The following is a 57,671-nucleotide window of genomic DNA, read 5'->3' on the forward strand; positions in this document are numbered from 1 at the left end:
TCACTGATAAATAGTAGCTATGGAAGAGCACTTAAGGCTATAAGGGAAGATGAAATAGCCGCAGAAAGCATGGGAATTAATTTGTTTAAGCATAAGGTATTAGCATTTATAATTGGTGCCTTTTTTGCAGGCATTGGAGGTGGGCTACTTGCAAATCTCCTAGGGACTATTGATCCATTAATGTTTAGATTTACTTTAACCTTTAATATCTTACTTATCATAGTTCTTGGAGGCATGGGAAGTGTTACAGGAACAATTATTGCTGCTTTTGTTATTACCATAGCCGGGGAAGCACTAAGATTTTTGGATGAAAGTATTAACTTAGGATTTGTAGAGTTCAGGGGCGTAGCAGGACTTAGGATGGTTGTATTTTCCGCTTTGTTAATGTTAGCTGTATTATTCTTTAGAAATGGAGTTATGGGAACAAGGGAATTTAGCTGGAATAAGCTTGTAGCATTTTTAAAGAATATCAAAGAGTTTAGGTTCTTTAAAAGAAAAGCCACAGCTAAGGGAGGAAAATAATTATGGAGTTATTAAAGACAAATAGTGCAACTATGCAGTTCGGTGGATTAACTGCAGTTAGTGAGTTCAATTTGAGTATAAGAGAAGGGGAAATTGTAGCACTTATAGGACCTAATGGAGCGGGCAAAACTACGGCTTTTAATATGGTTACAGGAGTATATACTCCTACAAAAGGGAGTATAACCTATGAAGGAAAGGACATTACAGGTAATCGGCCAGATTTAATAACAAAAAAGGGAATAGCTAGAACCTTTCAAAATATACGATTGTTTAAGGAGTTATCCGTAATGGATAATGTACTTATAGCAAATCATCTTCATTTAAAATCAGGACTTGTTAGTGCAATTTTAAAGCTTCCTAGTTATAAAAGGGAGGAAAGAGCTATTAGAGAAAAATCTTTAGCACTTATAGAGAGAGTTGGGCTTTTAGATGTGATGAATGAAAAGGCTTCATCTTTACCCTATGGAAAGCAAAGAAGATTAGAAATTGCAAGGGCTTTAGCTACTAATCCAAGATTGCTGCTATTAGATGAGCCAGCAGCTGGGATGAACCCAAAGGAAACAGAAGAATTGACAGAGTTTATTAAAGAAATAAGAGATGAATATGATCTTACAATATTTATGATAGAGCATCATATGCAGGTGGTTATGGGAATATCAGATAGGATTTATGTGTTAGACTACGGAATTACCATCGCTGAGGGGACACCCCATGAAATTCAAAACAATCAAAAGGTTATAGAAGCATATTTGGGGGTGAAGGAAGATGCTTAAGGTCAGTGATTTAGTTGTATCTTATGGAGGAATAGAAGCTTTAAAAGGAATAGATATTGAAGTTAAAAAGGGTGAAATAGTAACTTTAGTTGGAGCTAATGGAGCAGGTAAAAGTACATTGTTAAGATCTATAGTAGGATTAGTAAAGCCCAAAGGTGGAAGTATAACCTATGAAGGTAAGGGGATTCTTGGAGAAAAGTCACAAAATATCGTTACTAAAGGAATAACCTTAGTTCCAGAGGGGAGAAGAGTTTTTTCTAACTTAACAGTACTTGAAAATATAAAATTAGGTGCTTATTTTAGGAAGGACACAAAGGGTATAGAAGAAGATATACAGTGGGTATATAGTCTTTTTCCAAGACTTAAGGAAAGAAGTTGGCAGTTAGCAGGAACTTTATCAGGGGGAGAGCAACAAATGTTAGCAGTTGGAAGAGCTTTAATGTCTAATCCTAAGCTGTTGATGATGGATGAGCCATCTCTAGGTCTAGCACCCTTAATTGTAAAAGATATATTTAATATAATAAAGACCATTCGTGAAAAAGGAGTTACTATTCTTTTAATAGAGCAAAATGCTAATGTAGCCTTGAAGATAGCTGACAGAGGGTATGTTATGGAAATAGGAAAAATTACTATTGAAGGTAGTGGTAAAGCACTTCTTGAAAATGAAGATATTAAAAAGGCGTATTTAGGAGAGAGTGTTTCAAGATAATGGTAGATTTGACCTTTTTCATGATTTAAATAATATATATAAATTAACATTATCTTTTTCATAAAGTTAGGGAAGAAGAATAAATAAAAAAGGAGTAGATTCGCATAAGAATTACTCCTTTAAGCATTATTACAGGTAAAATTTCAAAACCTAAAATTAATAAGTTTATGTTGGCTATACTTAGCACTTTCACATATATTATCACAGTGGTATATGAAAGCTTTAATTTCAAAGCTTGTAAGAGCTAAATATCCTTAGTATTAATAAATTTTGCTATATTAGAAATACTTTCTTCAAGTTTTCTATCAACAACGTTAGCCTCAGAAATGTGATGATCTATTTGCGTATTTGTATCTTTTAAAATTATATCAATATCACTTATCTTACTTAAAATGTTTTCTATATGAGATTTTTGGGTTGATATTACATGTAAAACTTCATTAACCTCACTCTCAACCTTACCAAAAGAGTCTAAGGTATCATCAATTTTTTCAAGGGCAGTTTTAGAAGCAGTTACTCCCTGAGAAATAACTTGAGTATTTTTATTAGCGCTATTTAAGGCATTTTTAGCTTCAGCTTGAATTTTCCCAGTAAGGCTAGTGATATCTCCTGTACTTTGAGAAGTCATTTCAGCTAACTTTCTAACCTCTTCTGCTACTACTGCAAAGCCTCTTCCTCCTTCTCCTGCACGAGCAGCCTCTATAGCTGCATTTAAAGCTAACATATTAGTTTGAGAAGCAATTCCATCAATGATTTGAGCAACTTGGGAAATTTGTTGAATCATTTCCCAAAGATTATTTATACTATTATAGGTGTTTTTAGCTTCACCGTCTAAAGACATTATAATATTAACAATATCTTCAACAGTTTTTTTACCCTCCTGAGACTTGTCTACATTTTTAGCTGTCATATCCATAAGGTTTTTGCTTTGATTATGTAATAGTTCAGTAGAAGAGTTAGTGTCACTAGCTAAATTAGAAATAGTGTTCATTTGCATTGAAATTTTTGAAGCTAAACTTGCTAATATGTCATGCTCGCTATTAACAGAATTGTGCTGAGAAATAATTCTTTCTATATCTTTATTCATATCTTTTAAAAATTCAATAGTATCAGTACCTATATTGTTACTATTATCAACAATAGCAGTGGTACTAGATAATATAGGATTCTCTTCTGTAGGTATAGTTTTTTTCTTACCAAATAATTTCATGTGTTATCTTCTCCTTAATTTAAATGATTAATGTTTGGAGGTAATTCAAGGGTTCTGAAACAAGAACAAAATCTAATTAAAGTTCATCTACAGAATTAAACTCCACTTTGCTAAATAAGATTTTTATGGATTTTAATAGTTTTAATTTCATTAAATTATATGTAAATTATAACATAAATTTGTATAATTGGTGTGATTCAAATCATATTATCTGAAAAACAATACTCAAAGATAATTTGATTTTACTATATGAATTTTCATAAATCATTAATATCTAGTATCTATAAAAGAGGAGATAAACTTATTAATCTCAAAATAAGATTAATAATACTGTTTAAAAAGATTACGTAAACCTATTTACAAAGTTTAAAATATTATGTATACTGAAGATGCGAAATTTTCGTTCAATTTTTAATTAAATTTTAATTTTTAATTATCTAATTGTGATAAATTGAAATTTAAGTAAAAAAATGAGTGATTTAAGGGGGATTTTATGAAAACGAATTCAAACAGTGTAAAAAGAAAAAGTTTAACTATGAAGTTTTTGGATGGAGTAGAGAGAGTTGGAAACAAATTACCACACCCAATAACCTTATTTGGAATATTTTGTGTGGCAATAATGGTAGTTTCGGCTATAGCTTCATTAACAGGAGTTTCAGTAACTGCAGAGTTAATTGATCCAAAAACTATGCAATTAAAGGAACAAACAGTCACTGTAACTAATCTACTTAGTGCAGATGGAATTAAGTATATGCTAGAGAATGCAGTAAAGAACTTTACAAATTTTGCACCACTTGGAATGGTACTAGTTGCCATGCTGGGTGTGGGAGTTGCAGAAGGAACAGGATATATTTCCGCAGTTCTTAAGAAGGTAGTATCTATAACTCCAAGCAAACTAGTTACTCCTATGGTAGTTTTATTAGGAGTAATGTCTAATATTGCATCAGATGCAGGTTATGTTGTATTAGTTCCATTAGGAGGACTTATATTTTTAACTTTTAAAAGACATCCTCTTGCAGGAATAGCAGCAGCTTTTGCAGGAGTTTCAGGAGGTTTTAGTGCCAACTTATTGATTGGAACAACAGACCCAATGTTAGGTGGTATAAGTACTGAGGCGGCAAAAATATTGAATCCTAATTACGTAGTGGGACCAACAGCTAACTATTTCTTTATGTTTGTATCTACATTTGTAATTACAGTTATTGGAACAATAATAACAGAAAAAATTGTTGAACCAAGACTAGGTACTTATAATAAAAAAGTTGAGAATATTGATACAGAAATAAGTTATATAAGTGATGATGAGAAAAAAGGCTTAAAATATGCAAATTTATCAATATTAGCTCTAGTTGTTTTAATTGTAGCTCTTTGTATACCAGAAGCATCATTTTTAAGAAATCCTAAGAATGGTAGTTTAATTGATCACTCTCCATTAATGAACGGATTAGTACCAATAATAACAATACTTTTCTTTGTACCAGGAGTTATTTATGGAAAGTTTGCAAAAACAATTAAGTCAGAAAAAGATGTAGCTGCAAAGTTATCTAAATCCATGGCATCAATGGGTGGATACATTGCACTTGCTTTCGTTGCATCTCAATTTATAGCATATTTTAGTTACACTAACCTTGGAACTATCTTAGCAGTTAAGGGTGCTGTATTATTAGAAGCTATAGGAATGAAAGGTCCAGTATTATTTATACTCTTTATATTAGTTACTGGCTTCATAAATCTATTTATAGGATCTGCTTCTGCAAAGTGGGCTATTATGGCTCCAATCTTTGTACCAATGTTTATGAGATTAGGGTATTCACCAGAATTAACTCAAGTAGCATATAGAATAGGTGATTCAGCAACAAATATCATTTCTCCACTTATGGCTTATTTCGCAGTTATAGTTGCGTTCATGCAGAAATATGATGAAGAATCAGGTATTGGAACATTAATATCAATGATGTTACCATTCTCTATTGCCTTTTTAATTTTCTGGACAATCCTTTTAGTAATATGGATGGCTTTAGGATTGCCTTTAGGACCAGGTGCAGGGCTATTTATGTAAGGTTCTAAAAATTATAATTAGTTTTTAAAAAAGATATATACTAGAAGAATTCTTTTGTTGTTAACATATAGATTCTTCTAGTTATTTTTTTATATACAAATAAACTTTTATCTTGGAAATTTATGAATATGGAACCAGATTCAAGACTAATTTTGCACATAGAACCTACAGTGATTACCTTAAGGCTTTTGAAAGATGAATAAATTAATTTTTGACTGAGGAAGCCTATAAAAATTCTATAATAGAAATATAATAAGTTTTTAATAGGAAGGTCTATATTTAACTTTTACTTTTGTTATAATAATAGTGGAAGAAGCCTTTTTATAGAGTAATAAGACAATGGTGAAATGAGGTAACTTTATGAATCGTGAAAAAAGAAGAGAGGTTCTAAGTATATTAGAAGAAACTTACAAGGGTGCAAAGTGCGGATTGGATTTCAATAGTCCCTTTGAACTTTTAATTTCTACAATTCTTTCTGCTCAATGTACAGATGAAAGAGTTAATATGGTGACTAAAGAACTTTATAAGGAATATAATACCCCAGAGGCTTTTGTAACCCTAACAGAAGAAGAACTAGGTGAGAAAATAAGGAGTTGTGGCTTCTACAAAAATAAAAGTAAAAATATTTTAGGAGCTTGCAGAGGAATTTTAGAGAAACATAAGGGTGAAGTTCCAAAGACTATGGAAGAGCTTATAGAGCTTCCAGGGGTAGGTAGAAAAACTGCAAATGTGGTGCTTTCTAATGCTTTTGGAGTTCCAGCTATTGCTGTAGATACTCATGTGTTTAGACTTTCGAATAGAATTGGTCTTGCAAAGGGAAAGAATGTGGAAGAAGTAGAAGAAAAGCTTATGAAAAATATTCCTAAAAGTATGTGGAGTGATGCACATCACTATATTATTTGGCATGGTAGGAAGATTTGTAATGCAAGAAAGCCCAAATGTGATATTTGTCCATTGGCTCCTCATTGTGAGTATTTTAATGGAAAGCAATAAAGATAAAATTTTTTTAGGAAGGTGTTAAGTTATGTCATATGGTGATGAGGCATTAAAAATGCACAAAGAAAAGAGAGGGAAATTAGAAGTTGTAGGAAAGATTAAGATTGAAACGAGAGAAGATCTTTCTATAGCTTACACCCCAGGAGTTGCTCAGCCTTGCGTAGAAATTGCAGAGGATAAGGATAAGGTTTATGATTACACTATTAAGGGGAATACTGTGGCAATTGTATCAAATGGTACAGCAGTGTTAGGACTTGGGAATATTGGAGCAGAAGCAGGAATTCCAGTAATGGAAGGAAAAGCATTGTTATTTAAGGAATTTGGAGGAGTAGATGCATTTCCTATATGTTTAGATACAGAAGATCCAGAAGAAATAATTAAAACAGTTAAACTTATGGCACCTGTATTTGGTGGAATAAACCTAGAAGATATAAAGGCTCCAGAATGTTTTTACATAGAAAAAAGATTAAAGGAAGAACTTAACATACCTGTTTTTCATGATGACCAGCATGGTACTGCAGTAGTAGTGTTAGCAGGACTATACAATGCTTTAAAGGTTGTAAATAAAAAAATAGAAGAGGTAAAAATTATTATAAATGGAGCAGGCTCAGCAGGAATAGCTGTTTGCAAGTTACTTCTTAATGCTGGTGCTAAGAATATAATAATGTGTGATAGGCAAGGAGCAATCTTTAAGGGGGCAGATATGCTAAACCCAGCTCAACAAGAAATTGCAGTGGATACTAATAAAGGCATGGAAAGTGGGAGTTTGTCTGAAGTTATAAAGGGTGCAGATGTATTCATTGGAGTATCAGCTCCAGGAGTTTTAACAGCTGAAGAGGTTAAAACTATGAATAAGGATGCAATAATATTTGCTATGGCAAATCCAACTCCAGAGATAATGCCAGAAGAAGCTAAAAAAGGGGGAGCAAGGGTTATTGCCACAGGAAGATCTGACTTTGCAAATCAAATAAATAACGTATTAGTATTTCCAGGAATATTTAAAGGTGCCCTTGCAGTGAGATCAAAGGAAATAAATGAGGATATGAAGCTTGCAGCAGCTAGAGCTATAGCTAGCTTAATTACCAAAGAAGAATTAAATGAGGAATATATAATTCCTAACGCATTAGATAAAAGAGTTGCAGATGAAGTTGCAAAAGAAGTGATGCGTATAGCTAGAGAAATTGGTGTTGCTAGAATTTAAAGTTTAAACAAAATTAAATGTTTATACTAAAATATAAGAAAGAAGTTCCGTTAAAAATGTATTATACTTTTTAACGGAACTTTTATTATGTGCAAAATTATGTAAAGACACTGTAAAAGATATAAAAATATCCTTCAGAGTCTCTTTATGAGCTTTTAAGGTGAAAATGTATTTTATTCATCTACAAAAGCTTTAGGGGAACCAGAGCAGACTATTGTATAAACTAAGTTTTTACTCCTTGTTCCTATAATATGGGATGTATTGAATTTTATAGTATTATTTCTAATAGATCTTTTTCTACTAGATCATTATATTTTCCAGCTCTATAGTCAACAACTAAAGATTTTTTTTCTTCATTGTTTAATCCTATCATTTTGTCCCTTAAAGCTTTAGGAGTTTCAACATAAGCACCTTTAGGGTTCATATTCCCATCAAAGGTTATGATAGTTGGAATTCTTGCATCTCCAACAGCTTCTTCAAGGAAGGCTTCAAAGCCAGTTCTAGGCATAAAGTGCAGTTTTAGATTTGGGTTTTCTTCAGCCATTCTTTGTATAAATGGTATAGTAACGATGCAGTCAGGGCAAAAGCCTTCTGTAAAAACTGCAGCATGAATTGTTTTATCTAATGCTTTTACAAGATCTTTGGTTTGGGTAGTAAGTTCAGTAGTTTCGTAAGCTTTATCCTGAACATCTCCATATTTTTGGTGTTGTTTTTCTAAGTACTCATTGAAACTTAAACCTTTAGTAAAATCTATCATTTTTTAGTCCTCCAATCAAATATATACTTGCAAGTAAATTATACCAATTTAATTGAATTATAAACATAGGTTTACTACTTTTTTTATATGAATTATTTATAATATTTATTGAAAGTTTTTAGCACAATAGTAATGGAGGATTTAAAGATATAATCTTACAAGAAAATATTAAATTTAACTAAATTTTGCAAAAGAAATTGAGAATGTTTACAAAAGGTAGTATAATAATATTAAAACTTGCAAATTTTTTAAGTAAAGGTAGGGATAGATATGTCAAAGGTTGTAGAAAGATTTTTAAGCTATGTAGCTTATGATACTAAATCAGATGCAGAAACTGGTGTTACTCCAAGTACTCCAGGACAAATGGTTCTTGCTAATAAGTTAGTAGAAGAGTTAAAAGAAATTGGAATGAGTGACGTTACTATAGATGAAAATGGATACGTAATGGCTACATTACCAGCAAATACTAATAAAGAAATACCAACAATAGGATTTATTGCTCATATGGACACAGCTCCAGATTATTCAGGAGCTAATGTTAATCCTCAGTTTGTTGAAAACTATGATGGTGGAGATATAAAGTTAAATGAAACTACAGTTCTTTCACCAAAAGACTTCCCAGAGTTAAAGGATTACATAGGTAAAACTTTAATAACTACCGATGGAAACAGTCTTTTAGGAGCAGATGATAAGGCTGGAATAGCTGAAATTATTACTGCTATGGAATACTTAATAAAAAACCCAGAAATAAAACATGGAACTATTAGAGTTGGATTTACTCCAGATGAAGAAATAGGTGCTGGAGCTGATCACTTTGATGTAGAAAAATTCAATGCTGATTTTGCTTATACTTTAGATGGTGGTGGAATTGGAGAAATAGAATATGAAAACTTCAATGCTGCTTCAGCTAAAATAGTTATAAATGGAAGAAACGTGCATCCAGGTTCTGCAAAAAATAAAATGATTAACTCTCAATTTATAGGAATGGAACTAAATAGCATGTTACCAGCTAATGAAAGACCAGAACATACTGAAGGTTATGAAGGTTTTTATATGTTAAATGGTTTCTCAGGTTCTGTTGAGAGAACAGAAATGTCATATATCATAAGAGACTTCTTTAAAGATAGCTTTGAAGCTAAAAAAGCAAACATAATAAGAATTGCTGAAGAAGTAAATAAAAAGTATGGTGAGGGAACTGTAGAAATTACAGTTAAAGACTCTTACTATAACATGAAAGAAAAAGTTGAACCAGTAATGCATGTTGTTGATACAGCAGTAGAAGCAATGAAAGCATTAGATATAGTTCCAAAGGTAGTTCCAATTAGAGGAGGTACTGATGGTGCTAGATTATCTTACATGGGACTTCCAACACCAAATTTATTTGCAGGCGGACATAATTTCCATGGTAAGTTTGAGTTCGTACCAACAGAATCAATAGAGAAGGCTGTAGAATTAGTGGTTAAAATTATAGAACTTTATACAAACAAATAAGAATAATAACATAAAAAATAAAATGCAAAGTTACATAGTTTAGTAACTTTGCATTTTTACTTTTAGGAAATACAAGGTGTCATGAAGATCTTTTATTATTAAATATTTATGTTCGGTACTTTAGTTTTAATAATTATAGGGTTAGGTGTATATATCAGAGAATTCTATGTCCACCTTTTCCATGGTATCTTTGAAGATGGATACATCTGAATTATCAATAGTAGCACAAACTTCTTCACATTCATAAATCCGAGAGAATCTAATAATGAATTCAGTACCTTCATCAGGTTTACTTGTAAAGCTAATAGTTCCATGTTGAATTTCAGTAAAAGATTTAACCAAGAATAAGCCTACACCACTTCCTTCAGTATTTCTAGATAATGAATTATCAAGTTTTTGTAATCTCATAAATATTTTTTTTTGATCTTCTAATTGCATACCTATACCATCATCCTTTATAGATATAGCAATAGTATCTTCTTCAGTATAAATATTAACATATATATGACCGTTTTCTTTACCATACTTAATTGAGTTGGATAAAAGGTTTAATAATATTCTCTCTAGTAGACCCCTATCGAAGCTAGCATAAAGCTCCTCATACTCTGTATCGAAAACTAGATTAAGGCTTTTAAATTGTAAATAATCAATAATAGACAAAGATATATTTTCAATAACTGGAACTATATTCTCAACTATAAGTTTGGGCTTTAAGAAACCTGACTGAATTTTAGTAATATCAAGCATATTATCTGATAATCTTATTAACCTTAAACAATTCTTTTTCATTAAATCATTGTACTTAGAGATTGAAACAGGATCATTTGAATAAATAGATTGAAGCTGAAGAGCAGAATACATTACATTAATAGGAGTTTTAAGCTCATGAGATAGGTTTATAAAAAATTCATTTTTAAGCTCTTCTGCTTTTTCTATTTCTAGAAGCTTAAGAGACATATCCTCAGCCCTCTTTTTATCACTGATATCTCTAATTGCCATAATTAGTTGTTCACTTCCTTGATAGGCTGTAAATAAGGAGCATACCTCAGCAAAGATTTTTTTATTGTTAATCTGAATTTCATAATCTACAGGGGAGAGGAGTATATTTTTATCTAATGCATTCAGTCTGCTAAACAATAGTGGATGATAGGGCTTATCTATAATGCTAAAGATATCCTTTCCTAAGATGTCTTTTAAACTTGATAAGTGAAACATATCCATAAATCTTTTATTAGAATAAATGATTTTTTCATGTTCTAATATTAATATTCCATCTGGAAGAAAGTTGATAAGTTTTTCATTGTATTTATAGTCCTTTTCTATCTTTAACTTTGCAGCTATAAGGTGTTTATTAGCAATTTCTAACTCATTGGTTTTAGCTGTTAATTTTTCAACTAGGCTTTCATAAGGATCAATTATTACACCTTTAAACAAAGCGGTGTAAAATAGACAATAAGATATAAAGTTAAAAATATGGCCAGAAAAATTAAATCTACCATATACATCAGTATAAAAAGAAAAACATAGGCTACTCATAAGCTTAAATATTATAGAAATTGATATTAAATTAAGCTTGTACTTTGAAGCTTCAAGGGTTTGAAATTTAATCAAAGTTAATATAACTATATAGAATATACAAAATAGGAACTCACTAAAAATCTTAAAAAAAGTTAAACCTGTGCTTTCATTATAGCAATCAGGAAAAGAGTTTGAAAAAAGTATAGTCCATATAAAAATAACTATAAGTATAAGATTTGAAATAATAATTTTTTTAATGTTGAGTTTGTGACTAATGAAATAAAAAGCAAATACCAGAGAAATACACTCATAGTATTTATAAAAGATATAAAGTTGAGTAGGGATATTTGGATCAGTTGTAAAAATGGCAGCACCTTTATATGTGATGACATGGATTAGAGTAATAACCATGGCAAAGCCAGAGGTTATACCTAAAAAGCGGAAAAAATCATTATTGCTTATATTATGAGTTTTTATGGAAACTAGCATAGCACTAAAACCTGCTGCTATGGTAATAATTTCAATGACGGAGTGAAATAAAAAATAATTTTTAATGCTTACTCCCCAGGCAAGAAATAAGATTAGGAGAACTAAAAAAGCTTGAAGTAAAAATTTTTTTGCAAAAACTAATAAGTTTTTCAAAATTACTCACCACCTATAACTTTATATTGAGAATAGAAATAAATGTCATACACATATAATAAAGAAATAATTATTAGTAAATAATTTGTATTATTAATAAAATTATAACATACTTTCAAGATAGTTGTTACAAAATTATGAATTTTGCAAACACATTTTTTCCGACTTTCAGTGATAAATTTAGAGTAATTCATATAAACTTACATGAATATTGCTACATTTTAAAATATTTCTATGATAAACCTTCAGATTCAAAGTTCTTAACAAAAATAAGAAAATATTATTGCTTTAAGCTTATAAAATATACATAATTTCTCTCAAATTCAAGCAACCTATAAATATAAAGATTTTGAGGAGGGAAATTATGGCTAATAAAAAATCAAGTCCAATATATCCATCTAACAAGCATAATTATTTTGGGGATTTTAGAGTTGCTCATCCAGGTGTTGAATCAGCTTGGGAGAAAGTTGATGAAGCTAATAATCAGGCACAGATGACAAGTGAAACTTCCACATCTAATGGTACTCCATACCATTCTCATAATAACTTTGATAATAGAGTAGATATATTTGAAAATGAGTTTGCAGAGGAAATTACTTTTGATAATCTTAGGGATGACTACGAAAACGTAGAGCTTAGAGATGAAATGACTTTTGGATATGATAGAGATAACTATGATTATAATGGAACCTGCCAAAACAATAAAGATTTTTCATCTATGAATAATAATAAATCCATGGGACAGGAAGAGTATGCGTCAGAACTTGGAGTTAACTTAATGGTTAATAATGGAGATGCAGAAGCTGATGATAATAGCCTTCCACTAACTCATGCAAACATAATTAGATATAAAACAATTTAATTCTTAGGTGTATGGAGAAATTAATGAAAAATATGTTTTCAAAGTAAGTTTGGTTTATAAGCACACATATAATATCTATAAACAAAAGAAATGCTGATATATTTAAATATTAGCATTTCTTTTATTATAGGTATAACAGCTTAAATATATAAAAAGTTACATATTAATTAATATAAGGGCAATTAGAGTCATCATTACGGCAAAGGTATCTTTTCTAGAGAGTCTCTCTTTGAACAACACAAAGCCACCTAAATTGATTAGTAGTATGCTTCCGGCACTATATATTGGAAAGGCTACAGAGGTATTTATATAATTTAGTGCAAGAATTAAAAAATAAGAAGAAAATAAGTTAGGAATTCCTACGATAAGACCTAGTAGTATATCATTTCCAGAAACTTTTTTCTTTTCTTTAATAGTAAAATAGATACTAATAAGAAAAGCTACCAGGAAGACAAAAAATAAGAATAAGTCCTTATACTCTGTTATAGAATATTTTTGAAATATTTTATTAGAAAACTCTGCCATGCCTCCAAAGATGAATAATAACACTAATGTAGAATTAAAACTCTTTGAAGAAAAATCTTTAAAGGATAGGTTTACTATAATAATAGAAACTAAAGATAAGGCTATGCCAGTCCACTGAAGAGTTGTTGGAATTTCATTCCAAAGAATAATTGAAAAAATCATTGGTATAAGAATTCCAAGCTTTCCAAAGGTTCCAGAAAGACCAACACCATTTTCTCTTACACTTTTTTGATAATAAATAAAGGAGAGAAAAAAGAATATTCCAGCTATAGCTCCCACTAATATTGCCCAAATAAAGCTACCTTCAGAGGAAAATAATTTATTATTAGAAAGAACCACTGAGGAAAATTCTGTGCTAAACTTATGTAGTGAAGAGCTTAAAGGAAAACTTAAAGAATTATTCCATAGAAACAGGGTAATGCTTACTAGAAATGCAACGAAATAATTAGAAGAAGTTACTGCATAGCGGTTTAACTTATTCCCTTCGGTATATTTAAAAATTAATGCAATAGAAGAGCTACAAATTATAGCTAAAATTAAATAAAACATTATATTCAGCTCCTTTAAATTAATAGAGATTTCATACACTAGAATTTGCTTGAGAAATGCAATTTTGCCTAGTCGTTAAGAAATATTATTGCAAGCAAATAATTTACTATTTAAATTCATAGACTAAAAGGACTAAGAAATTTATATAAAAGTAGATTAAACCTATATAGTTTAAATTTAATACAAAATAATTATGACATAAACATAGTGATAAATATATTTAATTTTAAAATTTTTCACAAAGTCGCCACTGAATTGACACATAAATGGAGATAATATAGTTATAGGGAGATTTAATTAAGGGAGGATTTAAAAATGGATAACTTCAATAATAAAGATAATAAATTTAATACTATGCCAGAAAATAATAATATGAACTATGATAGCTCAACCTATGGAAGCTTTAAAAATACAGAAATTTATAACAATCCTTATGTTTATCAGGATGCTAAGATAAAAAGAAAAAGGACAACGGGTAGGTTAGGTTCTGTGGTGGCAGTAGCACTTATTTGCTCATTACTAGGAGGGGCAGTAGGTGGAGCAGTAACATATACCACCATGAAAAACACAAATACACCAGTAACTCAGCAAAAGAGTGCTAATAATGGGAATACAGTGGTGGCACCTACTGCTGTAGGCAGTATAAATATACCAGAGATAGTGACTAAAGTTTCTCCAGCAGTAGTAGGAGTTTCAACTAAATCTGTTTCAACAAGCATATTTGGGTTTAATATGGAACCTCAGGAGGGTATAGGATCAGGATTTATATTCTCAGAAGAGGGATATGTTTTAACAAACTTCCATGTAATCTCAGGGGCTAATCAAGTAAAGGTAATATTTAATAATGGAAAGGAAGTTAATGCTAAAATCGTAAACTATAATCAAGAAGCAGACCTAGCGGTTTTAAAAATTACAGATAAAGTAGAACTTCCAGCAGTTGCTACCTTAGGAGATTCAGAAAGTTTACAAGTAGGGGAACAAGTTGTTGCAATTGGTAATCCTCTAGGAAAAGAGTACTTGGGTTCTGTTACTACAGGAATCGTAAGTGCAGTAAGTAGGGATGTAGAAATAGATGGAAAGAAAATGAATTTAATTCAAACTGATACAGCTATAAATCCTGGAAATAGTGGAGGGCCTCTAATAAATGCTAGAGGAGAAGTAGTTGGAATTAATACAGCAAAACTAAGTGGTAATGGAATAGAAGGGATAGGCTTTTCTATACCAATCAATGATGTAACTACAAAGTTAGAAAACTTAGTAAAACAAAAAATAACTCTTGGAATAACAGTTCAAAATGTAACGAAGGAATTAGCAGAGAAGTATAAGGTGCCTGTAGGAGTATATATTACTAATGTAGCTAATTTCAGTATAGCTCAAAAGGGTGGACTTCAACCAGGAGATGTTATTATAAAGTTTGATGGTAAGAAGGTTGAAACTGTTGAAGAGTTAAATAAAATTAAGGATACTCATAAAGATGGAGATACCATTGAAATAGAATTTGTGAGAAATGGTCAAAATATGAAGGCAAGTCTTAAAATAGAATAAGTGGAAAACTTTTAAGGTAAATTGTTTAAGATTAAATATAGTGGCTATAATAGGAATAGTTAACAAAATAAATTCTGTTAATAATAATTTCTAAATAAAAACAGAGAGAAATCCCCCTTTCTCTCTGTTTTTATTTCTTTAAAAGTTATATTAAAAAACCTTCATTTGGATTTGTCACAAATGAAGGTTTTCTATTAAGTTAAATAAGGAAATTCTAAAAGATAAATTGTATACAAGTTATCTTATTTTAATTCTTTAATTATCCCTTTTCTATAGGCCATAAGAAGATTTTGTAGGTCTGCTATTTGACCTATTAAATCTTTACCTATGTCAGTATCCCTAATTCTCATTCTATCTGCAGTACGTTCTAATATGAAGCTAGTAGATAAAATATCTTTTCCTTCTTCAATAGCCTTTTGAGTAGATTCAAAAGGCTCATGCTGAACAAGTTGTAAACCGTAAGAGTTATATATTAAGGTATATCCAGCAATACCGGTTTCAGGTTGATATGCCTTAGAAAAACCACCATCTATAACCAAAAGCTTACCATTAGCTTTTATAGGGCTTTCTCCTTTTAAAGTCTTAACAGGCATGTGACCATTAATTATATGAGAAATTTCAGGGTCAAGGCCAAATTCTTTTAAAATCCTATCACAAACTTCTTCGTTATCTTTAAGTTCATAATATGGATTTTTAATTTCCTTATGAGTTTCTTTGTCACTAATAAAATATCTTTCAAAGGTAGCCATCTTGCTCTTACCAAACAGGGGAGAGTCAGCTCCGCACCAAAGATACCATAAATAATCTAGACCATATTGCTTAGCGGCATGGCTTCCTTTGTTAAAGTAAGCTTCTCTAGCTAATCTTTCTGCTCTATCAATGTATTCTCTACCGCTATATTCTTTACCCATTAACTTAATTTTTTTAAAGTTACCATTATTGTCCAGAGAAATGCAGGCATGGTAAAGAAGATTTGAATTATATTTAAGATATAAACTTCCTTTAGAAAATAGACATCTAACATGTTTTTGAAGTTTTTCACTATTTAAGAAAGAGAATTTTAGTTTTGTAACAAGTTCTTTTTCTTCATCAGTAAGTTTATATGGATTTTTAGGATCTATTGTTGGGAAGTTAGTATCATTTAACTTATACTCTTTACCATCCACCATTACCGTGCCATTTTCAAAATTAATCTTATCTAACAACTGTCTATGATCTAGCTCAAAATCTGGTCGTCTTTTAATTATTTCACTTTCAAGTTTAAACTGAATTATAGATATAGCCTTATGCATTTGAGCCATTAACTTCAAATCTTTTTCCTTATAAACATCATCAGGACCAGTTTTAGGTTTGAAGGATTTACAAGGGTCATCATTATAAGTATCCATAGCAAAGGTAGCAAGAGGTAACAAGTTAATGCCATAACCTTCTTCTAAAGTTTCTAGGTTTGCATATCTAGTGCAAATTCTTATGACATTGGCAATACAACTCTCATTTCCTGCAGCAGCTCCCATCCAAAGAATATCATGATTTCCCCATTGGATGTCTACTGCATGATAGTTCATAATGGTGTCCATAATTATGTGAGCACCAGGACCTCTATCATAAATGTCTCCAATAATGTGAAGTCTATCTATAGTAAGTCTTTGAATTACATTACAAACTGCAATGATAAATTCATTAGCTCTTCCAATACTTACAATTGTATTAATAATTCCATTAAAATAATCATGCTTATTAGGTCTAACTTGAGATTCATGTAATAATTCTTCAATAATATAAGCAAAGTCGCTAGGTAGGGCTTTCCTTACTTTTGAACGAGTATATTTTGAAGAAACATTTCTACATATTTGAATTAATTGATGTAGAGTTATTCTATACCAATCGTTCACATCATCTTCTTTTGCAAGTGTTAACTCAAGTTTTTGTTCAGGATAATATATAAGGGTGCATAAATCCTTCTTTTCTGATTCTCTTAGAGTATTTCCAAAAATATCATTTACTTTTCTTTTAATAACGCCTGAAGCATTTTTTAAAACATGTTCAAAGGCCTCATACTCACCATGGATGTCAGTTAAAAAGTGTTCTGTACCCTTTGGAAGGTTTAAAATTGCCTCTAAGTTAATTATTTCAGTACAAGCATCAGAAATTGTTGGAAACTTTTGAGATAGCAAATTAAGATATCTTAAGTCGCTTTCGATCATATCAACACCAATCTCATCTATTTTACTCATGTCAATCCCCTTTTCTAAATTACTTAAGTATTAATAATTAATCATATAATCGAATATGTGCTACACTAAATTCTTATTAGTGTACATTAGTATATTATATAACAAAACCTCATATTTGGCTAATGAAAAAATGTGGGTAAAGGAATTGTTGACAGGTATTAGTAATAAATATATTATGGAATTAATTTTATTGGGAAAACTAATTTTACCCTAAATAGATTAAGGAGGACACGCTATGAATGAAATGTTAAACTTTAAAACTTGGGCATTACTTGGAGCTACGCCAGATGAAAGTAGATTTGGATATAAAATTTTAAAAAGGCTAGATGAAAAAGGGTATACAGTATATGGTATTAATCCTAAGTATGAAGAAATTGAAGGAATGAAAATATATCACTCTGTAGAAGAGTTACCTGAAGGCATTGAAGCAATAAACATAATTGTTAATCCTAAGGTGGCAATAAACTCTTTAGAAGCTATTAGAGCAGCAGGAATTGAAAATCTTTGGTTTCAGCCAGGATCTTATGATGAGGATGTTATAAGAAAGGCTAAGGAAATGGGCTTTAAGATAGAGCATGAACAATGCTTATTTGTGGAGCTAGGTAGAATATAATTAAATGAAATAACCTTATAATTTATAGCCGAACAAAACAAAGGCTGAATTATGAGGTTTTTTTACACCTAAATTTTCAGCAAAACTTAATATTGTGACTTTATTATGGGTAAACTATCTCTTAAGTTAAGAATAAATTGCTTTTCTTATTAAGTTATTTTAAATGAAGTTATTTATCTATTATTTGGATTAAAAGTTGTTCTTTATGCAACAATATAACAATAAACTTTATAGAAGATATGTTTAAAAAACACTTTATTAAGGAGGAAAAGATATGAAAGGTGGACTAAAGGTATTAATCGCTATTATAGTGATAATTGCATTAATAGCTATTCCAATAGTAGGAACTTACAACAGTTTGGTGGCTCTAGAATTAAATGTGAATAGTGCACAAGCAGATATAGACACAGACTTACAAAGAAGATCCGATTTAATTCCAAATTTTGTAGAAACTGTTAAAGGGTATGCTTCTCAAGAAAAAGAAATTTTTACTCAGGTTGCAGAATCCAGAGCAAAGCTTGCAGGAGCACAAAATATTAAAGAACAGGCAGAAGCAGATGCTAGTTTATCTGGAGCTCTTTCAAGACTTTTAGTAGTGGTTGAGAGATATCCTGAGTTAAAGTCAAACCAAAATTTTAGGGATTTATCTGTTGAGTTAGAAGGAACAGAAAACAGAATAGCAGTTAAAAGACAAGATTATAATACCGCAGTAACAGAATATAACACAAAGAGGAGAAGGTTTCCAAGTAATATAGTTGCGTCTATGTTTGGCTTTGAAGAAAAACCACTTTACAAAGCTGCTGAAGGAGCTAAAGAAGTTCCAAAAGTAGATTTTAGTAAGTAATGAAAGCTATGGAAAATAATAAATCTATAAAAATAATAGTAACTTCTCTTCTATTATTTTTATTTACTGTATTACCTTTTACTGCAAAGGCAACAGAAGGATTTCCAAATCCAACACCCTATAAATATGTTAATGATTACACTGGAACTTTAAGCAAAAGTGAAATTGAAGGTATTGTATCTATTGGAAAAGAGCTAGAGGATAAAACTGGAGCACAAGCGGTGGTTGTAGTTATTAACACTACAAAGGGTACTCCCATAGAACAATATGCATTAAAGTTATTTAGGACCTGGGGCATAGGACAGAAAGAGAAGGATAATGGGCTACTAATACTTCTTGCTCTTAATGATAGAAAGTGGAGAGTAGAAGTGGGAAGGGGACTTGAAGGTGCTGTACCAGATGTGCTAACTAGTAGAATAATGGAAGAAATAGCTAAGCCTAAGTTTCAAGGTGGAAATTATGGTGAAGGTCTTTTAGCAAGTTATAGCACTATGAGTGATTATATAGCAAAGGAATATGGGGTTACTTTAGATAAATCTCAGAAAATAACCTTACCTAGTAGAGGTGATAATACTTCAACTAGAGGAAATTCTAATCCACTTCCATTAGGAATATTTTTAGGTTTATTCTTATTAGATTTAATATTCAATAGGGGAAGAGTTACTACCTTTTTATTCAAACTAATATTTTGGAACAATATATTTGGTGGAAGAGGAAGAGGCGGTGGCGGAGGCTTCGGTGGTGGTTCTGGAGGAAGTTCAGGTGGAGGCTTTGGAGGTTTTGGTGGAGGCTCCTCTGGTGGTGGAGGTTCCTCAGGAAGCTGGTAGCTTTATTAGTAATAAAGCCTATATTTTAGGATTAGCCTAAGATATAGGCTTTATTTATTTAGATTTTTCAATAGAGATGTTTATTTCATCATAGCCTAGTTCCTTAAAAAAATCCTTAAGAAACTTTATAGTGTCAGCGTCAACCTTATCTAAGAAGCCTTCTTTAATTAAATTACTTTCCATAGTGCCTTTTTCAGCGATTATTTCCTTTAACATATCATCAATATGGAGTTTATTAAAAACGGAAGACTTTTCATCGAAAATGAAAATTTCATCTTCATTAACGGTATGGTTAAGAATTTTGCTAGGAGGTAGAATAATAAACAGTTCATTGTTATCTATAGATGTTCTAGCTTGGCTTAAATCAATTCCAGCAGTAACATAGCCATTATATTTTACAACAAAGGATTTTTCAGTAAAGGGTATAATAAAATCCTTATATTTCAAGTTGTCATTTATTGAAATCACATTTGAGTAGTTATATTTTGTAGTAGCTAGTTCAGATATGGTTATGAGTTTTTCGGTAACTAAATCACATTTTTTTTGCAAATCTTTTTTCATTGTAAAAGAACTTGCAATTATTATTACACCTAAACCTATAAGTAAGAAAAAAAATAATTTAATTTTCTTAAATATTTTCATAAAATTATAAAGACCTCCCCACATAACATATTTATGAAAAATAGTTAATGTTAAAATAAGCTTTTTTATATGATATTTGCATGAGCATAAAAATATGTTCATATTGAGTATATTTTTATGGGTGCTAGAGAAGAAAAAAATAAGTTTATTGAATTTAATTAATATTTATTTTTTTAAATGTTTCGGTACTCGAAATAAAATGGTATAATTATATTGGATTAATTGTAGTGGGGGGATAACCTGTGGAAGAAACAACGGAGATGAGTCAAAGAGAGGTTAGGAAAAAGATTTATTCAATGATACTTCCTATAACCTTTGAAAGTGTACTTCAGATGATGGCGGGCTTTGTGGCGGCGGGCTTTATAGGAAGGCTAGATGCTGTTGCTATATCTGCACTAGGAATAAGCAATAGGATAACTAATATTATTTGGGCTCTTTTTAAAGGAATATCGACAGGAGGGTCTGTGTTTGTAGCTCAGTCCTATGGTGCTAGAGATCACAAGAAAATAAAACATGTAGCCATGCAAACCTTACTGTCATGCTTAATGTTAGTTATAATTTTAGCAGTGGTTTTGTTTTTTAATGGAGATTTTTTTCTTGCGACTATATATAAAAATTCTAGTGAGGTACTAAGAGCTAATGCCTACGAATACATTAAAATAGTTGCCTTTGGATTGCCATTTCAGGTAATTATGTTAGTAGTTGCTGCGGTACTCCAAGGAATGGGAAATGCTAAAACACCAATGAAGATTGCATTTATTATGAATGGGACAAATGTAATAGTAAGTCCAATTTTTATCTTTGGATTTTTAGGAATACCAGCCTTAGGACTTAGGGGAGCTGCTGTGGGGCTTGTAATTGCCCAATTTGTTGGTGCAATGGTTGGATTATATGTATTGTTCAATAAAGATGGAGTACTAGCAGGGTCCAAATCTAAGGAAAGTTTCGTGCTAGATAAACATCAAATTAAAGAAGTATATAAAGTAGGAATGCCTTCTGCTTTGGAATCTATATTTTGGCAAGTGTCAGCTATAATTCTAACTACCTTAATTTTAAGGTATGGAGATATAGCCATGGCTTCATACCAACAAGGGCTTCAAGCAGAATCAATTTCATTTATGCCAGCAGTGGGGTTTGCAGTAGCAGCAACAGCCTTTACGGGTCAAACCATAGGAGCTAGAAATAAAAAGCTTGGAAAAAGGTATATGAGAGAAATTTTAATTGGATCTACCATATTAACTACGTTCTCGTCTGTTATATTGCTGTTTTTACCACACTTTGTAATGGGGCTCCTTACAGATAAACAACCAATAATAGAGCTTGGTTCTAAATACTTAATACTTATGGGCCTTGTACAGATACCACAAAACATATCAGCTTGCCTAAACGGTGCACTGAGGGGGGCTGGTTTTACAAAGGTTCCCATGTACTCTGCAGGGATTGGTATTTGGCTTGTGAGGATTCCATTAGCCTTCTACTTTACCTATGTTTTAAAGTTAAGTGTTATTGCAATTTGGTCAGCAATGTGCATAGATTTAGTAGTTAGATTTATGGTTAGTATATTATTTTATAAAAGAAAAAATATTTATAAAGAAGAGGATACAGAGGTATCAATTGGATAGATTAAGGTAATTAAATTATTATAAAAACAAAAACAACCACTGAAAAATTGGTTGTTTTTGTTTTTTATGGAGAAAAAATTCACCACTGAATTTACACATCAGCTTAGATTGTTTTTTAGCTCTTATAGAAATAAGAAGTTAAAACAATTTTTTAAAGCAGTTTTTGCATAAAATAGTTTTTCCCTTATTAGCACTAATGGAGCTTTCTTTGGATACGGTCTTATTGCATATTTCACAGGTAAGTTTTGATTTATCACTTACAGGGGATTTAAGGTCAGCCTTTTGATGTCTTCCTTCACTTTTCCTGTTTGGAGGTGGGCCATAATCAATTGGAGCTAATGGATTACTCAGTCTAATAATAGAATAATCCATTTTATAGATACTTTCGCCAAAAAGCTCCAGCTCAAATCTAGGGTTTTTTTCATCATAAAATTCCTCAATAATTAACCGTCTAACTTGAGCATCATTTACTATAAGACCACTTTTTTCAACACCATCAAAAATACTTTTAGTAATATTATTGGTATCAGGATGTCTTTTTTTGCTTTTATAATAAACCTTTAGCACAGCAATAAGGGCTTCACTAAGGACTAATCCAGGGTTTTGAATTCTACATTCATAGGCGATTTCTTCCTCATAAAGAGCATATCTATCATGATACTTTCCTGAATTAAAAGGGAGAATCGCTCTTCCATTTATATTGAATAGTTTAAAGTTGGATTTTGAAATAGGAGATCCTTTCACAACAACTTTTGCATAATTAGTATTACTCATAATTACTCCTTAATTTATGAATTTAGTTAGAAATGCATATTTCCCATGATAAACTTCGCTTAACTCACCTAAAAGAGCGCTGGTAGATTAAACTAACCGCTTTTCCAAAGTAAGTTATACCTTACAAAGATACTATATTCTAAGTAACCTACAAAATTATTATACCACAGGGAACTTACGTTTGTAATAGGAATAGTTTTAAGTGATTCTCCTAATTAGAAATATAAAATTAAGCATAAGGCTTATTATAATTTTCAACATGAAAGTTATAGACAATATTAAGGATGTTTGATATATAATAAGTGTTAAAGTATAATAAACCTAGTAAAAGGAATTAATATAAAGCATATAATTTTATTTATATGCAATTGTGTTTGTAGATAAACTTTAATATGGAAGCTATATAATTTTAGCAAAATAAGTGGGTGAATATAAATGGAAAAACAATTTAAAATACTTGCAATAGAATCTAGTTGTGATGAAACAGCCGCTTCTGTGGTGGTAAATGGAAGAGAAGTATTATCTAATATTATTTCCTCTCAAATTGATATACATAAAAAGTTTGGGGGAGTAGTGCCGGAGGTAGCTTCAAGGAAACATATCGAGGCTGTAAGTGCAGTAGTTCAAGAAGCTTTGGAGGTAGCTAATCTAACCTTCAAGGATATTGATGCAGTGGCAGTAACCTATGGGCCAGGGCTAGTAGGAGCTTTGCTAGTAGGATTACAATACGCAAAGGCCTTAGCATATTCTTTAAAGGTACCGCTAATTGGAGTTAATCACATAGAAGGACATATAAGCGCTAACTTTATTCAATATAAGGAATTAGAACCACCTTTTGTTACATTAGTGGTTTCAGGAGGTCACACCTTCATAGTTCATATGAAGGATTATGGTAATTTTGAGGTTATGGGACAGACAAGAGATGACGCTGCAGGAGAAGCCTATGATAAGGTTGCCAGAGCTATAGGACTTGGATATCCAGGAGGACCAAAAATTGATAAGCTTTCTAAAGAGGGAAATGAAAATGCAGTTAAATTCCCGAGAGCTAATTTTCATGAAGAAAGTCTAGATTTTTCCTTTAGTGGAATTAAATCAGCAGTACTTAATCATCTAAATAAGCTAGAAATGAAGGGTGAGGAATATAATAAAGCAGATATTGCTGCATCCTTTCAAAAGTCTGTAGTAGATGTGCTTGTAGACAATGCAATAAAAGCTTGCAAAATAAAAGGTGTTGATAAGATTGCAATAGCTGGTGGAGTTGCTGCTAATTCTTATTTAAGGAATGCCATGACAAAAAGAGGAGACAGTGAAGGGATAAAGGTATTATTTCCAGAACTAGTGTTATGTACAGATAATGCTGCTATGATTGGAAGTGCAGCATATTTTGAGTATTTAAGGGGAAGAGTAGCTGATTTAACCCTAAATGCGTCACCTAATTTAAAACTAGGTCAGCGATAAAATAAATAAGTATTACTGAAACAGAGAATAAATTAAGTTTTATTCTCTGTTTTTTCTATAAAGCTCAAGGAGTATTCTATAAAGGAATAAAAGGTCACCGCATCTAAGGGAGCTCTTGCACAAAGTCTTTAAGTTGAAGTTTAAGTATAAATATAAAAAAATTAAATTATATACTGGTTATTTTTTATATTAAGTCCTTGAATTTAACTTTCCTAGTTTACAAAACTAAAGTCTAAAACTTATTTTACAACTTTGGATATAAAGATAGGCAATTTAGTGAAATAAGTCGAAGTAAGGAAGAAAATAATATGAAAAGTATAGGAGGTAATCCATGATTTTTAAAGAATATTTATAATTAAACTTTAAAATTATATATAATAGCAAAAAGTATTGTTTTAAAATTCTGAATATGTTAACTTTTTATTATAAGTAAAAAAACCATATTTTGGGGAGTTATTAAATTATATATGGCATATAAATAGTAAAGCAAGGTTGCTAGAGACTTTTCAAATTAAGAAGGAAATTAAAACACTAACATTATTAATGTTTTTAACTGTTTTAATTTCACAAAGATAAGGCGTTAGTGATGCTTAGTTATTTCCAAATGTGGCATAGTTAAAAAAAGGGGGATATGACAATGGCCGATAAGTACATGGAACTTTTAGAATCAATAAGAGGTATAGCAGGTAAAACTGTAGAGGAAGATAAAAAAGAATTAATTTATCTTAAAGCTTTAGCAGGGTTTATTGTTAAGGCTTGTGAAATGGAAGAGAAAGTTAAGGGAGACTATTTTACTTCTAATACTTTTGAGGCTTTATTAGAAGAAAATAATAATCTTTATAAAGAAATAATGGGGGAAAACTATAATAGTAGCTATGGGAATCCAGCTTACGCAGTCAGCATATTTGGAGAGGAAGTAGGTAGAGTATTTACCTACTTATACAATAGGTTCTGTTCTATGATAAAACTTGCCTTCAACCATGAAGTTGAAAGGATTGAAAAGCTAAATAGTTTTTATATGGACATATATAATTCTATTGAAAGCAACGGAGCAGAGACTGAAAACCTACTTACACTTGTAAAGAACTTCGAAAAAGACATGCTAGAAGTAGAAGCAAAAGTTAGAATTGAAGATGTAGCAGTAAAAATAGAAGGCTATGTTAGTGAAATAATTCAAAAGGAAGACTTGAGAGATATTAGATACTTATTTAAATATGGTAGATATATTGGAAAAAATGAGATAAAAACAGCAGAGTTCTTAGCTAACTATGGAAAGATAGAAGAAATATCTAAAACCGTAGTTAATGCTTATATAAATGGGTTTACCCGTGATAATAAGGATTATAGAAAAAAATCTACAGTTAGAGTTATTTTTAATGTGGGACAAGAACTAATTGTTAAAAGCCTTATAAAGGATTTTGAAACCTTTGGATTAAAATGCATTTTAAGTACTGTAGATTCTACTGACCCAAATAAACAATTCACTTATGATCACAGATTTGATGGAGCTCTTTTCTTAGATGAAGAGTATACAAAAGCAAAGGAAGAAGCATATAGCAAAGTCTTAGAAGAATATAAGGAGCAACTTTCTAAATACTCAGGACCAGCTTTCTTTGATAGGTTTGGGGAGATTCCTTTCGCACCAGAGAGTAAGACGGAATGTTTGAAACTCAGTGAAGATCAGGCAAGGTTATTCCAAAGTCATCAAGGGCGAATTAGAAGAATGATGGATAAGTACATGCCAGATACAGAAACAAGTTTTACCATAATTGCCTTCCCTACTCCAGAAATTGGAGAGAGATATGAAAAAATATTTGAAGATACCTTAGAAATAAATATGCTTGATTCAAGTAAATGGGAAAGAATTCAGCAAAATATTATTGATATTCTAGATAAGGGTGAATATGTACAAGTTAAAGGTAAGGGAACAAATAAAACAGACATAAAAGTTAAAATGCATGAGCTCAAAAATCCTAACAAAGAAACTAACTTTGAAAATTGTGTAGCTGATGTAAATATCCCTGTAGGGGAGGTATTCACATCACCAGTGCTTAAGGGAACTAATGGAATACTTCATGTAGAAGAAGTGTATTTGAACGATTTAAAGTTCTTAAATTTAGAACTTTTATTTGAAGATGGTTACATTAAAGAATATAATTGCACAAATTTTGAGGGTGCAGAAGAAAATAAAAAATATATAGAAGAGAATTTATTATTCCCGAACAAAACATTACCACTTGGTGAGTTTGCTATTGGTACAAACACTTTAGCTTATGTTATTGCACAAAAGCATGATATAGTAAATATTTTACCAATCCTTATAGTAGAAAAAATGGGACCACACTTTGCAATTGGAGATACTTGTTTCTCCTTCGCAGAGGATGTTCAGGTTTATAACCAACTTGATGGCAAAGAAATCATTGCTAGAGATAATGAAAAATCTATCCTAAGGAAAACTAATATCGAAGAAGCGTATACTCAATGTCATACAGATATAACACTTCCTTATGATGGTTTAGAATTTATATCAGTTATTACCAAAGAAGGAGAAGTATATAATATCATTGAAAATGGAAGGTTTGTTGTTAAAGGAACTGAAGAGTTAAACAAACCCTTTGAGATGAATTTATAATTTGGGGAGGATGAAAATATGATAAACAATGTGAGTATTGAAAATGCAATGGTAGTAAAGCTAGACGATGTGCTGCCAAAAATGCCTGAGTTTGCTACTGGAATTAGAAGAGCTCCAGACAGGGGATTTACCCTAACTAAGGCACAGGCAGAGTTAGCTCTTAAAAATGCACTTCGTTATATTCCAGAAAAATACCATGAAGAACTTGCTCCAGAATTTATGGAGGAATTAGTTACTAGGGGAAGAATCTATGGATACAGATTCAGACCAGAAGGAAGACTTTACGGTAAGCCAATTGATGAGTATGAGGGAAAATGCCTAGAGGGAAAGGCTTTTCAGGTAATGATTGATAACAATTTAGACTTTGAAGTAGCTTTATATCCTTATGAGCTTGTTACTTATGGGGAAACAGGACAGGTATGTCAAAACTGGATGCAGTATAGACTTATAATGAAATACTTGGAAAATATCACAGATGAGCAAACTTTAGTTTTAGAAAGTGGGCATCCACTAGGACTATTTAGAAGCTCTAAAACAGCACCAAGAGTTATTAATACTAATGGTCTTATGATTGGAATGTTTGACAATCCAGAAGATTTTCATCTTGCTACTCAATTAGGAGTTGCAAACTATGGACAAATGACTGCAGGTGGATGGATGTATATCGGACCACAGGGAATTGTTCATGGAACTTTTAATACCTTACTTAATGCAGGAAGATCAAAGCTTGGAGTAGCTGATGATGGAGATTTAAGAGGGAAAATATTTGTTACTTCTGGTCTTGGTGGTATGAGTGGTGCTCAGCCAAAGGCAATTGAAATAGCAAATGGAGTAGGAATTGTAGCAGAGGTTGACTACTCAAGAATAAAAACTAGATTGGATCAAGGTTGGGTTTCTATGGCTTCTGACAATCTAGAGGAAATTTTTAAAGTAGCTTTAGAAAAGGTAGAGAAGGAAGAAACAATTTCTATAGCTTATCATGGTAATGTAGTAGATTTGTTACAATACATTGTAGATAATAATATTAAAATAGATCTTTTATCTGACCAAACTTCTTGCCATGCTCCATATGATGGAGGCTACGCTCCAGTAGGAATTTCTTTTGAAGAAAGAACAAGGCTTTTAAAAGAAGATAGAAATACCTTTAAACAGCTCATAGACAAGACTTTATTAAAGCATTTTGAACTTATAAAGATTTTAGTAAGTAGAGGAGTGTATTTCTTCGATTATGGCAATGCCTTCATGAAGGCAGTTTATGATGCAGGTGGCAAAGAGATTTCTAAGAATGGTATAGATGAGAAGGATGGCTTTATATATCCTTCCTATGTTGAAGACATTATGGGACCAATGTTATTTGATTATGGTTATGGTCCATTTAGATGGGTTTGCCTAAGTGGAAAGCATGAAGACTTAGTAAAAACTGATAAGGCAGCTATGGAGTGTATTAATCCAAACAGAAGAGGCCAAGATAGAGACAATTATATTTGGATAAAAGATGCAGAAAAGAATAAATTAGTAGTTGGTACAGAAGCTAGAATATTATATCAAGATGCACAGGGACGTATAGATATTGCCCTTAGATTTAATGAAATGGTGAGAAATGGAGAAGTAGGACCAATAATGCTTGGACGTGATCACCATGACGTTAGTGGTACAGACTCACCTTTTAGAGAAACTTCTAACATAAAAGATGGAAGCAATATGATGGCGGAAATGGCTGTGCAATGTTTTGCGGGCAATGCAGCTAGAGGTATGAGTTTGATTGCTCTTCATAATGGGGGAGGAGTTGGTACCTCTAAGTCTATAAATGGTGGTTTTGGACTTGTTCTTGATGGTAGTGAAAGGATAGATAATATAATTAAATCTTCTATGGCATGGGATGTTATGGGAGGAGTGGCAAGAAGAGCTTGGGCAAGAAACCCACATTCTATAGAAACTAGTATGGAATATAATGAAAGACATAAGAACACAGACCACATAACCCTTCCTTATATTACAGATAATAACTTAATATCTAAGGTGGTAGAAAAGGCCTTAAAAAAATAAATTTAAACTTCGCTTCTAAAAGTGTTAAAGACCAAAGTTATAGTTTAATATAACTGAGAGACTCAGGGTAGCTCCTTAAAGTTTTTCAGGAGATATGACTTTTAGTTTATTTTAAAACTATATAAACATTAAAGAGTGTACTTAAGGGATTTTAGGTGCACTCTTTAATTTATTTGTAGGAATTTATAACGCTTAAAATTAATTTGAGAGTTTCTGACCTTTTAAAGTGACTTCTGTAAAAAATTGTTTTTATTTTAACTAAATATTATTATCCTACGTATCATATATTGAAGAGAAAGATTAATAGGAGTATAATAATGGACGGTATAAATGTTTTGGAATTAATGGGAGTGAAGGTGAGTATCTGTGACGTTCAAAAGGAGTAGGGCGTTTGGTGTTTTATTGAGAAGTGTAATAATGATAAGTTTCATTATTGCTTTATTTTTGTTTACTGCTTGCACTAAGGAAAAGGTTGTAAAAGAGGAAAGTAAGGAAGAAAATCAGGTGATTGTAAAGGAAAATTATATAAAAGCGGTGTTTGAAAGACATAACAATATTTACTTTTATGATGAAAAAAATGGACAGCTTCAACCTATTGGTGAAAGTGCAAAATTTAAGGAGTTAACAACCTTAAGTCCTGATAAAAGAAATGTTGCCTTTAAATATTTTTATGAAGAAAACAATAATTCTGCAGAAGTCATTATTTATAATTTAGAGAGCAAAAGTTATAGAACTATTCCTATAAAAGATGAAGAAATGCAAAATATAGTGGAGTTTAAGTGGATTAATGAGCAGCAACTTTTAGTAGCAGCTTCAATAAACCCCTCTGTATTAAAATATGAAATTTACGACATAAACTCTATGGAAAAATTAAGTTCAGTAAAGGGTCTTCTTATGGAAGTAACTAAAGAACAAATGTATCTTTATGCCAAGGGAGATAAACAACGAAACAATAATAGCTTGTATTTGGGTGATAAGTTAATCTATAAACTTGAAAATTCTGAAGAAGAAGTTCACTTTGCTGCTATAACTGAGGATAAAAAGAAGGTAGCATTTAGAACTATTTCTTATGGGGGGAACAATGGGGAAATAAAAGAATTCTTATACCTAGCAGAGTTAGATATGGATAACTTGCCCTTAAAAAAAGTTGAAAAGATAGAGATATCTTCAAATGTTTTAGGTAATCTTGAATTTGACAAAGAAAATAACTTGTATGTGAAGGGGGAAGAGTATGTCTATAAATTAGAAAACTCAACTTTTGTAATATACAATGAAGTAAAAAAAGAGGATTTACAGCCAACAGAAGAACAATTGTTAAAATTTAAGAAGGTATTAAAAAGCACCTTTACTAATGAATTTGTTCAGGAGTACTTAGAATTAGAGGAAATAGAAATATTTAATATTTATTGGTTATAGAGTCACCAAAGGATGGTGACTTTTTTTATGGGTAAAATTGCATATAAAGTAAATAGAATTTTATTGACATAGGGTATAAGCTCAAATATAATTATCCATGGATTAATAAAAAATTAATATTTTTATATGCTCAAATTAATAGAATTTAAGAATAGTTTGTTAATAGGAAAGGGGTAGGGTAATGGATAAGAAAATGTTAACACCTGCTGAAATAACTGATTATGTTGAAGAAGTAGGTATAAAAAAGGCAAATAACAAAACAATGCAAACTTTATTATTAGCTATTTTAGCTGGAGCTTTTATTGCTATGGGGGCATACGGGGCATCTATGGCTTCTCATAGTGTTACTAATGTTGGACTTCAAAAAACTGTAGCAGGACTAGTATTCCCAGTTGGTTTATTATTTGTTTTAATTTGTGGAGCGGAGCTTTTCACTGGAAATGCCTTATTAAGTATCGCATTAGCAGAGAAAAAAATCACTGTAGGACAAGTAATCAAAAACTGGACTTTAGTTTTTGTTGGTAACTTTATTGGTTCAATAATCATTGCTGTTTTAATTTTTAATGCAGGACTATTATCTACAGGAACTTTAGGAGGCTACGCTATTAAAGTAGCAGCTACGAAAGCAAGTCTTTCTTTTGGACAAGCTCTTTCAAGTGGAATACTTTGTAATATCATAGTTTGTTTCTGTGTTTGGGGAAGTTATGCAGCAAAAGATGTATCAGGAAAAGTATTAATGGGATTCATTCCAATATTTGTTTTCGTTATTTCTGGCTATGAGCACGTAGTTGCAAATATGTACTATTTTACAATTGGTTTATTAGCAAAGACAAATGAAGCTTTTGTAGAGTTATCCCATGTTACACCAGAGAAACTATCCCACTTAACAGTTGGTGGTATATTCAATAACATAATTCCAGTAACTATTGGAAATATAATAGGTGGAGCAGTGTTTGTTGGATTAACTTACTGGGCAATATATAAATATATACCATCTAAAAAGGAAGTAAAATCACAAGAAAAAATGTCAGCATAAAGTTTTTCAGTGAATATTAAAAAGCAGTGAGGATTAATCTTCACTGCTTTAATTATATAAAGCCAAAATCTAGAACCAATTTGTGAATGGACCTGGTTGGTTTTCTTAAGGGTTTCCAAGATGAATAAAATAATAATCCAGCTTAGAAGTCTACATAGTTTGAGTCTTATTTTTCAGTAGTATTACTAAAAGAGATACTTCTTCCTAAGTTAAAGGCATCTTTATTTATAGGTAAAAGTTTTGAAGAGAAGGTTTTACTTAAAACTTCATGCCAAGTTTCCACTGAGAATGGTAAGAAGTTTGATAAAGCTCCTAAAAGAACTGTGTTTTCTACTTTTAAGTTACCAAGTTCTTTTCCAATACCTACTCCATCTACTTCTAATAATTTTAAAGGCTTATCTTTTAACTTACTCTCAATATCTTCAGGATACTCTTCTTTTTCAATTAGCACTCTGTTTGGATAAATAGTGTTGTTATTTAAAATGACTATTCCATCCTTCTTAAGGTTATGAACCCACCTTAAACCTTCTAGTTTTTCAAGAGCAAGCAAAATATCGACTTCTCCCTGTGGGATTAAGGCGGAATGTACCTTCTCACCAAACCTTATAGAACCAAACACTAGGCCACCTCTTTGGGAAAGCCCGATTACATCACTGGTTTTAATGTCATAACCCTCCAAGAAAGCAACTTCTGAAAGAATATTAGTAGTAACAACTAGACCCTGACCACCAACACCGCATATTAATATATTTGTGCATTCCATATAATCATCCCTCCCTATTCTGATTTACTACATTTTATAGCCCCAACTGGACAAACTTGAGAACACACGGAGCAACCTACACACATATTGCTATCTATATAAGAATTTTTCTTATCTTTTCCATCATATAGCTTCATTGAAATAGGAGGACAGTTTGTTCTTATGCAGCTTCTGCAACTAATGCAGATACTTTCATCTACATAGTAATGAGGATTTTTAACCTTGAAGTTAAGAGCACAAGGTCTAGTAGTTATAATTACTGAAAGACCATTTCTCTTCATGGCACTATTTATAGCTTCCTTGGTTTCCTTATATTTAAACTGATCTACTATAGTAATATCAGCAATGCCAAGAGATTTTAAAACTTCAGCAATATTCACAGAGTAAAGTTCTTCTTCTTTAAAATAGTCTCCTGTAGTAGGGGTTATTTGTCCACCAGTCATGGCTGTAGTCCTATTATCCATTACAATTACAGTAATGTTTTTATCTGTTTGAGCAAGTTGTAAAAAGCCTGTAATACCTGAATGGAAGAAGGTACCGTCGCCGATGGTTGCAACTAAAGGTTTGTTCTTACCTATCTTACTTTCTGCTTCTGCAAGGCCTAAAACCATTCCTAAAGAAGCTCCCATACTTATGTTAGTTTTATGAACCTCAAAAGGTTCTAAAATTCCTAAAGAGTAACAACCAATATCCCCTATAACAGTAGCCTTATTCATTTTTAGTATATGGAAAATAGGTCTATGGGGGCATCCGGAGCAAAGCATTGGAGTTCTTGGCGGAACCTTTTCTGCCACTAGACTTTGAACTTCATTTTTAATTATATTGGCTTTAGCAAGTCCATCTTTAATAAGTTCTAGAGTAAGTTCACCAGTAAATGGGAACAATTCCTTCCCCATAACCTTAAGTCCTTCTACTTTTAATTCGTTTTCAATAAAGGGTAGCATTTCCTCTAACACTATGACTTTTTCATATTTAGGATATAAATTTTTTATGAGATTCATAGGAAGTGGGTAAATCATTCCAAGTTTTAATACATCAACATTTAAATTAAGTTCTTTTAAATTCTCATAACACATTCCACTAGTGATTACTAGGATATTGCTATTATTAGTATCGAGTTTATTCAAGGTATAGGTGTCATTATAGTTTCCTAACTTCTCCATTCGATCCTTCATAAAGTGCTGCGCTGCATTAGCATATGGAGGCAACATACAAAATCTACTTTGATCTTCTTTGAAGCCATCATAAGAAAATTCAACTCTATCCTTTAATTCCACAACACCTCTACAATGACATAATCTGCTGGTTAGTCTTATCATTACAGGAGTATTAAAAGACTCACTAATTTTTATTCCTTCTACAATAAAGTCTTTAGCTTCTTGAGGATTGCAGGGATCAAACACTGGAATGTTTGCAAATTTACCATAGAATCTGCTGTCTTGTTCATTTTGAGAGCTGGTAAGACCAGGATCATCCCCAACAACTAATAGAAGTGGTCCTTTTGTCTTAACTTGTGTAAAGGTCATAAAGGGGTCAGCTGCTATGTTTATTCCTACATGTTTCATAGATACCATGGAAGGTGCGCCGGCAATGCTTCCCCCCATAGCTATTTCCATAGCAACTTTTTCATTTGTACCCCACTTACTAAAGATTTCTTCATACTGTTTTAAACTATCTAGGATTTGAACTGTGGGGGAACCAGGGTAACTTGAGGCAATTATTCCACCACCCTCAAAAAATCCTCTTGCAACAGCTTCATTTCCGGTTAGTATTTTTTTAGTACTCAATAATCTGTCCTCCATTTCATCACAATATATAATTCAATAATTTATATGATAAGAAATTAAAATTTAGTATACAATAAATTTTATCATTTAATAACAGTTATTGCTATAGATGTCGAAAAATTTAGTATATTTACAAAGTGTCTGTTATCAATATAAAAGAACTAAAAATACAGAGAATTTTATCTAATGAAATTTATCTAATAAAATAATATTTAGTATTACTTATTAGAACTTTAGGTGTTTGTGTAACATTTTGTGGTATAATATGTTGTACAAAAATGTTTATTAGTTGGATTAAAAGTGGAGGTCAACAATGTGAGAAGCTTAGAAGATCTTATTATAGACTTACCAGCTAATTCCTCAACTTTGGTAGAGCACAGAATAAAACTAAGTACTGTAACTTTGATAGTGGTAAAGGACGACTTTAGGGTGTTAAAAACTCAGATAATAAATCCTCGTGTTGCAATCAGAGGTGCTTTTCTTAAGAGTAAAGCTGTTTTAGCTCAATATATAGTAGTAAACCTTAGGGAAAAGGGATTTAATAATTATTATAAGTTTTGGTTTGACTATAATGATGAAAAATGTTTAAAGTTGTTGTTAAATTTAATAAAACAAAAGTATATTTATATCATACTTTGTGATAATAATAATAACTTAGTTAAAGAGATTACACTAAACAATACTATGAAAAGCTTCTTTAAGCAGTACATAGAAAGATGTCTTAAGTCTGAGTGTAATTGGAATAAAAAACAATATGCACAGATGCTACAAGTATTAAATAATAAATTTATTGATGATTATTATTTGTGGAGAGAGTTAGGAGAAGATATTATAAATAACTAAAATAAATTATTAACTCAGGCACTGGTTAATTAAAGTAATTTATTTAGGTGAATATAAATATAATATACTAATGCATATTAGCAAATGCGTATAAATTTCCTAGGGGCTGGAGCTAGCTCAATATAAAGTGAGATAACTAGAGAATCATTTTAGCGGATGGTGATAAACAAATGATAATTGGAAGTTGTAAGGTCTATTTAAATGTTCCTTTTTCTCATTCACTTAAAGAAAAAAGAATGGTTGTGAAAAGTATAATACAAAAAGTGAAAAATAAGTTCAACGTATCCATAGCAGAAGTTGAAGATCAAGATATTCATCAAAGTATCATAATTGGATTTGTAGTAGTAACTACAACTACTGCTCATGCTAATTCTATGGTCCAAAGTGTAATCAATTTCATTGATGAAGCTTCAGAAGCAGATCTGATGGATACATATATAGAAATTCTTTAAACAATGAAGTGTCGATTAAGTATAGCAATTTTTTAAATTTTTTAAAAATTTCTTAATATAAACATAATTTAGAGAAAAAATGTGTTGATTTTTTTAAAATGGAATATTATAATGATAATTGAAGATAAAGTTATTGGTATAAAATTAAATAGGTCATAAATAGAGGTGCGTATAAAGTTGGTAATTCAGAGATGTTAAGGAGAAAAACCTCCAAAGCTTTGGATGAAGTATTTATATGCCGAAAGAATATATATGTTTATATATATATTGCTTGGGGATAGAAGGCAATCTTCTATAACTGCCATAATTAAATTGTGGAGAGCTATTTATGTGATGAAAAATTCATTGCATTAATAGTAGCCTCCAAGGTGTTAATGTCTATTAATGGTGCTGAATTTTTCAGTGCCATTTTTTATTTTGCCAAAAATACATATGAACTTTGAAAATACAAAAGATAATGAGAGAAGTACCTATGAAAATATACTTTGAGCTTTAGGGATAATAAATTTCATGGTTCAAGGATTACGGATTAGTGCTTTAACACTTTAAGGTGTGAATCTAATGGTAAGGGTTAAGTATTGTAACATCTTTCATCATTTTATTAAAATGATGGTTACATAAAATAATAATAATTTAGATAGAGGTTAAGGAGGAAAAAGGGATGAAATCATTAATTAGATTAAGAATGAGTTCTCATGATGCTCACTATGGTGGAAACTTAGTAGATGGAGCAAGAATGTTACAATTATTTGGGGATGTAGCTACAGAGTTACTAATCCTAAATGATGGAGATGAAGGTTTATTTAAAGCTTATGACAGCGTTGAGTTTTTAGCACCAGTTTATGCTGGAGATTACATTGAAGCTGTTGGAGAAATTGTACAAGTTGGAAACACTTCAAGAAAAATGGTGTTTGAAGCTAGAAAAGTAATAGTTCCAAGACCAGATATAAATGATTCAGCTTGTGATGTTTTAGCAGAGCCTATAGTTGTATGTAGAGCAAGCGGAACATGCGTAGTTCCAAAAGATAAGAAAAGAAAGTAAATTGCAGGAATTCCTGCATAGGTATTGTTAAAAAATTAACAAAGCTTGGAGGTAGTTTTATGGAAAAGTTAATAATAACTGCAGCTATTTGTGGAGCAGAAGTTACTAAAGAGCACAATCCAAATGTTCCTTATACTGTTGAGGAAATTGGAAATGAAGCTGAAAAGGCTTACAAAGCTGGCGCAAGTATCATTCATCTTCATGTAAGAAAAGATGATGGAACACCTACTCAGGATAGAGAAAGATTTAGACAGTGCATAGAAGAAATAAGAAGAAGATGTCCAGATGTTATCATTCAGCCTTCTACAGGTGGAGCAGTAGGGATGACTAACGAAGAAAGATTACAGCCAGTAGATTTAGCGCCAGAAATGGCTACATTAGATTGTGGAACTTGTAACTTTGGTGGAGATGAAATATTTGTTAATACTGAAAATGATATAAAAGCCTTTGGTGAAAAGATGATCCAAATGGGAGTTAAACCAGAAATTGAAGTTTTTGATAAAGGCATGATAGATATGGCTTTAAGACTTCATAAAAAGGGATACATAAAAGCACCAATGCACTTTAGCTTTGTTATGGGTGTAAATGGTGGTATCGCTGGAGATATGAGAGATTTCTTATTCATGAAGGAAAGCATTCCAGCAGGTAGTACTTTCAGTGTAGCAGGAATAGGAAGATATGAATTCCCATTAGCAGCAATGTCAATTGTAGCTGGTGGACATGTTAGAGTTGGATTTGAAGACAACATCTATATTGGAAAGGGAGAAATGGCAGAATCTAACGCAGTTCTTGTTGAGAAGGTAGTAAGACTTGCAAAAGAACTAGGTAGAGAAATTGCAACTCCAAAAGAAGCAAGAGAAATCTTAGGACTAAAACCATTACAGGTTTAAGATATATAATTTTGTCATTGAAAGGGGTCTTTAAAAATGAAAAAGGGATGTAAATATGGAACTCATAGAGTTATAGAACCAAAATCAGTATTACCACAACCAGCTGTGAAAATAGACAATAACATGGACATTTATGATAATGAAATTTTAATAGATGTTCAAGCTTTAAACATTGACTCAGCAAGCTTTACTCAAATTGAGGAAGAAGCTAATCATGATATTGAAAAAATAAAAGCTAAAATTCTTGAAATCGTAGCTGAAAAGGGAAAAATGCAAAACCCAGTTACAGGATCAGGTGGAATGCTTATAGGAACAATTGAAAAAATAGGAGAAGCATTAGAAGGAACAACTGATTTAGCAGTTGGAGATAAAATTGCTACATTAGTATCACTTTCATTAACTCCATTAAGAATTGATGAAATAATAGATATTAAACCAGATATCGATAGAGTTGAAATCAAAGGAAAAGCAATTCTTTTCGAAAGCGGACTATATGCAAAACTTCCAAAAGATATGGAAGAAACATTAGCATTAGCTGCATTAGATGTTGCAGGAGCACCAGCACAAGTTGCTAAACTTGTTACTCCAGGACAAACAGTTTTAATACTAGGAGGAGCAGGAAAATCAGGAATGCTTTGCTGCTATGAAGGTGTTAAGAGAGTTGGACCAACTGGAAGAGTTATAGCTCTTGTAAGAAATGAGGAAGAAGCTTCAAGATTAAGAAAATTAGATTTTGGAAAAAGACTAATAATAGTTATCGGGGATGCTACTAAGCCAGTAGAAGTTATGAATATTGCTATGGCTAACAACAATGGAAAAGAAGTTGATGTTTCTATCAACTGTGTAAATGTAGCAAACACTGAGATGTCAACTATATTACCAGTTAAGGATGATGGTATAGTTTATTTCTTCTCAATGGCTACAAGCTTTACAAAAGCAGCATTAGGAGCTGAAGGTGTTGGTAAAGACGTAACTATGATTATAGGAAACGGATACACTAAAGGACATGCTGAAATAACTTTAGAAGAGTTAAGAGAAAACGAAAACTTAAGAAAAATGTTTGAAGAATTATACGTATAGTATAAATCGCATTTTTTATTAAGAGATATATGGTTATAGGCTTTCAGTTTTAAGGTTTGGCATATGAAATCTAAAAAATAGGGAAACTAAGGAAAAATTGGGTTAATAGCTTAGTGGTCACCTTGGTTTCCTGCAAAAAGTATTAAAAATAATTAAATAGATTATATTAAATATGCGGGGGGAAAAATAATGATTAATCGTAGACATGAATTATTTCCAAATGTAACTGATGAACAATGGAATGATTGGAAATGGCAAACAAGAAACAGAATAGAGACTTTAGAGGAATTAAAAAAATATATTCCACTAACTGAAGAAGAAGAAGAGGGAGCTAAAAAATGCCTTCAAACATTAAGAATGGCTATAACTCCATACTACTTATCTCTAATCGATCCAACTAACCCAGAAGATCCAGTTAGAAAACAAGCAATTCCAACAGGACTTGAAACACACAGAGCTGCTGCTGACTTAGAGGATCCATTACATGAGGATACTGATTCACCAGTACCAGGATTAACTCACAGATATCCAGATAGAGTATTATTATTAATAACTGACCAATGTTCAATGTACTGCAGACACTGTACAAGAAGAAGATTTGCTGGTCAAAAAGATGATGCTATGCCAATGGAAAGAATTGATAAAGCTATAGAGTACATCAGAAACAATCCAGTGGTAAGAGATGTTCTTTTATCAGGTGGAGATGCATTACTTGTTAACGATGAAACTTTAGAGTATATCATCAGCAAATTAAGAGAAATTCCACATGTTGACATTATAAGACTTGGATCAAGAGTTCCAGTAGTTATGCCACAAAGAATTACTGACAACCTTGTAAATATGCTTAAGAAATATCACCCAATCTGGTTAAACACTCACTTTAACCATCCAAATGAAATCACTGAAGAGGCAAAAGCTGCTTGTGAGAGAATGGCTAACGCAGGTATTCCACTAGGAAACCAATCAGTGCTTTTAAGAGGAGTAAATGACTGTGTACATGTAATGAAAGATTTAGTACATGGATTAGTTAAAATGAGAGTTAGACCATACTACATTTATCAATGTGACTTATCACTAGGACTAGAGCATTTCAGAACTCCAGTTTCTAAGGGTATTGAAATCATTGAAGGCTTAAGAGGACATACTTCAGGATATTGCGTACCAACTTTTGTTGTTGACGCTCCAGGCGGTGGTGGAAAAACTCCAGTAATGCCTAACTACATTATTTCTCAAAGCCATGACAAAGTTATATTAAGAAACTTTGAGGGAGTTATTACAACTTACTCTCAACCAACAGACTACACTCCAGGATGTACTTGTGATGTTTGCACAGGTAAGAAAGAAGTTCATAAAGTTGGTGTTGCAGGACTTCTTAATGGAGAAAAGTTAGCTTTAGAGCCAATCGGCTTAGAAAGAAATGAAAGACATTCACACTAATTCTTAGAAAATCCAGGATTTTCAGGAATCGAGGGATTACATGAATGAAATTTTGAAATTAATAAAAGCCTATAATAGTGTTTCTATTATAGGCATGAATAAAAATGTAGGAAAAACTACTACTTTAAACCACATATTGAAGGAAGCCAGGGGCAAGGTGTCCCTGGGTCTTACTTCTATTGGACGTGATGGAGAAGAAGTGGATAGGGTTACAGCTACAGAAAAACCCAAGATTTACATTGAAGAAGGCACTGTTTTAGCAACTGCAAAACAATGCCTATTTAATAGTGATATAACTAAAGAAATTATTAGATCTACAGGGATACATACCCCTATGGGTGAAGTAATTATTTGTAGAGCATTAAGTGATGGTTATGTGGATTTAGGTGGGCCTTCCCTAAATTCTTATTTAGCAGAAATAAGAGAGGAACTTTTATCTCTTGACTCTGAACTAGTTATAATTGATGGAGCTTTAAGTAGAAAAACCTTTGCATCTCCCGCCATAACAGAAGCAACGATTTTATCTACTGGGGCTGCGTTATCTAGAAGTATGAGAAGAGTTATAGAAGAAACAAAACATACCATTGAATTGTTAAGCTTACCCCATGAAGAAAACAATTCTATAATAAAACTTGGAAGTCACATTTTAAGTCAAGGAAGAGTTGGTATAATTTATGAAAATAATACCTATAAAACATTACAAGTTTTAACCGCCCTAGAGGCGTCAAAAGAAATTGTAGAAGCCCTAGATGAAACTGTAAGTTATGTTGTTATAAAAGGTGTTATTTCAGATAAACTTATAGATGATATTATGAAAACTACAAGTTTGTATAAAAACATTACTTTCCTTGTGGAAGATGGAACTAAGGTGTTTTTAACTAGCGATACACTTTACAAGTTTCAAAAACAAGGAGGAGTTATTAAGGTTATTAATCCTATCAATGTTGTTTGTGTTACAGCAAACCCAAAGTCTCCCTATGGCTATGAGTTTGACAAAGATAAATTTTTAGATGGATTAAGACAGTGCCTAGCTGTACCAGTGTTTGACGTGGTTGGAGGGCGATAATATGAAATTTTTAGATAATGAACAAAGAGAACAAATTGGGTTTTCTTTTGTAATGGATGAATTGGAAATAACTACTTTTTACGGCATAGAGGAAAAGAAACTTATAAAGCCCTACAAAATTAGTGAAAACCATAAGTTAGAGCAAGAGCTTAAGGATATAGAAAATCTTATAAAATCTATAGAGGAAAATGAAGACGATTTTTGTGAAATCGGAAGAGTGTTTTGTAAGATAAAAGATATCAAAGCATCTATTACTAGATGTAGGGAAAAAGATACTTTAGATGAAGTAGAACTATATGAGATAAAATACTTTTCAATTTTGAGTGAAGAACTAAGGCTTATTTTAGAGAGATTGAACTTAAATATTCCTAAAATTAAGTTCAACTCTTTAGAAGAACCTTTGAATATTTTAAATCCTCAAAAAGAAAAGATGTCTACTTTTTATATTTATGAAGAGTATAGCGAAAAACTTAGGGATATAAGAGAACTTAAAAGACAAAAAGAAAGAGAGATTTTTGGCTCTAAAGATGAAGTGGAGATATCTAAATTAAAACAGCAGCGATTAGATTTAGTTATTTTAGAAGAAGAAGAAGAGCTAAAAATTAGAAAAGAATTAACTGTAAGGCTTTCAGATTATGCAAGAGACATGGAAGAAAACATAAAATCCGTTGGGGTTCTTGATTTGTTGATTGCAAAAGCAAAGCTTGCTATAAAGTATGGTTGTGTAAAACCTAGCATTATACAACATATGGATATTAGTTTAAGAGAAGCTTTCAATCCAGAAATTAAGAGTATCTTAAATAAGAAAAGAAAAGAGTTTACTCCTGTAACCATGGAGCTTAAGGGCGGTACTACAGTAATAACTGGTGCAAACATGGGGGGAAAGACTGTTGCTTTAAAAACTATTGTTTTAAATCTTTTCTTAGGGCAAATGGGTTTTTATGTGTTTGCTAAAGAAGCTAGTTTTCCAGTGCTTGACTTTATTCATTTTGTTTCTGATGATATGCAGTCAATTTCTAAAGGCTTAAGTACCTTTGGGGCAGAGATAATTAAAATGAAGGAAGTAGTGGAATGTGTTAAAAGAGGCAATGGCTTTGTAGCGCTAGATGAATTTGCAAGAGGAACTAATCCTAAAGAAGGATATTATCTAGTAAAATCTCTAGCTACATACCTTACAAAGTACCAAACTGTAAGCATAATTTCCACTCACTATGATGGGATAGTGGAAGATAACATGGACCATTATCAAGTTACAGGGCTTAAAAATGTGGACTTTGAAAGCTTAAAATATAAAATAGACTTAAATAAAACTCATTCTGTGGAGATAATTCAAGAACATATGGAATACAAGCTAGAAAGAGTTTCTAAAGAAAATAAAGTTCCGAAGGATGCGCTTAATATAGCAATGCTTTTAGGACTTGAAGAAGACATAGTAAATATCGCAAAAACTTATTATGATGAGGAGGATGACCATGGAAAGTAAATTAAATTTAAATTGGGAAGTGGTTGAAAAAGCAAGAGCATCTGCTAGAAATATAGCTAAAGATACTCAAACTTTTATAGATAAACATACAACTGTAGCTGTAGAAAGAACAGTATGTAGATTATTAGGAATAGATGGTGTTGATGAGTTTGGAGTACCACTACCAAACGTTGTGGTAGAAAATATTACAAAAGGTAATGGGTTAGCATTAGGAGCTTCTAAGTTCATTGGAAATGCTATGATAGAAACAGGATTAACTCCACAAGAAATAGCTGAGAAAGTAGCAAAAGGTGAAATTGATTTAACAAAATTACCAATGCACGATGAATTTGAAATTAAAATGGCTGTTGATAAGGTAGCAAAAGCAACAGTTGAAAGAGTAAGAACTAATAGAGGTAAAAGAGAAGAATACCTTGGAAGATTTGGAGATAAAACAGGTCCATATCTTTATGTTATTGTTGCAACAGGAAACATCTATGAAGATATAATTCAAGCTAAAGCTGCAGCTAAACAAGGAGCAGATGTAATTGCTGTTATTAGAACAACAGGACAAAGCTTACTTGACTATGTTCCATATGGCGCTACTACAGAAGGTTTCGGAGGAACTTTTGCGACTCAAGAAAACTTCAGACTTATGAGAGCGGCTCTTGATGAAGTAGGAGAAGAATTAGGAAGATACATAAGACTATGTAACTACTGTTCAGGTTTATGTATGCCAGAAATTGCTGCTATGGGAGCTTTAGAGAGATTAGACGTAATGCTTAATGATGCATTATACGGAATACTATTTAGAGATATAAACATGCAAAGAACTATAGTTGACCAGTACTTCTCAAGAATAATTAACGGCTTTGCTGGAGTTATAATTAACACTGGAGAAGATAACTACTTAACAACTGCAGATGCTGTAGAAGAGGCTCATACAGTACTTGCTTCTCAATTTATAAACGAGCAATTTGCTTTAGTTGCTGGACTTCCAGAGGAGCAAATGGGGCTTGGACATGCATTTGAAATAGATCCAAAAGTTGAAAATGGATTCCTATTTGAGCTTGCACAAGCACAAATGGCTAGAGAGATATTCCCTAAGGCACCATTAAAATACATGCCACCAACTAAGTTCATGACTGGAGATATATTCAAAGGACAAGTTCAAGATGCGTTATTTAACATGGTTACAATAATGACTTCTCAAAAATTACACTTACTTGGAATGTTGACAGAAGCTATTCATACTCCATTTATGAGTGATAGAGCTATTTCTATAGATAATGCTCAATACATCTTTAATACTATGAAGGACCTTGGTTCTGAAATCACTTTCAAAGAAGGTGGAATCATGCAAACAAGAGTTGATGAAGTATTAAATAAGGCTGCTGATTTAATTGGAGAAATTGAAAAAGAAGGCTTATTTAGAACTCTTGAGCAAGGTAAGTTTGCAGGTATAAAAAGACCACTTACTGGAGGAAAAGGTCTTAATGGCGTTGTAGAAATCGAAAATGGATACTTCAACCCATTCATAGAATTAATGTTAGGAGGTAACAAATAATGAGCGGCGGATTATACTCTACTGAAGTAAGAGACTTTGATACAAACTTAGACTTAACTAAGCTTAAGCCTTACGGAGATACTATGAATGATGGTAAAGTTCAAGTGAGCTTTACACTACCTGTTAAAGATGATGAAAGAGGAATAGAAGCTGCAGCACAACTAGCTAAAGCTATGGGTTTAAAAGACCCTAACGTTGCTAATCACCAAGCTTTAGATGCAGAATTTACTTTCTATGTTGTTTATGGTTCACTACAACATACTGTAAACTATGACGAAATTCATGTTCAAACAGTTGAAGTAGATACAATGGATATGAAACAAGTTTCTGATTATATAAAAGAACACATTGGAAGAAAGGTTACAATTATTGGAGCATCAACAGGAACAGATGCTCATACAGTTGGAATAGATGCTATCATGAATATGAAGGGCTTTGCAGGACACTATGGTCTTGAGAGATATGAAATGATAGAAGCTTACAACCTTGGAAGCCAAGTTGAAAACGAAGAGTTCATTAAAAAAGCTATAGAGCTTAAAGCGGATGTACTTTTAGTTTCTCAAACAGTTACTCAAAAGGATGTACACATCCAAAACTTAACTAACCTTGTAGAGCTTTTAGAAGCAGAAGGTATAAGAGATAAGGTTATATTAGTGTGTGGAGGTCCAAGAATAACTCATGAGCTTGCTAAAGAACTTGGATACGATGCTGGATTCGGACCAGGCAAATATGCAGATGATGTAGCTTCTTTCGCAGTTACAGAAATGGTTGCAAGAGGTCTAAATAAATAGTTAAAAAAAATTACAAGTATATAACCCTTTTTAAAAAAATATATATAATCTTTAAAACACAGGAGTTTTCCTGTGTTTTTTCATACCTTAAAGTGTAATAAGGTATGAATATTGTAAATTGGTGTAATAATATGTAGTTTTCTGTGCATAATAACAATAGAGACAAAAGTAAACAAATACATAACTCATTTCTTAGTATGGGTTATGACAATAGGTCTCTAATAAATTTAAGTTAAGGTGATGAAATAATGATATTAGCTAGTTCTATTGTAAAACAATATGTGGAAGACTTGAGAAAAAAGTTCAAACATAAAAGAGATAATTATTTAGGTTTAAATATCATTGACAATTCGTTGGATTATTATTTAATAATAAACTGTTTGAATAAGGATTGAAAAATCTTAACTTGTAACTGTTAAGTAGTTTTACTGTGATTATAAAGTAGAGCAAATCATATTTAAAATTAAAGAAATCATGTCANNTGACATGATTTCTTTAATTTTGTTTATTATTCATCTTTAAAATGCTAGAAAGGTATTTTTGAAAGACTTTGAAAAGAAATTTAACTACTGAGTAAAAAAGAACGCAGAGCTACTATTTCTAAGAGTCCTTAAATTATGGTTTCCCATTGGGCATATAATTCGTCAAGTGATTCCTGAGCTTGAGAGATGGATTTATTTACTTCCATACTTTTCTCCGGGTTAGAATATACTTCCTCTAAGCATAATTCTGCTTGGAGTTGTTCTAAGGCTTCTTCAAGTTTAGCAATGTTATCTTCTATAGATTTTACTTTGTTTTTCTTTTCCTTTTCTATTTTTTCTAGTTCTTTCTTTTTCTTTTTGTCTAATTTAATTTGAGTTTTGGTTAGGCCGTCATACTCTTCTTCTTCCTTAAATCTTAATGGATTCTTTTTTTTCTCTATATAGTAAGAGTAGTTTCCAAGATACTCCTTAATTCCATCTTCTTTAAGTTCAAAGATTTTGTTAATAACTTTATTTAAGAAATATCTATCGTGGGAAATTACAATTATGGTTCCATCGTAATCTGTAATGGCATCTTCTAAAGCCTCGCGAGACATAATATCTAAATGGTTTGTAGGTTCATCTAATAAAAGAAAGTTAGCTTTAGATAACATAAGTTTTAAAAGATTAATTCTGCACCTTTCCCCACCGCTAAGTGTGGATATGTGCTTAAATACATCTTCACCTGTGAATAAAAATGCCGCTAGAGCATTTCTAATTTCTGTGGTAGTCATATTTGGGAAGTCATCCCACACTTCATCTAGAATTGTCTTATTTAGATTTAGGTTAGATTGTTCCTGGTCGTAATAACCTAAGAAAACATTCTTTCCTAGAACTTTAACTCCAGTATCGCTTGGTAATCTATCCATAATGATTTTAAATAAAGTGGTTTTACCGCGACCGTTTTCCCCTATGAGAGCAAGTTTTTCTTCTCTTTTAATATCCATGTTTAACCCTTGGAATAATAATTTTTCTCCAAAAGACTTTGCTAAGTTTTCGATGTAAAGCACATCATTTCCACTTTTGATTTGAGTTTCGAATTTTATTCTAGAAGCCTTTTGTTCTTTGTGAGGAGCATCTATTCGTTCTACTTTATCTAATGCCTTTTGGCGACTCTCTGCGGCTCTTACGCTTTTCTCTCTGTTAAAGGATTTATAACGAGTAATAATTTCTTCTTGTCTCTTAATTTCAGCTTGTTGAAGATTATAGGCTTTAAGCATTACTTCGTAGTTCTGCTTTTTGAGTTCTATAAATGCAGTATAATTGCCATTATAGCTGTCTATAATACCATTAATTAGTTCTAAGGTCTTATTAGTTATGGCATCTAGGAAAAATCTATCATGGGATATGATAATCATTGTACCCTTATAAGCTTTCAGATATTCTTCTAGCCATTCTATGGCATCTAAATCCAGGTGATTTGTAGGCTCATCTAGAAGTAAAATATCAGGGCTAGTTAGGAGAAGTTTACATAGGGCTACTCTAGTCTTCTGACCACCACTAAGTATGCTAATAGATTTATCAAAATCTTCTTCTGTAAAACCTAGTCCTTTTAATACTCTACTAATTTCACCTTTATAGGTATAGCCACCATTGTTTGCATATACCTCAGTAAGAGTTGTATACTCTGCGAATATCTTATTGTGATAAGCTTCGTTTGAGGCATCGTAAGGCTCATTCATTTTTATTTCTAAGGCCTTAAGTTTTTCTTCCATTGATAATAAATTATTAAAAACAGAAAGAAGTTCCTCGTAAATAGAGTTTTCTGATTCTAAAGCTAGATTTTGTGATAAGTATCCCAATTTTTTAGATCTATCTATAAATAATTCTCCACTATCATGCTCTAGTTGAGAAGTTAATATTTTAAATAAAGTAGATTTACCAGCACCATTTGAACCGATTAATCCTATTTTTTCGCCTTCATTTATATTAAAAGTAATATCTTTTAAAATTACATCTATACCAAAGCTTTTATGAAGATTCTTGCAACTTAAAACTATCATGTTGTTCACCGTCCTTGATTATATATTTTACTACGAATGAAAGGATTTTTGTAGTAAAAGTTAATATATATGATAAAACCTATCGAACATTAATGTAAATTTTATAAAAAATATAGCGTATATCTTAATTTGGTGATATAATATATAATTGAGAATTAATACATATTTATACATAATTTTAGTTAATTATTAAATTATACTAAAATATTTGTAATATGATAGTTATATATAGAAAAAGTATGGATAAATTATATTATTTTGTGTTATAGGGATTTTGAATAATAGGTAATACTAAAGATAATAATTAAAAAGTTTTAACAAGTGTATTTACATACAAAGAAAATTTTATGATGAACTTAAGCAGTAAAATTGCATTGGTTGATTTGAGAATACAAGAGTAAAATATTACAATACTAAGTTAGGGGTGGAAACATTGGAAAGAAAAAAGAATATTTCTATGGCAGTAATAAAGAGATTACCAAAGTATTATAGATACTTAAATGAACTTGCCAAAAATGATGTAGATAGAATATCTTCAAAGGAACTAAGTGAAAAGATAGGCTTCACTGCATCTCAAATAAGACAGGACTTAAATTGTTTTGGAGATTTTGGTCAGCAAGGATATGGTTATAATGTTAAAGAACTATTACATCAAATTGCTGGTATACTAGGACTGAATAGAGAGTATAACACTGTAATTGTAGGTGCTGGTAACATAGGTCAGGCTATTGCAAATTATACTAAATTCGAAAGAATGTCCTTCAATCTAAAAGGGATTTTTGATATCAATGTAAAATTAATAGGGCTTAAAATTAGAGATATAGAAATTCAAGATATAGATGATTTAGAAGGATTTCTAAGAGAAAACAAAGTAGATATAGCTATATTATGTGTGCCAAAGAACAGAGCGCAAAATGTCAGTGATGTGGTAACTAAAAATGGAGTTAAGGCAATTTGGAACTTTGCTCCTGTAGACTTAAAAGTACCTAATGATGTAATAGTGGAAAATGTTCACTTAAGTGAAAGTCTTATGACTCTAAGTTATTTACTAAATGAGCAAGAATTGAGCTAACTTTACGACAAAAATATACAATGGTGTTAACAATTCACATTAATATAAGTCTTAACACTGATAAAGGTTTAAATAAATATAAATATTTTTTAAATCTTGTAAAAAAAATAACAATTCATATTGAAATGTTATTAAATACCTTATATAATAATAATTGAGGCAAACATGCTTCAATTATTTTTTACTTCAATTTGTTACGAAATTAACAAATTATGAAGGAAAAGATTCATGGGGAGATGAAAAGAATGAATTATAGTAATATCATCTTTGAAAAAGAAGGCAATTTAGCGATAGTTAAGATTAACAGACCAAAGGCATTAAATGCGTTAAACTCTGAAACGTTAAAAGAGTTAGATAATGTTATTGATACTATTGCACAAGATGATGAAGTATATGTAGTTGTTTTGACAGGAGAAGGTAAGGCTTTTGTTGCAGGTGCAGACATATCAGAAATGAAAGATTTAAATCCGATGGAAGGAAGAAACTTTGGAGTGCTAGGAAACAGAGTTTTTAGAAAACTAGAGAACTTAGATAAACCAGTTATCGCTGCGATTAATGGTTTTGCTCTAGGCGGTGGATGTGAACTTTCAATGGCTTGTGATATAAGAGTAGCTTCAGGAAAAGCTAAATTCGGACAACCAGAAGTTGGTCTAGGAATAACCCCTGGGTTTGGCGGAACTCAGAGATTAGCTAGATTAGTTGGTGAAGGAATGGCTAAGCAATTAATATACACAGGTGATATTATAACTGCTGAGGAAGCTTTAAGAATTGGTCTAGTAAATAAGGTAGTTGAACCAGAAGTCTTATTAGATGAAGTTAAAGCAATGGCAATGAAAATAGCTAAAAATGCCCCTATAGCTGTTAAGTTATGCAAGACTGCTATAAATAAGGGAATGCAAATGGATATAGATAGTGCAATAGCTTATGAAGCAGAAGTATTTGGACTTTGTTTTAGTTCGGAAGACCAAAAAGAAGGTATGACTGCTTTTGTTGAAAAAAGAGATAAGATGTTTAAGAATAGATAAGGTACGAGTAGAAATAGTACTATAAATGTATAAATTATAGGAGGTAAAGGGAAATGAACTTTTCACTAACTAAGGAACAAGATTTTGTAAGAAAAATGGTAAGGGAATTCGCTGAGACTGACGTAAAACCAATTGCTGCTGAAATAGATGTTACTGAAAGATTCCCAATGGAAAATGTTGAAAAAATGGCTAGATACCATATGATGGGTATTCCATTCCCAGTTGAGTTAGGCGGAGCAGGTGGAGACAACCTATCTTACGCAATAGCTGTAGAAGAGCTTTCAAGAGTATGTGGATCAACAGGAGTTATACTATCAGCTCATACTTCATTAGGTGCTTCTCCAATATATGCTTTTGGAACTCCAGCTCAAAAAGAAAAATACTTAGTACCACTTGCAAAAGGTGAAAAATTAGGTGCTTTCGGATTAACTGAGCCTAACGCAGGAACAGATGCTGCAGGACAACAAACTACAGCTGTTTTAGATGGTGATAACTATATATTAAATGGTTCTAAAATATTCATCACTAACGGTGGTGTTGCTGATATATTCATAGTATTTGCTATGACAGACAAATCAAAAGGAACAAAAGGAATATCTGCTTTCATCGTTGAAAAATCTTTCCCAGGTTTCTCAATAGGAAAAGTTGAAGAGAAATTAGGAATAAGAGCATCTTCAACAACTGAGTTAGTATTCGAAAACTGTATAGTTCCAAAAGAAAACTTACTTGGAAAAGAAGGTCAAGGATTTAGAGTTGCAATGAATACTCTAGATGGCGGAAGAATTGGTATAGCTGCTCAAGCATTAGGAATAGCTCAAGGAGCTTTAGATGAAGCAGTTGCTTACATGAAAGAAAGAAAACAGTTCGGAAAACCACTTGCTGCATTCCAAGGATTACAATGGATGATAGCTGATATGGATGTTAAAGTTCAGGCTGCTAGATTATTAGTTTACAAAGCTGCTAACAACAAAGATAAAGGATTATCTTATTCATTAGAAGCTGCAAGAGCTAAATTATATGCATCAGAAGTAGCTATGGAAGTTACAACTAAAGCAGTTCAAATCTTCGGCGGATACGGATATACAAAAGAATACCCAGTAGAAAGAATGATGAGAGACGCTAAGATAACTGAAATCTATGAAGGAACTTCAGAAGTTCAAAGAATGGTTATTTCAGCTAACGTCTTAAAGTAGGAGGGAATTAATGATGAAAATAGTTGTTTGCTTAAAACAAGTTCCAGATACAAATGAAGTTAAAATAGATCCAAAAACAGGAACTCTTATAAGAGATGGTGTTCCTTCAATAATAAATCCAGATGATAAAAATGCTTTAGAGGAAGCGTTAAGATTAAAAGATGAAAATGGTGCTCATGTTACTATAATAACAATGGGACCTCCACAAGCTAGAGTAGCTTTAGAAGAAGCATTAGCAATGGGAGCAGACGAAGCTATATTAGTTACTGATAGAGCTTTCGCAGGAGCTGATACTCTTGCAACTTCACATGCTTTAGCAGCTGCTATTAAAAATTTAGAGTATGATATCATATTCGCAGGAAGACAAGCTATAGATGGAGATACAGCTCAAGTAGGACCAGAAATAGCAGAACATTTAAACCTTCCACAAATAACTTATGTTGAAGAAGTTAAAGTAGAAGAGAATGGATTAAAAGTTAGAAGAGCTTGGGAAGACGGATATGAGTATATCAAAGTTCAAACTCCAGTTCTATTAACAGCTATCGAAACTTTAAACCTTCCAAGATACATGAATATTAAAAACATATTCTCTTTAGCAAAAGAAAAAGAGATAAAGGTTTGGACTGTACAAGATATTAATGTAGATGTAGCTCTTTTAGGATTAAAAGGATCACCTACAAAAGTTAAAAGATCTTGGGCAAAAGAAGCAAAAGGCAAAGGTGAAATCTACAATGTATCACCAAAAGAAGCTGCACAAATCGCATTATCTAAACTAAAAGAAAAACACTTCATCTAGGATATAAGTAGGAGGGAATTACTATGAATATAGCAGATTATAAAGGAGTTTGGGTCTTTGCTGAGCAAAGAGATGGAGAACTTCAAAATGTTGCATTAGAATTACTTGGAAAAGGTAGAGAAATCGCTGATAAGTTAGGAGTAGAGCTTACTGCATTACTTCTTGGACATAAAAACATTGAAGAAATGACTAAAGAATTAGGTGCTTTTGGAGCAGACAAGGTTTTAGTTGCTGATCATGAGTTATTAAGCCACTATACTACTGATGGATACGCAAAAGTTATAGCTGATTTAATCAATGAAAAGAAACCAGAAATTATGTTTATAGGAGCTTCTTATATAGGAAGAGACTTAGGTCCAAGAGTTGCTGGAAAATTATCTACTGGACTTACAGCTGACTGTACATCATTAGATATAGATCCAGAAAACAGCAACCTATTAATGACAAGACCAGCTTTCGGTGGAAACTTAATGGCTACAATCGTTTGTGGAGATCATAGACCACAGATGTCTACTGTTAGACCAGGAGTTTTTGAGAAATTAACTAGAGATGAAAACAGAAGCTTTAAAATAGAAAAAGCAAACATTTCCTTAGCTAAAGAAGATATAAGAACAGAAGTTTTAGAAGTGGTTAAATTAGCTAAAGAAGTTGAAGATATCATTGAAGCTGAATTCATCGTAGCTGGTGGTAGAGGTGTAGGTTCTAAAGAAAACTTTGCAGTTTTAAAAGACCTTGCTGATGCACTAGGCGGTTCAGTAGCTGGTTCAAGAGCAGCTGTTGATAATGGCTGGGTTGATAAATCAGTTCAAGTAGGACAAACAGGAAAAACAGTTAGACCAACAATTTATATAGCTTGTGGTATATCTGGAGCAATTCAGCACTTAGCTGGAATGCAAGATTCTAACTTTATCATAGCTATAAATAAAGATGCAGATGCTCCAATCATGAAGATTGCAGATGTTGCATTAGTTGGAGACTATACTAAAATAGTTCCAGAGCTTACTGCTCAATACAAAGCAATGCAAAAATAATAATATACCCCAATGCTCTAGGAGTATTGGGGTTTAATCTAATGTTTTAAATTTCCTAACTTTAATGGGAAAAATGTGATAATATAGTTATGAGACATATTCACAGTGTTTTTTTGATTAAAAAACATATAAATAAAAAACTCATACTTAAATTGAGATTTTTAAAATATAAAATTCATTAAAGGGGTGTTATATTATGGAAAAAATTTGTGTTCTTGGTGCTGGTACCATGGGAGCTGGAATAGCTCAAGCATTTGCTGCAAAAGGGTTTGAAGTAATCATCAGAGATATTAAGGATGAATTCGTTGAAAAAGGAATTTCAGGAATAAAAAAAGGCCTAGAAAAGCTTGCAGCAAAAGGAAAAATCACAAATGAAGAAGTTGAAAATATACTATCAAGAATCAGTGGAACTACTGATTTAAACCTATTAGATGATGTGGATTTAGTAATTGAAGCAGCAGTAGAAAATATGGAAATTAAAAAACAAATATTTGCTGACTTAGATAAGATTTGTAAACCAGAAGCAATTTTAGCTACAAATACCTCATCGCTTTCAATAACTGAAATAGCTACAGCAACTTTAAGACCAGAGAAAGTTATAGGAATGCATTTCTTCAACCCTGCAACAATAATGAAACTTGTTGAGATTATAAGAGGAATGGCAACTTCAGAAGAAACTTATAATGCTATAAAAGAATTAACTTTAGCAATGGGTAAAGAGCCTGTAGAGGTAGCAGAAGCTCCAGGCTTCGTAGTTAATAGAATACTTGTTCCAATGATTAATGAAGCTGTAGGAATCTTTGCAGAAGGAATTGCAAATGCAGAGGATATTGATAAAGCTATGATGCTTGGAGCAAATCACCCAATGGGGCCGTTAGCATTAGGCGATTTAATAGGACTTGATGTTTGTCTTGCTATTATGGATGTATTATATAAGGAAACTGGAGATACAAAATACAGAGCTCACAGTCTTCTAAGAAAGTATGTTAGAGCTGGATACCTTGGTAGAAAGACAGGAAGAGGCTTCCACAACTATCAAAAGTAATCTAATTATACAAAACAGTATATTATATTCTTTTATTTATCTTTGATTCTGATGTATAAATAAAAGAACCCTAGGTAAAGCTAGAATCTTTAGGTTTACTTAGGAAGCCCTAGAGAAATCTAGGGCTTTTTTATGAGTTTTTGATTATAGCCAACCATTTTGGATATGTTATAATTAGAATATATTGTAATTTTTATTCAGGTTTATTTTAGTAAAATGGGAGTATAATATGAAGATTATTTGTTCGATAGGACCTAATGTGAGAGAAAAAGAGGATATAGATAGATTAGTTGGAGCTGGATTAAATATGATGAGGTTCAACTTTTCTCATATAAATTATGATTTAGCAGAGGAACTTATAGATTATACTAAGAAAAGTTATCCTAATGTACCAATAATTGCAGATCTACAAGGGAATAAAATTAGAATATCTAACCTGTTTAAGAAAGCAATTAAAGTGGAGGGTAATGAAGAAGTTCTGTTTTGTAGCGAAAGCTTCTATGCAAAAAATTGGCAAGGATTTGAAAATGAAACTTTAGTGCCTATAAAGCTTGAGGGTAATTTTTCTCTTCTTTATGGAGTTAAAAAAATACTAATGAAGGATGCTACTATGGAGTTTCAGGTTAAGCATAGAATAGCAGAGGAAGAGCTAATAAAAACAGTGGTGATAAGAGGGGGAATTATAAGAGGAGAAAAAGGTATCAATGTGCCAGGTATAGACAGAAAAGGAATGAACCTTACCTCAAAGGATAAAAAAGATGTAAACTTCGCCCTTAAGAACAAGGTAGATATAATATGTCTTTCTTATGTGATCTCTGAAAGAAATATACAGGAACTGAAATCCTATATTGGTAAATTAGTTAAAAAAAATACTGAATACAAGTTTCCTAAAGTATGGGCAAAAGTTGAATGTAGAGAAGGGATAAGAAATTTTGAACATATATTAAAATCAGTAGATGGAATAATTCTAGGAAGAGGAGACTTATCTGCAGAGCTGGATTTAGTTGATATACCAAAAGTACAGCAGCAATTAATAAGTATAATGAAGAAAAGTAAAAAAGAATTTATTATTGGCACCTATGTGTTGGAGTCTATGAAATATTCTTTAGTACCTAGCATTGCAGAAGTAAATGATATATATAACTTCATACATAATAAAGTGACAGGAGTTATGCTTGCAGGTGAGGTGTCTGTAGGAAGGTATCCAATAGAAACTATTACTTTTTTAAAGGGGCTTATTCGTAAATACAAGTAGTGTATAGCTTGAAAAACTAAAGGATGATAAGTGATGTACTAAAGGTTTAAAAAATTTGTAGTGTCATGAAGAATACGTAATTAATATAGGAAGAAGTGTTACATATTTAACAAATAATTATACCATTAAAATTATATATAATTCATTATGAGTGTTTCAAGTACATTTAATTAATAAAAACTTAGCAGTTAATTGTTAAGTTTTTATTAATTTGGTTTTAAATACTGATTTCCTAAACTTGTTGTACTATAATTAGTTTATAAGATAGTTAATTATTTAACTATTTCTATTTTAATTTTAAGAAGCTTTAAATTCATAAGCTGATTACATAGGAGGGGTATTTATGAACAGATTTACATTGCCAAGAGATATTTATTTTGGAGAAAAATCCTTAGAAGTATTAAAAACTTTACAAGGTAAAAAAGCAATTATTGTTACTGGCGGAAGCTCAATGCAAAAGTTTGGTTTTTTAGATAAAGTTAAAAACTTATTAGAAGAAGCAAAAATGGAAGTTAGACTGTTCGAGGGAGTAGAACCAGATCCATCTATAGAAACAGTTATGAAAGGTGCAGAAGTAATGAGAGACTTTGGTCCAGATTGGATCGTTTCAATTGGAGGGGGATCACCAATTGATGCAGCTAAAGCTATGTGGGTATTCTATGAGCACCCAGAAATTACTTTCGATGATATAAAGGACCCATTTACAATTCCTACACTAAGAAATAAGGCAAGATTCATTGCAATACCATCAACAAGTGGTACAGCAACAGAAGTGACTGCTTTTTCAGTAATTACAGATTATAAAAAGAAAATAAAATATCCATTAGCAGATTTCAACATTACTCCAGATATAGCAATTTTAGATACCGAAATTGCTATGACAATGCCAAAACAATTAACAGCTCACACTGGTATGGATGCATTAACTCATGCTATTGAAGCTTATGTAGCAGGACTAAGATCGCCATTCTCAGATCCACTTGCAATGCAAGCTATTACAATGATAAAAGAAAATCTATTAAATTCTTATAATGGAGATGGAAAGGCTAGAGATAACATGCATATAGCTCAATGTTTAGCTGGTATGGCATTCTCTAATGCACTACTAGGAATAACTCATTCTATGGCTCACAAAACAGGAGCAGTATTCCATATTCCTCATGGATGTGCTAATGCTGTATTTTTACCTTATGTAATAGACTTCAACAAGAAGGCTTGCATGGATAGATATGCTACTATAGCAAGAAATTTAGGATTAAAGGGAAATACTGATGAAGAGTTAGTTGATGCGTTAACAGATACTATTAAAGATTTAAACAAGGCTATGGATATTCCTACAACTTTAAAAGCTTATGGAATAACAGAAGAAGACTTCAATAGTAACTTAGATTATGTAGCTGAAAATGCTATTGGAGATGCTTGCACAGGCTCAAATCCAAGATCAATAACAGTAGAGGAAATGAAGAAATTATTTATATGCATATATAATGGAACAAAAGTAAATTTCTAAGGGAATTAAAAGCCCTCTATGGAGTTTTTCATAGGGGGCTACAACTTGTAGCCTTTTGAAAATGGTTTCAAAAAATATAGGGTTATATTATGATAATATATTTTATTCACAACCCAGAATCACAAGGGAGACGAAGTAAAAACAATGTATAAGATAAGTCTTAACCTTTATTCCTTATATGGAAATTAAGAAAGTTTTATACAACAACATAATAGTATTAAGAAATAAAAAATGACAGTAGATGACAGCATTATTCATGTTTTGAAAATATTCACACTTTCTACAGCATGTTCATATTGACTAGTATTAAATAAAACTATAAAATAGATGTGTAATGTGAATATTGAGTGGATGATGGTTATTGGAGATACTTCTATATTAGGGGGGTAACCGTAGAAGAAATGGATAAGCTATGCTATGACTTATTCAAAAGCTTTCAGGTAAGATACAATAATCAGACACAACCCTGGAGAGATCCAAAATTGGACATCGAAGAAGAAACTTAGGGAAGGATAAGAGCCCTAGGGAAACTTTCAGGTAAAAGGACAGGATGTAAATAGCATTGTTTTTTAATGTGGTTTTACATATTGTCTATTTTTTATGTAATTTTTCAAATGTAAACCTTAACGGTATTTTGAAAGTATAAATATCTCACACTCTTTAACTAAGAGTTTTGGGATGAAAACTAAACTTTAGTAGAACTTGAAAATCCTTCTAAAGTTGTGAAAACAATGAACTTGTTCAATGTTTAACATTGATGTATTATATAACTGTTTATAGAGTTATACTAATAGAAGAAAATGGGGCATATTGACAGGTTAATTAGTTGGAAACCTAGTAAAATTTGTTAAAGATTCATAATTTGTAGACAAATAAATTTAAATATTTTTAATATTAAACAAATGTTTAGATGTGGAGGATGTATTATGTATAAAATTGTTGAGAAAAGACTTTTAACTCCTTCAATTTTCATGATGAAAGTTGAAGCTCCAAGAGTAGCTAAATCTGCAAAACCAGGTCAGTTCATCATTATTAGAATGGATGAAAAGGGTGAAAGAGTACCTTTAACTGTTTGCGATACGGATCCAGCAAAAGGAACAGTTACAATTGTAGTTCAAACTATGGGATGTACTACAAAGGATATGGCTAATTATGAAGTAGGACAAAGTTTTTATGATTTTGTTGGACCATTAGGAATGCCATCAGAGCTTCTTCATGAGGATATGGAAGAATTAAAAAATAAAAACATAATATTTATTGCTGGGGGAGTTGGTACAGCACCAGTATATCCTCAAGTTAAATGGTTACATGAGCAAGGAATAAAAGCTGATGTTATCATGGGATATAAAACTAAGGATATGGTAATCTTAGAAGAAGAAATGACTGCAGTTGCAGGCAATGCTTATGTAACTACTGATGATGGTTCTCATGGCTTTAAAGGATTAGTTACTGAAAAGTTAAAGGACTTAGTAAATAACCAAGGTAAAAAATATGACTTAGTTATTGCTATAGGACCAATGATAATGATGAAATTCGT

47 protein-coding genes and 2 riboswitches (2 of these 49 cut by a window edge) are annotated in these 57,671 nt (G+C 31.7%); of the genes, 37 read left to right on the top strand and 10 right to left on the bottom strand.

What is annotated here, in order from left to right:
• The 3 genes in view from B3040_RS06790 to B3040_RS06800 are tightly spaced (at most 2 nt apart) and all read left to right on the top strand, a layout consistent with a single transcriptional unit that may run on beyond the window.
• Positions 1 to 522: the 3' portion of a branched-chain amino acid ABC transporter permease gene (locus tag B3040_RS06790; protein ID WP_291572016.1), read on the top strand. The gene continues 498 nt to the left of window position 1, outside the view; 522 of the gene's 1,020 nt are visible here — the last part of the coding sequence; its start codon lies beyond the left edge, outside the window; it ends in the stop codon at positions 520 to 522.
• Between the two features lie 2 nt (positions 523 to 524).
• Entirely contained in the window at positions 525 to 1,295 is a 771-nt protein-coding gene (locus B3040_RS06795) for an ABC transporter ATP-binding protein (protein ID WP_291571510.1), read from the top strand.
• Positions 1,288 to 2,004, top strand: coding sequence for an ABC transporter ATP-binding protein (locus B3040_RS06800; RefSeq protein WP_291571514.1), 717 nt, complete (start codon positions 1,288 to 1,290; stop codon positions 2,002 to 2,004). The genes B3040_RS06795 and B3040_RS06800 overlap by 8 nt, the downstream gene beginning before the upstream one ends.
• Positions 2,005 to 2,248: 244 nt before the next feature.
• On the opposite strand, the gene B3040_RS06805 is transcribed toward B3040_RS06800, so the two are convergent.
• Positions 2,249 to 3,214: a methyl-accepting chemotaxis protein gene (locus B3040_RS06805; protein WP_291571516.1), complete on the bottom strand. Its 966-nt coding sequence runs from the start codon at positions 3,212 to 3,214 to the stop codon at positions 2,249 to 2,251.
• 493 nt (positions 3,215 to 3,707) lie between these two features.
• Here B3040_RS06805 and B3040_RS06810 point away from each other — a divergent pair, with 493 nt between their 5' ends.
• The 3 genes from B3040_RS06810 to B3040_RS06820 all read left to right on the top strand — a co-directional run bounded on the left by B3040_RS06810 (position 3,708) and on the right by B3040_RS06820 (position 7,470).
• Positions 3,708 to 5,273 (top strand): AbgT family transporter, encoded by a 1,566-nt coding sequence (locus tag B3040_RS06810; protein ID WP_291571518.1) that lies wholly within the window; start codon positions 3,708 to 3,710, stop codon positions 5,271 to 5,273.
• Between the two features lie 360 nt (positions 5,274 to 5,633).
• Positions 5,634 to 6,266, top strand: coding sequence for an endonuclease III (nth, locus tag B3040_RS06815; protein ID WP_017413443.1), 633 nt, complete (start codon positions 5,634 to 5,636; stop codon positions 6,264 to 6,266).
• 31 nt (positions 6,267 to 6,297) lie between these two features.
• Positions 6,298 to 7,470, top strand: coding sequence for an NAD(P)-dependent malic enzyme (locus B3040_RS06820; RefSeq protein WP_291571521.1), 1,173 nt, complete (start codon positions 6,298 to 6,300; stop codon positions 7,468 to 7,470).
• 268 nt (positions 7,471 to 7,738) lie between these two features.
• Here the strand turns inward: B3040_RS06820 and B3040_RS06825 are convergent, their stop codons facing one another.
• Positions 7,739 to 8,227 carry a thioredoxin family protein gene (locus B3040_RS06825; RefSeq protein WP_291571523.1) on the bottom strand — a complete coding sequence of 163 codons (489 nt, stop codon included), beginning with the start codon at positions 8,225 to 8,227 and terminating at the stop codon, positions 7,739 to 7,741.
• A gap of 270 nt (positions 8,228 to 8,497) precedes the next feature.
• Between B3040_RS06825 and pepT the strand changes: the two genes are divergently transcribed.
• The gene (gene pepT, locus B3040_RS06830) at positions 8,498 to 9,718 is read left to right on the top strand and encodes a peptidase T (protein ID WP_291571525.1); all 1,221 of its coding nucleotides are present in this window, start codon (positions 8,498 to 8,500) and stop codon (positions 9,716 to 9,718) included.
• A gap of 141 nt (positions 9,719 to 9,859) precedes the next feature.
• Here the strand turns inward: pepT and B3040_RS06835 are convergent, their stop codons facing one another.
• Positions 9,860 to 11,878 carry an MASE3 domain-containing sensor histidine kinase gene (locus tag B3040_RS06835; RefSeq protein ID WP_291571529.1) on the bottom strand — a complete coding sequence of 673 codons (2,019 nt, stop codon included), beginning with the start codon at positions 11,876 to 11,878 and terminating at the stop codon, positions 9,860 to 9,862.
• Positions 11,879 to 12,242: 364 nt separating this feature from the next.
• Here B3040_RS06835 and B3040_RS06840 point away from each other — a divergent pair, with 364 nt between their 5' ends.
• Positions 12,243 to 12,740 (top strand): hypothetical protein, encoded by a 498-nt coding sequence (locus tag B3040_RS06840; protein WP_017413438.1) that lies wholly within the window; start codon positions 12,243 to 12,245, stop codon positions 12,738 to 12,740.
• Between the two features lie 156 nt (positions 12,741 to 12,896).
• Here B3040_RS06840 and B3040_RS06845 read toward each other — a convergent pair whose 3' ends face one another.
• On the bottom strand, positions 12,897 to 13,814 hold the full coding sequence (locus B3040_RS06845) for an SMR family transporter (protein ID WP_291571533.1): 918 nt from the start codon (positions 13,812 to 13,814) through the stop codon (positions 12,897 to 12,899).
• Between the two features lie 315 nt (positions 13,815 to 14,129).
• Between B3040_RS06845 and B3040_RS06850 the strand changes: the two genes are divergently transcribed.
• On the top strand, positions 14,130 to 15,359 hold the full coding sequence (locus tag B3040_RS06850) for a S1C family serine protease (RefSeq protein WP_291571536.1): 1,230 nt from the start codon (positions 14,130 to 14,132) through the stop codon (positions 15,357 to 15,359).
• Positions 15,360 to 15,601: 242 nt separating this feature from the next.
• Here B3040_RS06850 and B3040_RS06855 read toward each other — a convergent pair whose 3' ends face one another.
• Positions 15,602 to 17,593, bottom strand: a complete 1,992-nt coding sequence (locus B3040_RS06855) for a fructose-1,6-bisphosphatase (protein ID WP_291571539.1) — start codon at positions 17,591 to 17,593, stop codon at positions 15,602 to 15,604.
• A gap of 235 nt (positions 17,594 to 17,828) precedes the next feature.
• Between B3040_RS06855 and B3040_RS06860 the strand changes: the two genes are divergently transcribed.
• The 3 genes from B3040_RS06860 to B3040_RS06870 all read left to right on the top strand — a co-directional run bounded on the left by B3040_RS06860 (position 17,829) and on the right by B3040_RS06870 (position 19,877).
• On the top strand, positions 17,829 to 18,206 hold the full coding sequence (locus B3040_RS06860; protein ID WP_291571541.1) for a CoA-binding protein: 378 nt from the start codon (positions 17,829 to 17,831) through the stop codon (positions 18,204 to 18,206).
• A 274-nt stretch (positions 18,207 to 18,480) separates the two neighbouring features.
• Complete coding sequence (locus B3040_RS06865) at positions 18,481 to 19,050, top strand: LemA family protein (RefSeq protein ID WP_291571544.1); 570 nt, start codon at positions 18,481 to 18,483, stop codon at positions 19,048 to 19,050.
• Complete coding sequence (locus B3040_RS06870; RefSeq protein WP_291571547.1) at positions 19,050 to 19,877, top strand: TPM domain-containing protein; 828 nt, start codon at positions 19,050 to 19,052, stop codon at positions 19,875 to 19,877. The genes B3040_RS06865 and B3040_RS06870 overlap by 1 nt, the downstream gene beginning before the upstream one ends.
• Before the next feature lie 54 nt (positions 19,878 to 19,931).
• Here the strand turns inward: B3040_RS06870 and B3040_RS06875 are convergent, their stop codons facing one another.
• On the bottom strand, positions 19,932 to 20,519 hold the full coding sequence (locus B3040_RS06875; RefSeq protein ID WP_291571549.1) for a DUF4230 domain-containing protein: 588 nt from the start codon (positions 20,517 to 20,519) through the stop codon (positions 19,932 to 19,934).
• A gap of 242 nt (positions 20,520 to 20,761) precedes the next feature.
• Here B3040_RS06875 and B3040_RS06880 point away from each other — a divergent pair, with 242 nt between their 5' ends.
• Positions 20,762 to 22,141 (top strand): MATE family efflux transporter, encoded by a 1,380-nt coding sequence (locus B3040_RS06880; protein WP_291571550.1) that lies wholly within the window; start codon positions 20,762 to 20,764, stop codon positions 22,139 to 22,141.
• A 138-nt stretch (positions 22,142 to 22,279) separates the two neighbouring features.
• Here the strand turns inward: B3040_RS06880 and B3040_RS06885 are convergent, their stop codons facing one another.
• Positions 22,280 to 22,915, bottom strand: coding sequence for a RusA family crossover junction endodeoxyribonuclease (locus B3040_RS06885; RefSeq protein WP_291571552.1), 636 nt, complete (start codon positions 22,913 to 22,915; stop codon positions 22,280 to 22,282).
• A gap of 435 nt (positions 22,916 to 23,350) precedes the next feature.
• Between B3040_RS06885 and tsaD the strand changes: the two genes are divergently transcribed.
• From tsaD to B3040_RS06910, 5 genes are all read left to right on the top strand, one after another.
• Positions 23,351 to 24,373, top strand: coding sequence for a tRNA (adenosine(37)-N6)-threonylcarbamoyltransferase complex transferase subunit TsaD (tsaD, locus tag B3040_RS06890; protein WP_291571554.1), 1,023 nt, complete (start codon positions 23,351 to 23,353; stop codon positions 24,371 to 24,373).
• A 637-nt stretch (positions 24,374 to 25,010) separates the two neighbouring features.
• Entirely contained in the window at positions 25,011 to 27,005 is a 1,995-nt protein-coding gene (locus tag B3040_RS06895) for an aminopeptidase (RefSeq protein ID WP_291571557.1), read from the top strand.
• Between the two features lie 18 nt (positions 27,006 to 27,023).
• Entirely contained in the window at positions 27,024 to 29,051 is a 2,028-nt protein-coding gene (locus B3040_RS06900; protein ID WP_291571560.1) for a urocanate hydratase, read from the top strand.
• Positions 29,052 to 29,468: 417 nt separating this feature from the next.
• On the top strand, positions 29,469 to 30,467 hold the full coding sequence (locus tag B3040_RS06905) for a hypothetical protein (protein WP_291571562.1): 999 nt from the start codon (positions 29,469 to 29,471) through the stop codon (positions 30,465 to 30,467).
• Positions 30,468 to 30,648: 181 nt separating this feature from the next.
• A complete protein-coding gene (locus B3040_RS06910; RefSeq protein WP_291571564.1) occupies positions 30,649 to 31,503 on the top strand; it encodes a formate/nitrite transporter family protein in 855 nt (284 codons plus the stop codon).
• Positions 31,504 to 31,669: 166 nt separating this feature from the next.
• On the opposite strand, the gene B3040_RS06915 is transcribed toward B3040_RS06910, so the two are convergent.
• Together B3040_RS06915 and B3040_RS06920 are read right to left on the bottom strand one after the other, a co-directional pair.
• Positions 31,670 to 32,266 carry an indolepyruvate oxidoreductase subunit beta gene (locus B3040_RS06915; protein ID WP_291571566.1) on the bottom strand — a complete coding sequence of 199 codons (597 nt, stop codon included), beginning with the start codon at positions 32,264 to 32,266 and terminating at the stop codon, positions 31,670 to 31,672.
• Between the two features lie 14 nt (positions 32,267 to 32,280).
• Positions 32,281 to 34,053, bottom strand: coding sequence for a thiamine pyrophosphate-dependent enzyme (locus tag B3040_RS06920; RefSeq protein WP_291571568.1), 1,773 nt, complete (start codon positions 34,051 to 34,053; stop codon positions 32,281 to 32,283).
• 315 nt (positions 34,054 to 34,368) lie between these two features.
• On the opposite strand from B3040_RS06920, the gene B3040_RS06925 reads away from it, so the two are divergent.
• The 10 genes from B3040_RS06925 to B3040_RS06970 all read left to right on the top strand — a co-directional run bounded on the left by B3040_RS06925 (position 34,369) and on the right by B3040_RS06970 (position 44,683).
• On the top strand, positions 34,369 to 34,896 hold the full coding sequence (locus tag B3040_RS06925; RefSeq protein ID WP_291571570.1) for a hypothetical protein: 528 nt from the start codon (positions 34,369 to 34,371) through the stop codon (positions 34,894 to 34,896).
• Positions 34,897 to 35,066: 170 nt separating this feature from the next.
• Positions 35,067 to 35,348 carry a DUF503 domain-containing protein gene (locus B3040_RS06930; protein WP_291571572.1) on the top strand — a complete coding sequence of 94 codons (282 nt, stop codon included), beginning with the start codon at positions 35,067 to 35,069 and terminating at the stop codon, positions 35,346 to 35,348.
• Positions 35,349 to 35,500: 152 nt separating this feature from the next.
• A riboswitch (Lysine riboswitch) is annotated at positions 35,501 to 35,681 on the top strand.
• 328 nt (positions 35,682 to 36,009) lie between these two features.
• Complete coding sequence (gene kal, locus B3040_RS06935) at positions 36,010 to 36,390, top strand: 3-aminobutyryl-CoA ammonia lyase (protein WP_291571574.1); 381 nt, start codon at positions 36,010 to 36,012, stop codon at positions 36,388 to 36,390.
• A gap of 59 nt (positions 36,391 to 36,449) precedes the next feature.
• Complete coding sequence (locus tag B3040_RS06940; RefSeq protein WP_291571575.1) at positions 36,450 to 37,280, top strand: 3-keto-5-aminohexanoate cleavage protein; 831 nt, start codon at positions 36,450 to 36,452, stop codon at positions 37,278 to 37,280.
• 36 nt (positions 37,281 to 37,316) lie between these two features.
• Positions 37,317 to 38,360, top strand: coding sequence for an L-erythro-3,5-diaminohexanoate dehydrogenase (locus tag B3040_RS06945; RefSeq protein WP_291571577.1), 1,044 nt, complete (start codon positions 37,317 to 37,319; stop codon positions 38,358 to 38,360).
• A gap of 189 nt (positions 38,361 to 38,549) precedes the next feature.
• On the top strand, positions 38,550 to 39,797 hold the full coding sequence (ablA, locus tag B3040_RS06950) for a lysine 2,3-aminomutase (protein WP_017413416.1): 1,248 nt from the start codon (positions 38,550 to 38,552) through the stop codon (positions 39,795 to 39,797).
• 40 nt (positions 39,798 to 39,837) lie between these two features.
• Positions 39,838 to 40,863: a hypothetical protein gene (locus B3040_RS06955; protein WP_291571579.1), complete on the top strand. Its 1,026-nt coding sequence runs from the start codon at positions 39,838 to 39,840 to the stop codon at positions 40,861 to 40,863.
• Position 40,864: 1 nt separating this feature from the next.
• Positions 40,865 to 42,346, top strand: a complete 1,482-nt coding sequence (locus tag B3040_RS06960; protein WP_291571582.1) for a MutS-related protein — start codon at positions 40,865 to 40,867, stop codon at positions 42,344 to 42,346.
• Positions 42,336 to 43,892 (top strand): lysine 5,6-aminomutase subunit alpha, encoded by a 1,557-nt coding sequence (locus B3040_RS06965; RefSeq protein ID WP_291571584.1) that lies wholly within the window; start codon positions 42,336 to 42,338, stop codon positions 43,890 to 43,892. The genes B3040_RS06960 and B3040_RS06965 overlap by 11 nt, the downstream gene beginning before the upstream one ends.
• Entirely contained in the window at positions 43,892 to 44,683 is a 792-nt protein-coding gene (locus B3040_RS06970; protein WP_291571586.1) for an OAM dimerization domain-containing protein, read from the top strand. Before B3040_RS06965 ends, B3040_RS06970 begins: the two co-directional genes overlap by 1 nt.
• 610 nt (positions 44,684 to 45,293) lie before the next feature.
• Here B3040_RS06970 and B3040_RS06975 read toward each other — a convergent pair.
• On the bottom strand, positions 45,294 to 47,207 hold the full coding sequence (locus B3040_RS06975; RefSeq protein WP_291571589.1) for an ABC-F family ATP-binding cassette domain-containing protein: 1,914 nt from the start codon (positions 47,205 to 47,207) through the stop codon (positions 45,294 to 45,296).
• Positions 47,208 to 47,640: 433 nt separating this feature from the next.
• Here B3040_RS06975 and B3040_RS06980 point away from each other — a divergent pair, with 433 nt between their 5' ends.
• From B3040_RS06980 to B3040_RS07020, 9 genes are all read left to right on the top strand, one after another.
• Positions 47,641 to 48,279: a redox-sensing transcriptional repressor Rex gene (locus B3040_RS06980; RefSeq protein WP_291571591.1), complete on the top strand. Its 639-nt coding sequence runs from the start codon at positions 47,641 to 47,643 to the stop codon at positions 48,277 to 48,279.
• A gap of 245 nt (positions 48,280 to 48,524) precedes the next feature.
• Positions 48,525 to 49,304 (top strand): short-chain-enoyl-CoA hydratase, encoded by a 780-nt coding sequence (locus B3040_RS06985; protein WP_291571592.1) that lies wholly within the window; start codon positions 48,525 to 48,527, stop codon positions 49,302 to 49,304.
• Positions 49,305 to 49,357: 53 nt separating this feature from the next.
• Positions 49,358 to 50,497 (top strand): acyl-CoA dehydrogenase, encoded by a 1,140-nt coding sequence (locus B3040_RS06990; RefSeq protein ID WP_291571594.1) that lies wholly within the window; start codon positions 49,358 to 49,360, stop codon positions 50,495 to 50,497.
• A 13-nt stretch (positions 50,498 to 50,510) separates the two neighbouring features.
• On the top strand, positions 50,511 to 51,293 hold the full coding sequence (locus B3040_RS06995) for an electron transfer flavoprotein subunit beta/FixA family protein (RefSeq protein WP_026050886.1): 783 nt from the start codon (positions 50,511 to 50,513) through the stop codon (positions 51,291 to 51,293).
• A 23-nt stretch (positions 51,294 to 51,316) separates the two neighbouring features.
• Positions 51,317 to 52,324, top strand: coding sequence for an electron transfer flavoprotein subunit alpha/FixB family protein (locus B3040_RS07000; RefSeq protein WP_291571597.1), 1,008 nt, complete (start codon positions 51,317 to 51,319; stop codon positions 52,322 to 52,324).
• A gap of 196 nt (positions 52,325 to 52,520) precedes the next feature.
• Positions 52,521 to 53,369, top strand: coding sequence for a 3-hydroxybutyryl-CoA dehydrogenase (locus B3040_RS07005; protein ID WP_291571599.1), 849 nt, complete (start codon positions 52,521 to 52,523; stop codon positions 53,367 to 53,369).
• A 229-nt stretch (positions 53,370 to 53,598) separates the two neighbouring features.
• Entirely contained in the window at positions 53,599 to 54,624 is a 1,026-nt protein-coding gene (locus B3040_RS07010; protein ID WP_291571601.1) for a pyruvate kinase, read from the top strand.
• Positions 54,625 to 54,967: 343 nt separating this feature from the next.
• On the top strand, positions 54,968 to 56,134 hold the full coding sequence (locus tag B3040_RS07015; protein WP_291571603.1) for an iron-containing alcohol dehydrogenase: 1,167 nt from the start codon (positions 54,968 to 54,970) through the stop codon (positions 56,132 to 56,134).
• A gap of 456 nt (positions 56,135 to 56,590) precedes the next feature.
• Positions 56,591 to 56,693, top strand: a riboswitch (glycine riboswitch).
• A 367-nt stretch (positions 56,694 to 57,060) separates the two neighbouring features.
• On the top strand, positions 57,061 to 57,671 hold the 5' portion of the coding sequence (locus B3040_RS07020; RefSeq protein ID WP_021281230.1) for a sulfide/dihydroorotate dehydrogenase-like FAD/NAD-binding protein. It continues 256 nt past the right edge of the window; only the first 611 of its 867 coding nucleotides appear in the window; it begins with the start codon at positions 57,061 to 57,063; the stop codon falls past the right edge of the window.

It is taken from the genome of Clostridium sp. UBA4548, assembly GCF_002387895.1.
Classification (GTDB): Bacteria; Bacillota; Clostridia; order Clostridiales; family Clostridiaceae; genus Clostridium_J.

Coding starts and splice junctions, on each gene's coding strand:
- pepT (WP_291571525.1), top strand. CDS start 8,498: ATGTCAAAGGTTGTAGAAAGATTTTTAAGCTATGTAGCTTATGATACT.
- B3040_RS07015 (WP_291571603.1), top strand. CDS start 54,968: ATGAACAGATTTACATTGCCAAGAGATATTTATTTTGGAGAAAAATCC.
- B3040_RS06800 (WP_291571514.1), top strand. CDS start 1,288: ATGCTTAAGGTCAGTGATTTAGTTGTATCTTATGGAGGAATAGAAGCT.
- B3040_RS06985 (WP_291571592.1), top strand. CDS start 48,525: ATGAATTATAGTAATATCATCTTTGAAAAAGAAGGCAATTTAGCGATA.
- B3040_RS06840 (WP_017413438.1), top strand. CDS start 12,243: ATGGCTAATAAAAAATCAAGTCCAATATATCCATCTAACAAGCATAAT.
- B3040_RS06845 (WP_291571533.1), bottom strand. CDS start 13,814: ATGTTTTATTTAATTTTAGCTATAATTTGTAGCTCTTCTATTGCATTA.
- B3040_RS06955 (WP_291571579.1), top strand. CDS start 39,838: ATGAATGAAATTTTGAAATTAATAAAAGCCTATAATAGTGTTTCTATT.
- B3040_RS06945 (WP_291571577.1), top strand. CDS start 37,317: ATGAAAAAGGGATGTAAATATGGAACTCATAGAGTTATAGAACCAAAA.
- B3040_RS06850 (WP_291571536.1), top strand. CDS start 14,130: ATGGATAACTTCAATAATAAAGATAATAAATTTAATACTATGCCAGAA.
- B3040_RS06895 (WP_291571557.1), top strand. CDS start 25,011: ATGGCCGATAAGTACATGGAACTTTTAGAATCAATAAGAGGTATAGCA.
- B3040_RS06960 (WP_291571582.1), top strand. CDS start 40,865: ATGAAATTTTTAGATAATGAACAAAGAGAACAAATTGGGTTTTCTTTT.
- B3040_RS06875 (WP_291571549.1), bottom strand. CDS start 20,519: ATGAAAATATTTAAGAAAATTAAATTATTTTTTTTCTTACTTATAGGT.
- B3040_RS06870 (WP_291571547.1), top strand. CDS start 19,050: ATGAAAGCTATGGAAAATAATAAATCTATAAAAATAATAGTAACTTCT.
- B3040_RS06865 (WP_291571544.1), top strand. CDS start 18,481: ATGAAAGGTGGACTAAAGGTATTAATCGCTATTATAGTGATAATTGCA.
- B3040_RS06825 (WP_291571523.1), bottom strand. CDS start 8,227: ATGATAGATTTTACTAAAGGTTTAAGTTTCAATGAGTACTTAGAAAAA.
- B3040_RS06915 (WP_291571566.1), bottom strand. CDS start 32,266: ATGGAATGCACAAATATATTAATATGCGGTGTTGGTGGTCAGGGTCTA.
- B3040_RS06995 (WP_026050886.1), top strand. CDS start 50,511: ATGAAAATAGTTGTTTGCTTAAAACAAGTTCCAGATACAAATGAAGTT.
- B3040_RS07005 (WP_291571599.1), top strand. CDS start 52,521: ATGGAAAAAATTTGTGTTCTTGGTGCTGGTACCATGGGAGCTGGAATA.
- B3040_RS06970 (WP_291571586.1), top strand. CDS start 43,892: ATGAGCGGCGGATTATACTCTACTGAAGTAAGAGACTTTGATACAAAC.
- B3040_RS07010 (WP_291571601.1), top strand. CDS start 53,599: ATGAAGATTATTTGTTCGATAGGACCTAATGTGAGAGAAAAAGAGGAT.
- kal (WP_291571574.1), top strand. CDS start 36,010: ATGAAATCATTAATTAGATTAAGAATGAGTTCTCATGATGCTCACTAT.
- B3040_RS06905 (WP_291571562.1), top strand. CDS start 29,469: ATGATAAGTTTCATTATTGCTTTATTTTTGTTTACTGCTTGCACTAAG.
- B3040_RS06990 (WP_291571594.1), top strand. CDS start 49,358: ATGAACTTTTCACTAACTAAGGAACAAGATTTTGTAAGAAAAATGGTA.
- nth (WP_017413443.1), top strand. CDS start 5,634: ATGAATCGTGAAAAAAGAAGAGAGGTTCTAAGTATATTAGAAGAAACT.
- B3040_RS06885 (WP_291571552.1), bottom strand. CDS start 22,915: ATGAGTAATACTAATTATGCAAAAGTTGTTGTGAAAGGATCTCCTATT.
- B3040_RS06810 (WP_291571518.1), top strand. CDS start 3,708: ATGAAAACGAATTCAAACAGTGTAAAAAGAAAAAGTTTAACTATGAAG.
- B3040_RS06965 (WP_291571584.1), top strand. CDS start 42,336: ATGGAAAGTAAATTAAATTTAAATTGGGAAGTGGTTGAAAAAGCAAGA.
- B3040_RS06805 (WP_291571516.1), bottom strand. CDS start 3,214: ATGAAATTATTTGGTAAGAAAAAAACTATACCTACAGAAGAGAATCCT.
- B3040_RS06930 (WP_291571572.1), top strand. CDS start 35,067: ATGATAATTGGAAGTTGTAAGGTCTATTTAAATGTTCCTTTTTCTCAT.
- B3040_RS06795 (WP_291571510.1), top strand. CDS start 525: ATGGAGTTATTAAAGACAAATAGTGCAACTATGCAGTTCGGTGGATTA.
- tsaD (WP_291571554.1), top strand. CDS start 23,351: ATGGAAAAACAATTTAAAATACTTGCAATAGAATCTAGTTGTGATGAA.
- ablA (WP_017413416.1), top strand. CDS start 38,550: ATGATTAATCGTAGACATGAATTATTTCCAAATGTAACTGATGAACAA.
- B3040_RS06855 (WP_291571539.1), bottom strand. CDS start 17,593: ATGAGTAAAATAGATGAGATTGGTGTTGATATGATCGAAAGCGACTTA.
- B3040_RS06860 (WP_291571541.1), top strand. CDS start 17,829: ATGAATGAAATGTTAAACTTTAAAACTTGGGCATTACTTGGAGCTACG.
- B3040_RS06975 (WP_291571589.1), bottom strand. CDS start 47,207: ATGATAGTTTTAAGTTGCAAGAATCTTCATAAAAGCTTTGGTATAGAT.
- B3040_RS06900 (WP_291571560.1), top strand. CDS start 27,024: ATGATAAACAATGTGAGTATTGAAAATGCAATGGTAGTAAAGCTAGAC.
- B3040_RS06940 (WP_291571575.1), top strand. CDS start 36,450: ATGGAAAAGTTAATAATAACTGCAGCTATTTGTGGAGCAGAAGTTACT.
- B3040_RS06820 (WP_291571521.1), top strand. CDS start 6,298: ATGTCATATGGTGATGAGGCATTAAAAATGCACAAAGAAAAGAGAGGG.
- B3040_RS07000 (WP_291571597.1), top strand. CDS start 51,317: ATGAATATAGCAGATTATAAAGGAGTTTGGGTCTTTGCTGAGCAAAGA.
- B3040_RS06910 (WP_291571564.1), top strand. CDS start 30,649: ATGGATAAGAAAATGTTAACACCTGCTGAAATAACTGATTATGTTGAA.